This window comes from Sulfitobacter sp. M05 (assembly GCF_029285175.1).
GTDB lineage: Bacteria > Pseudomonadota > Alphaproteobacteria > Rhodobacterales > Rhodobacteraceae > Sulfitobacter.
Genome location: NZ_JABEDH010000002.1, coordinates 508,366 through 565,099, shown reverse-complemented (window position 1 = coordinate 565,099; position 56,734 = coordinate 508,366). Strand labels below are relative to the sequence as shown.

56 protein-coding genes and 1 tRNA gene (2 of these 57 running past the window's edge) are annotated in these 56,734 nt (G+C 56.3%); 30 read left to right on the top strand and 27 right to left on the bottom strand.

Going from position 1 to position 56,734, the window contains the following annotated elements; translation table 11 throughout:
* The 4 genes from HKX44_RS10895 to HKX44_RS10880 all read left to right on the top strand — a co-directional run.
* Nucleotides 1–420, top strand: the 3' portion of a protein-coding gene (locus tag HKX44_RS10895; protein ID WP_346348184.1) for a ComF family protein. The gene continues 69 nt to the left of window position 1, outside the view; only the last 420 of its 489 coding nucleotides appear in the window; the start codon falls outside the window, past its left edge; it ends in the stop codon at nucleotides 418–420.
* Between the two features lie 135 nt (nucleotides 421–555).
* A complete protein-coding gene (grxC, locus tag HKX44_RS10890) occupies nucleotides 556–813 on the top strand; it encodes a glutaredoxin 3 (protein ID WP_276151355.1) in 258 nt (85 codons plus the stop codon).
* A complete protein-coding gene (locus HKX44_RS10885) occupies nucleotides 813–1,643 on the top strand; it encodes a carbon-nitrogen hydrolase family protein (protein WP_276151354.1) in 831 nt (276 codons plus the stop codon). Before grxC ends, HKX44_RS10885 begins: the two co-directional genes overlap by 1 nt.
* A 23-nt stretch (nucleotides 1,644–1,666) precedes the next feature.
* On the top strand, nucleotides 1,667–2,101 hold the full coding sequence (locus HKX44_RS10880; RefSeq protein WP_276151353.1) for a MarR family winged helix-turn-helix transcriptional regulator: 435 nt from the start codon (nucleotides 1,667–1,669) through the stop codon (nucleotides 2,099–2,101).
* Here the strand turns inward: HKX44_RS10880 and ubiG are convergent.
* Nucleotides 2,088–2,834 carry a bifunctional 2-polyprenyl-6-hydroxyphenol methylase/3-demethylubiquinol 3-O-methyltransferase UbiG gene (gene ubiG, locus HKX44_RS10875; protein ID WP_276151352.1) on the bottom strand — a complete coding sequence of 249 codons (747 nt, stop codon included), beginning with the start codon at nucleotides 2,832–2,834 and terminating at the stop codon, nucleotides 2,088–2,090. The genes HKX44_RS10880 and ubiG overlap by 14 nt on opposite strands.
* 48 nt (nucleotides 2,835–2,882) lie before the next feature.
* Here ubiG and pip point away from each other — a divergent pair, with 48 nt between their 5' ends.
* From pip to infB, 6 genes are all read left to right on the top strand, one after another.
* A complete protein-coding gene (gene pip, locus HKX44_RS10870) occupies nucleotides 2,883–3,857 on the top strand; it encodes a prolyl aminopeptidase (RefSeq protein ID WP_276151351.1) in 975 nt (324 codons plus the stop codon).
* Nucleotides 3,854–4,705 (top strand): ABC transporter substrate-binding protein, encoded by an 852-nt coding sequence (locus HKX44_RS10865; protein WP_276151350.1) that lies wholly within the window; start codon nucleotides 3,854–3,856, stop codon nucleotides 4,703–4,705. Before pip ends, HKX44_RS10865 begins: the two co-directional genes overlap by 4 nt.
* A 141-nt stretch (nucleotides 4,706–4,846) precedes the next feature.
* Nucleotides 4,847–5,422, top strand: coding sequence for a ribosome maturation factor RimP (rimP, locus tag HKX44_RS10860; RefSeq protein WP_276151349.1), 576 nt, complete (start codon nucleotides 4,847–4,849; stop codon nucleotides 5,420–5,422).
* The gene (gene nusA / locus HKX44_RS10855; RefSeq protein ID WP_276151348.1) at nucleotides 5,422–7,038 is read left to right on the top strand and encodes a transcription termination factor NusA; all 1,617 of its coding nucleotides are present in this window, start codon (nucleotides 5,422–5,424) and stop codon (nucleotides 7,036–7,038) included. Before rimP ends, nusA begins: the two co-directional genes overlap by 1 nt.
* A 22-nt stretch (nucleotides 7,039–7,060) precedes the next feature.
* A complete protein-coding gene (locus tag HKX44_RS10850; RefSeq protein ID WP_276151347.1) occupies nucleotides 7,061–7,681 on the top strand; it encodes an RNA-binding protein in 621 nt (206 codons plus the stop codon).
* 8 nt (nucleotides 7,682–7,689) lie between these two features.
* Nucleotides 7,690–10,161: a translation initiation factor IF-2 gene (gene infB / locus HKX44_RS10845; protein WP_276151346.1), complete on the top strand. Its 2,472-nt coding sequence runs from the start codon at nucleotides 7,690–7,692 to the stop codon at nucleotides 10,159–10,161.
* A 97-nt stretch (nucleotides 10,162–10,258) separates the two neighbouring features.
* On the opposite strand, the gene HKX44_RS10840 is transcribed toward infB, so the two are convergent.
* The 4 genes from HKX44_RS10840 to HKX44_RS10825 form a co-directional block, all read right to left on the bottom strand.
* A complete protein-coding gene (locus tag HKX44_RS10840) occupies nucleotides 10,259–10,390 on the bottom strand; it encodes a hypothetical protein (protein WP_268778035.1) in 132 nt (43 codons plus the stop codon).
* A 101-nt stretch (nucleotides 10,391–10,491) separates the two neighbouring features.
* Nucleotides 10,492–10,890, bottom strand: a complete 399-nt coding sequence (gene mutT, locus HKX44_RS10835; protein WP_276151345.1) for an 8-oxo-dGTP diphosphatase MutT — start codon at nucleotides 10,888–10,890, stop codon at nucleotides 10,492–10,494.
* Nucleotides 10,887–12,113 (bottom strand): bifunctional glutamate N-acetyltransferase/amino-acid acetyltransferase ArgJ, encoded by a 1,227-nt coding sequence (gene argJ, locus HKX44_RS10830; protein ID WP_276151344.1) that lies wholly within the window; start codon nucleotides 12,111–12,113, stop codon nucleotides 10,887–10,889. Before argJ ends, mutT begins: the two co-directional genes overlap by 4 nt.
* A 5-nt stretch (nucleotides 12,114–12,118) precedes the next feature.
* The gene (locus HKX44_RS10825; protein WP_276151343.1) at nucleotides 12,119–12,967 is read right to left on the bottom strand and encodes a peptidylprolyl isomerase; all 849 of its coding nucleotides are present in this window, start codon (nucleotides 12,965–12,967) and stop codon (nucleotides 12,119–12,121) included.
* A 175-nt stretch (nucleotides 12,968–13,142) separates the two neighbouring features.
* Between HKX44_RS10825 and secA the strand changes: the two genes are divergently transcribed.
* The 3 genes from secA to HKX44_RS10810 all read left to right on the top strand — a co-directional run bounded on the left by secA (nucleotide 13,143) and on the right by HKX44_RS10810 (nucleotide 18,536).
* A complete protein-coding gene (gene secA, locus HKX44_RS10820) occupies nucleotides 13,143–15,848 on the top strand; it encodes a preprotein translocase subunit SecA (RefSeq protein WP_276151342.1) in 2,706 nt (901 codons plus the stop codon).
* A gap of 104 nt (nucleotides 15,849–15,952) precedes the next feature.
* Nucleotides 15,953–16,957, top strand: coding sequence for a hypothetical protein (locus HKX44_RS10815; protein WP_276151341.1), 1,005 nt, complete (start codon nucleotides 15,953–15,955; stop codon nucleotides 16,955–16,957).
* Between the two features lie 19 nt (nucleotides 16,958–16,976).
* Nucleotides 16,977–18,536: a phosphate ABC transporter substrate-binding/OmpA family protein gene (locus tag HKX44_RS10810; RefSeq protein ID WP_276151340.1), complete on the top strand. Its 1,560-nt coding sequence runs from the start codon at nucleotides 16,977–16,979 to the stop codon at nucleotides 18,534–18,536.
* On the opposite strand, the gene radC is transcribed toward HKX44_RS10810, so the two are convergent.
* The 3 genes from radC to dnaK form a co-directional block, all read right to left on the bottom strand.
* On the bottom strand, nucleotides 18,533–19,282 hold the full coding sequence (gene radC / locus HKX44_RS10805) for a DNA repair protein RadC (protein ID WP_276151339.1): 750 nt from the start codon (nucleotides 19,280–19,282) through the stop codon (nucleotides 18,533–18,535). The genes HKX44_RS10810 and radC overlap by 4 nt on opposite strands.
* Nucleotides 19,283–19,368: 86 nt before the next feature.
* On the bottom strand, nucleotides 19,369–20,517 hold the full coding sequence (gene dnaJ / locus HKX44_RS10800) for a molecular chaperone DnaJ (protein WP_276151338.1): 1,149 nt from the start codon (nucleotides 20,515–20,517) through the stop codon (nucleotides 19,369–19,371).
* Nucleotides 20,518–20,601: 84 nt separating this feature from the next.
* Nucleotides 20,602–22,521, bottom strand: coding sequence for a molecular chaperone DnaK (gene dnaK / locus HKX44_RS10795; RefSeq protein WP_276151337.1), 1,920 nt, complete (start codon nucleotides 22,519–22,521; stop codon nucleotides 20,602–20,604).
* Between the two features lie 211 nt (nucleotides 22,522–22,732).
* On the opposite strand from dnaK, the gene HKX44_RS10790 reads away from it, so the two are divergent.
* On the top strand, nucleotides 22,733–23,335 hold the full coding sequence (locus HKX44_RS10790) for an alpha-ketoglutarate-dependent dioxygenase AlkB (RefSeq protein ID WP_276151336.1): 603 nt from the start codon (nucleotides 22,733–22,735) through the stop codon (nucleotides 23,333–23,335).
* Nucleotides 23,336–23,350: 15 nt separating this feature from the next.
* On the opposite strand, the gene HKX44_RS10785 is transcribed toward HKX44_RS10790, so the two are convergent.
* Nucleotides 23,351–24,175, bottom strand: a complete 825-nt coding sequence (locus HKX44_RS10785) for an ABC transporter permease (protein ID WP_276151335.1) — start codon at nucleotides 24,173–24,175, stop codon at nucleotides 23,351–23,353.
* Nucleotides 24,176–24,290: 115 nt separating this feature from the next.
* Between HKX44_RS10785 and cysQ the strand changes: the two genes are divergently transcribed.
* From cysQ to HKX44_RS10740, 9 genes are all read left to right on the top strand, one after another.
* On the top strand, nucleotides 24,291–25,088 hold the full coding sequence (gene cysQ, locus HKX44_RS10780; RefSeq protein ID WP_276151334.1) for a 3'(2'),5'-bisphosphate nucleotidase CysQ: 798 nt from the start codon (nucleotides 24,291–24,293) through the stop codon (nucleotides 25,086–25,088).
* Complete coding sequence (locus HKX44_RS10775) at nucleotides 25,088–25,888, top strand: manno-octulosonate cytidylyltransferase (RefSeq protein ID WP_276151333.1); 801 nt, start codon at nucleotides 25,088–25,090, stop codon at nucleotides 25,886–25,888. Before cysQ ends, HKX44_RS10775 begins: the two co-directional genes overlap by 1 nt.
* On the top strand, nucleotides 25,885–27,120 hold the full coding sequence (locus HKX44_RS10770; protein ID WP_276151332.1) for a glycosyltransferase family 2 protein: 1,236 nt from the start codon (nucleotides 25,885–25,887) through the stop codon (nucleotides 27,118–27,120). Before HKX44_RS10775 ends, HKX44_RS10770 begins: the two co-directional genes overlap by 4 nt.
* Before the next feature lie 72 nt (nucleotides 27,121–27,192).
* Nucleotides 27,193–28,080, top strand: coding sequence for a UTP--glucose-1-phosphate uridylyltransferase GalU (galU, locus tag HKX44_RS10765; protein ID WP_276151331.1), 888 nt, complete (start codon nucleotides 27,193–27,195; stop codon nucleotides 28,078–28,080).
* Between the two features lie 17 nt (nucleotides 28,081–28,097).
* Nucleotides 28,098–29,081: a UDP-glucose 4-epimerase GalE gene (galE, locus tag HKX44_RS10760; protein WP_276151330.1), complete on the top strand. Its 984-nt coding sequence runs from the start codon at nucleotides 28,098–28,100 to the stop codon at nucleotides 29,079–29,081.
* A gap of 1 nt (nucleotide 29,082) precedes the next feature.
* Complete coding sequence (locus HKX44_RS10755) at nucleotides 29,083–30,282, top strand: glycosyltransferase (protein ID WP_276151329.1); 1,200 nt, start codon at nucleotides 29,083–29,085, stop codon at nucleotides 30,280–30,282.
* A gap of 45 nt (nucleotides 30,283–30,327) precedes the next feature.
* A complete protein-coding gene (locus tag HKX44_RS10750) occupies nucleotides 30,328–31,338 on the top strand; it encodes a glycosyltransferase family 2 protein (RefSeq protein WP_276151328.1) in 1,011 nt (336 codons plus the stop codon).
* A complete protein-coding gene (locus HKX44_RS10745; protein WP_276151327.1) occupies nucleotides 31,335–33,032 on the top strand; it encodes a beta-1,6-N-acetylglucosaminyltransferase in 1,698 nt (565 codons plus the stop codon). Before HKX44_RS10750 ends, HKX44_RS10745 begins: the two co-directional genes overlap by 4 nt.
* A 2-nt stretch (nucleotides 33,033–33,034) precedes the next feature.
* The gene (locus HKX44_RS10740; protein WP_276151326.1) at nucleotides 33,035–34,462 is read left to right on the top strand and encodes a nodulation protein NodH; all 1,428 of its coding nucleotides are present in this window, start codon (nucleotides 33,035–33,037) and stop codon (nucleotides 34,460–34,462) included.
* Between the two features lie 195 nt (nucleotides 34,463–34,657).
* On the opposite strand, the gene HKX44_RS10735 is transcribed toward HKX44_RS10740, so the two are convergent.
* The 16 genes from HKX44_RS10735 to HKX44_RS10660 form a co-directional block, all read right to left on the bottom strand.
* Nucleotides 34,658–35,122, bottom strand: coding sequence for a PTS sugar transporter subunit IIA (locus tag HKX44_RS10735; RefSeq protein ID WP_276151325.1), 465 nt, complete (start codon nucleotides 35,120–35,122; stop codon nucleotides 34,658–34,660).
* A gap of 45 nt (nucleotides 35,123–35,167) precedes the next feature.
* Nucleotides 35,168–35,731, bottom strand: coding sequence for a ribosome-associated translation inhibitor RaiA (gene raiA, locus HKX44_RS10730; protein WP_276151324.1), 564 nt, complete (start codon nucleotides 35,729–35,731; stop codon nucleotides 35,168–35,170).
* 350 nt (nucleotides 35,732–36,081) lie between these two features.
* Complete coding sequence (gene lptB, locus HKX44_RS10725; RefSeq protein WP_276151323.1) at nucleotides 36,082–36,840, bottom strand: LPS export ABC transporter ATP-binding protein; 759 nt, start codon at nucleotides 36,838–36,840, stop codon at nucleotides 36,082–36,084.
* The gene (gene lptA / locus HKX44_RS10720; protein ID WP_276151322.1) at nucleotides 36,840–37,334 is read right to left on the bottom strand and encodes a lipopolysaccharide transport periplasmic protein LptA; all 495 of its coding nucleotides are present in this window, start codon (nucleotides 37,332–37,334) and stop codon (nucleotides 36,840–36,842) included. The genes lptB and lptA overlap by 1 nt, the downstream gene beginning before the upstream one ends.
* A gap of 4 nt (nucleotides 37,335–37,338) precedes the next feature.
* A complete protein-coding gene (locus HKX44_RS10715; protein WP_276151321.1) occupies nucleotides 37,339–37,938 on the bottom strand; it encodes a hypothetical protein in 600 nt (199 codons plus the stop codon).
* Between the two features lie 5 nt (nucleotides 37,939–37,943).
* Entirely contained in the window at nucleotides 37,944–38,906 is a 963-nt protein-coding gene (locus HKX44_RS10710) for a KpsF/GutQ family sugar-phosphate isomerase (RefSeq protein ID WP_276151320.1), read from the bottom strand.
* Nucleotides 38,903–39,517 (bottom strand): ribonuclease D, encoded by a 615-nt coding sequence (locus tag HKX44_RS10705; protein WP_276151319.1) that lies wholly within the window; start codon nucleotides 39,515–39,517, stop codon nucleotides 38,903–38,905. The genes HKX44_RS10710 and HKX44_RS10705 overlap by 4 nt, the downstream gene beginning before the upstream one ends.
* Nucleotides 39,518–39,560: 43 nt before the next feature.
* Nucleotides 39,561–40,352: a PaaX family transcriptional regulator C-terminal domain-containing protein gene (locus tag HKX44_RS10700; protein WP_276151318.1), complete on the bottom strand. Its 792-nt coding sequence runs from the start codon at nucleotides 40,350–40,352 to the stop codon at nucleotides 39,561–39,563.
* On the bottom strand, nucleotides 40,342–42,366 hold the full coding sequence (gene paaZ / locus HKX44_RS10695) for a phenylacetic acid degradation bifunctional protein PaaZ (protein ID WP_276151317.1): 2,025 nt from the start codon (nucleotides 42,364–42,366) through the stop codon (nucleotides 40,342–40,344). The genes HKX44_RS10700 and paaZ overlap by 11 nt, the downstream gene beginning before the upstream one ends.
* Nucleotides 42,367–42,376: 10 nt before the next feature.
* Nucleotides 42,377–43,441: a 2Fe-2S iron-sulfur cluster-binding protein gene (locus tag HKX44_RS10690; RefSeq protein WP_276151316.1), complete on the bottom strand. Its 1,065-nt coding sequence runs from the start codon at nucleotides 43,439–43,441 to the stop codon at nucleotides 42,377–42,379.
* A 9-nt stretch (nucleotides 43,442–43,450) separates the two neighbouring features.
* On the bottom strand, nucleotides 43,451–43,918 hold the full coding sequence (gene paaD, locus HKX44_RS10685; protein WP_276151315.1) for a 1,2-phenylacetyl-CoA epoxidase subunit PaaD: 468 nt from the start codon (nucleotides 43,916–43,918) through the stop codon (nucleotides 43,451–43,453).
* On the bottom strand, nucleotides 43,912–44,634 hold the full coding sequence (paaC, locus tag HKX44_RS10680; protein ID WP_276151314.1) for a 1,2-phenylacetyl-CoA epoxidase subunit PaaC: 723 nt from the start codon (nucleotides 44,632–44,634) through the stop codon (nucleotides 43,912–43,914). Before paaC ends, paaD begins: the two co-directional genes overlap by 7 nt.
* A gap of 29 nt (nucleotides 44,635–44,663) precedes the next feature.
* Nucleotides 44,664–45,008, bottom strand: a complete 345-nt coding sequence (paaB, locus tag HKX44_RS10675) for a 1,2-phenylacetyl-CoA epoxidase subunit PaaB (protein ID WP_276151313.1) — start codon at nucleotides 45,006–45,008, stop codon at nucleotides 44,664–44,666.
* A gap of 5 nt (nucleotides 45,009–45,013) precedes the next feature.
* Nucleotides 45,014–46,006 carry a 1,2-phenylacetyl-CoA epoxidase subunit PaaA gene (gene paaA / locus HKX44_RS10670; RefSeq protein WP_276151312.1) on the bottom strand — a complete coding sequence of 331 codons (993 nt, stop codon included), beginning with the start codon at nucleotides 46,004–46,006 and terminating at the stop codon, nucleotides 45,014–45,016.
* 34 nt (nucleotides 46,007–46,040) lie between these two features.
* Nucleotides 46,041–47,243 (bottom strand): 3-oxoadipyl-CoA thiolase, encoded by a 1,203-nt coding sequence (pcaF, locus tag HKX44_RS10665; RefSeq protein WP_276151311.1) that lies wholly within the window; start codon nucleotides 47,241–47,243, stop codon nucleotides 46,041–46,043.
* 105 nt (nucleotides 47,244–47,348) lie between these two features.
* On the bottom strand, nucleotides 47,349–47,972 hold the full coding sequence (locus tag HKX44_RS10660) for a hypothetical protein (RefSeq protein WP_276151310.1): 624 nt from the start codon (nucleotides 47,970–47,972) through the stop codon (nucleotides 47,349–47,351).
* A 100-nt stretch (nucleotides 47,973–48,072) separates the two neighbouring features.
* Between HKX44_RS10660 and HKX44_RS10655 the strand changes: the two genes are divergently transcribed.
* Nucleotides 48,073–48,375 (top strand): hypothetical protein, encoded by a 303-nt coding sequence (locus tag HKX44_RS10655; RefSeq protein ID WP_276151309.1) that lies wholly within the window; start codon nucleotides 48,073–48,075, stop codon nucleotides 48,373–48,375.
* Between the two features lie 8 nt (nucleotides 48,376–48,383).
* On the opposite strand, the gene HKX44_RS10650 is transcribed toward HKX44_RS10655, so the two are convergent.
* On the bottom strand, nucleotides 48,384–49,001 hold the full coding sequence (locus HKX44_RS10650) for a nucleoside/nucleotide kinase family protein (protein WP_276151308.1): 618 nt from the start codon (nucleotides 48,999–49,001) through the stop codon (nucleotides 48,384–48,386).
* Between the two features lie 293 nt (nucleotides 49,002–49,294).
* On the opposite strand from HKX44_RS10650, the gene HKX44_RS10645 reads away from it, so the two are divergent.
* Nucleotides 49,295–51,448, top strand: a complete 2,154-nt coding sequence (locus tag HKX44_RS10645; RefSeq protein ID WP_276151307.1) for an ATP-binding protein — start codon at nucleotides 49,295–49,297, stop codon at nucleotides 51,446–51,448.
* A 207-nt stretch (nucleotides 51,449–51,655) separates the two neighbouring features.
* Here HKX44_RS10645 and HKX44_RS10640 read toward each other — a convergent pair.
* Nucleotides 51,656–51,741, bottom strand: a tRNA-Leu gene (locus HKX44_RS10640).
* Between the two features lie 172 nt (nucleotides 51,742–51,913).
* Between HKX44_RS10640 and HKX44_RS10635 the strand changes: the two genes are divergently transcribed.
* The 5 genes from HKX44_RS10635 to gltB form a co-directional block, all read left to right on the top strand.
* Entirely contained in the window at nucleotides 51,914–52,906 is a 993-nt protein-coding gene (locus HKX44_RS10635; RefSeq protein ID WP_276151306.1) for a complex I NDUFA9 subunit family protein, read from the top strand.
* Nucleotides 52,906–53,712 carry an undecaprenyl-diphosphate phosphatase gene (locus tag HKX44_RS10630; RefSeq protein ID WP_276151305.1) on the top strand — a complete coding sequence of 269 codons (807 nt, stop codon included), beginning with the start codon at nucleotides 52,906–52,908 and terminating at the stop codon, nucleotides 53,710–53,712. The genes HKX44_RS10635 and HKX44_RS10630 overlap by 1 nt, the downstream gene beginning before the upstream one ends.
* A 157-nt stretch (nucleotides 53,713–53,869) precedes the next feature.
* Entirely contained in the window at nucleotides 53,870–55,303 is a 1,434-nt protein-coding gene (locus tag HKX44_RS10625; protein WP_276151304.1) for an NAD(P)-dependent oxidoreductase, read from the top strand.
* Nucleotides 55,304–55,420: 117 nt separating this feature from the next.
* Nucleotides 55,421–55,849: a GFA family protein gene (locus HKX44_RS10620; protein ID WP_276151303.1), complete on the top strand. Its 429-nt coding sequence runs from the start codon at nucleotides 55,421–55,423 to the stop codon at nucleotides 55,847–55,849.
* Nucleotides 55,850–55,964: 115 nt separating this feature from the next.
* On the top strand, nucleotides 55,965–56,734 hold the 5' end (the start) of the coding sequence (gltB, locus tag HKX44_RS10615) for a glutamate synthase large subunit (protein ID WP_276151302.1). Its footprint extends 3,763 nt past the window's final position; only the first 770 of its 4,533 coding nucleotides appear in the window; its start codon is at nucleotides 55,965–55,967; its stop codon lies beyond the right edge, outside the window.

Genomic DNA, 56,734 nt, shown 5'->3' with positions numbered 1-56,734 from the left:
CGTCCGGCGGGGCTTTGGCTGTCTCATGCTGTGGCCGATATCGTGACACAGAATACCTTGATAGCGCCGGTTCCGCTGCATTGGCTGCGGATGATCAAGCGCCGTTTTAACCAATCCGCCTTGCTGGCCAAGGCCCTGTCACAAAGGGTTGAACGGCCTTGGTCACCGGACCTGTTGCAACGCATCAGGCGAACGCGCACGCTGGATGGTCTGGACCGTGCAGGGCGGATCGAGGCGGTCGAAAAGGCCATTCGTGTCCACCCCTTACGCCGACATCGCCTGATCGGAAGGCCGGTGCTTCTGGTGGATGATGTGATGACCACCGGGGCGACTTTGGCCGCCTGTGCGCAGGCCTGTCTGGACGCCGGTTCGGGGCCAGTGAACGTGGTAACACTGGCGCGCGTGGCCAAAGATGCTTAAATCACCTTTTAACACTGTGTTTCGACTGTTCTTAGGGGCATGACATATCGTGCAGGGCTGCCATCAACAGGGGCAGGTTTGCGCAGCATGACCATACCGGACGAAACACCGCATTTTTGTTGAAAGGAACCGGTTATGAAACCTGTCGAACTTTATACCTCACCCCTTTGCGGTTTTTGCCATGCTGCCAAGCGGTTGCTGGCATCCAAAGGCGTTGATTTCGCCGAAGTTGATGTGTTGGCGAATCCGGAGCGCAAGGCAGAGATGGTGCAGCGGGCAAATGGCGGGCGTACCGTGCCGCAGATTTTTATCGGTGACATCCATGTTGGTGGCTCTGACGATCTACATGCGCTGGAGCGCGCCGGCAAACTTGACGCTCTGCTGGCAGCGTAATGCAAGCGGCCATTCTCCAGCTGAACGTTAGCGATGATCCGGTCGCAAATCTTGCGGTCACGCGGGAGATGTTCCGCGCGGCAGTGGCAGACGGGGCGCAGTTTGTTCTGACGCCCGAGGTGACGAATTGCGTCTCGACCAGTCGCAAACACCAGCAGGAGGTGCTGCAATTCGAGGAAGAAGACATCACCCTTGCCGCCTTGCGTGATGAGGCAAAAGCGGCAGGTGTCTGGCTTTTGATCGGGTCATTGGGGCTCAAGACGGGGGATGCAGACCGGCGGTTTGCCAACCGGTCGTTTGTGATTGGGCCGGATGGCGCGGTTGTTGCGAAATACGATAAGATCCACATGTTCGACGTGCAGATCAGCGAAACAGAAACCTGGCGCGAAAGCGAAGGGTATCGCCCAGGGGATCAGGCCGTTCTGGCGCAAACCGATTTTGCAAAGATCGGGATGAGCGTTTGCTATGATGTGCGGTTTTCCCAGCTCTATCGGGCGTTGGCCATCGCTGGTGCGGATATTTTGACGGTACCAGCGGCGTTTTCTCCGGTGACGGGGGCTGCGCATTGGCATGCCCTATTGCGCGCCCGCGCGATTGAGTCGGGGTGTTTTGTCATTGCGCCGGCCCAGACCGGAACCCATGCCAGCGAGACAAACAAGACTCGCGATACCTATGGCCATTCCCTGGTTGTTGATCCTTGGGGTGAGGTAATTCTGGATGCCGGAACCACCTCGGGCGTTTACAAATTCGACCTTGATATGAAAAAAGGAGAGGCGGCGCGGCGCAGGGTTCCAAGCCTTGCCAACGCCCGTGACTTTTCCGGCCCCTAGAAGGGCGATAGACAGGTCGACGTATGAGCGATGATAAAAATACCCTGGCGATCATGCTGTTCAGCGAGATTCTGGCGGCCGAGCATTCCATGCGCGGACGGCTGTCGCGGGTGTTGCCAAAAGGTATGGAGATTTCGCATTTTTCGGTTCTGAATCATTTGGCCCGTCGGGATGATGAGTCGACTCCGGCGCAATTGGCCGAGCGGTTTCGTGTCACACGGGGTGCCATGACCAATACGTTGAACAAGCTGGAATGGTCTGGTTACGTTCATATCCGTCCTGATTGGGACGATGCCCGGCGCAAGATGGTCGGCATCAGCCCAGCAGGGCGCAACGCACGCGATTCTGCGGTGGCCGCGATTACGCCGATGATCAATCAGGTGGTCGAGGATCTGGGCGAAGAGCAGGCCCGCGCGGCCCTGCCTATTCTGCGTGAAATAAGACTCAAGCTGGCTTGAGGCTGGCAGTAACGTAATTCACGCTTAGGTCCCTGTCCGACAAGCTCCAGCTCCAGGCAATCGGGTTGAACACGAAACCTTTACGGTCCACCGGCTCCAGCCCGGCATTGCCAATAAGGTCAAACAATTCGTCCGGTGTGATGAATTTTGACCATTCATGCGTCCCCTTGGGCAGCCAGCGCATGATGTGTTCGGCCCCGACAATCGCCATCATGAACGACTTGGGATTGCGGTTGATTGTTGAACAAATGTGCAGCCCGCCGGGTTTCAGCAGATCGTGACAGGCACGCAGGTAGTCAGCGGGCGAGGCCACGTGCTCAACCACCTCCATGTTCAGCACCACGTCGAACTTTTCACCATCTGCGGCCATCGCTTCGGCTGTGGTGTGGCGATAGTCAATCTCCAGACCGGATTGCGCGGCGTGAACGCGCGCGACAGGTATGTTGCCGGCGGCGGCATCGGCACCCACGACCTCGGCCCCAAGGCGTGCCATGGGTTCGGACAGCAATCCGCCGCCGCACCCGATGTCGAGGATTCGCAAACCGTCAAACGGGGATTCTGATGTCAGGTCGCGGTCAAATTCGCCGGCGATTTGCGATGTGATGTAATCCAACCGGCAGGGATTAAGCATATGCAGCGGCTTGAATTTGCCGTTTAAATCCCACCACTCCGCCGCCATAGCCTCGAATTTGGCGATTTCGCCGGCGTCTACCGTAGATTGAGCCGTTTGCATTTCCTGCTTCCTGTGTTCTTGTATATCTCTGACGTATATAGGGCTGGTATGGACAAGTTTCCCGATCAAAAACGTGCTGTTCAATATCTTTATTCGCCGATCGACCCGTTCGATCAGCGAATGTTGGCGGTTGGGCAGGGCCATACCATCTATGTAGAGCAATGTGGCAACCCCGACGGTATACCTGTTGTGGTACTACATGGTGGGCCTGGCGGGGGGTGCAGCCCCTCTATGCGGCGTTATTTCGACCCGGAAAAGTTTCGGGTGATTCTGTTTGACCAGCGCGGATGCGGACGATCCCGGCCGCACGCAAGCGTCACCGACAACACGACGTGGCATCTGGTCGCAGACATTGAAATGATTCGCCGCGAGCTGGGGATCGAGCAGTGGGTCGTCTTTGGTGGGTCATGGGGGGCGACGCTGTCGTTGATCTATGCCCAAACCCACCCCGAAGCGGTGCGCAATCTGGTGCTGCGTGGTGTGTTTCTGATGATGCAATCGGAACTGGATTGGTTTTACGGCGGTGGTGCGGGCAAATTCTGGCCCGAGGTTTGGGCACGTTTTACGTCGCTGATTCCTGAGGACGAACAGGATGATCTGATCAAAGCTTACCACCGGCGTCTGTTCTGTGGTGATCTGTCGGTCGAGCAACGTTATGGCCGCGCCTGGGCCGCTTGGGAAAACGCGCTTGCGTCAGTCCATTCCACGGGCGGATCACACGAGGGGCCGGCAGAGTATGCCCGGGCCTTTTCGCGGTTGGAAAATCATTATTTCATCAATGCGGGCTTTCTGGAATTTGATGGTCAGATACTGGCGCATATGCCCCGTATCTCGCATATCCCGGGCGTGATTGTGCAGGGCCGTTATGACATGATTTGTCCGCCTGGCAGTGCCTATGAGGTTGCGGAAAACTGGGCGCAAGGCGAATTGAAGATGGTGCGCAACGCCGGCCATGCCTTATCAGAGCCGGGTATCTCAGCCGAGTTGGTACGGGCGATGGACCGGATCGGAGCCGCAGGATGAGCCGGTCGTTGCTTGACCGGCGTGCGCTGTTTTCCAGTGCGGCGGCCGCTGCATTGTTGGCGGCCACGGGTGTCTCGGCGGCAGGCCCCAAACCGGGCGGGCGCTTGCGGATGGCGTTATCGGGGGCCGCACGGAATGATACCTGGCTGCGGGGTGACGGGCTGTTCATGCAAATCGCGCGGCAAGGGGTTGTTTTTGATACGCTTACCGAAATAGCCGCTGATGGGACGCTGCGCGGCGAATTGGCGAGCGGATGGACATCTTCCCCAGACGCACGTGTCTGGCTGTTTGAACTGTGTCGGGATGTCTCCTTTCATGATGGTGCCCCGTTTACGGCGAAAGATGTGGTCGCTAGTGCTGCCGGGTTCGCTGGTGGCGCGGTTCAGGCGGTTGGGGATCATCAGGTGTCTTTCACGCTTGTTCACCCAGATCCGGGCTTGCCGATGCGGCTTGCCCAACCGGCGTATTTTATCCGCGCGGCCCATGCCCCGGACAACGGCACAGGAACGGGTTTGTATAAGGTTTCCAGTTTCGTGCCGGGTCAACGGTTGCTGGCGACGCGGGTTGCGGATCACTACAAGGGCGAAGCCGCGGGTTGGTTTGATGAGGTCGAGTTAACCTCGATCCCTTCCGAACCGGTGCGTGGGCAAGCTCTGGGTGAATATCTGGTTGATGCGGTTGATTTGACGGCGGCGGGTGCCCTGGCTGATCTGCCTGACATCACCCTACAGCCGGACCGCCGCCATCCGACGCAAGCGGTCTCGGCTGACGTGATGCAGCCCGCAAACGTCAGCAGGTTGCGCCCGCTGGACAACCTGCGTGCGGCAGAGCGTTGGTGGTTCGGATGAACAGGCCTTGCAGACTCAGGCTTCTCTGCGTATATGCCTCTTTAACAGCGGCGCGTTCGGGTCCAAACCAAACGCTCCACCGATCTTGAACACGGGCCGCGCGCCCGTTTTTTTGTGCCTGATGGCCAGCGATAGGACACCATGACCAACGACCTTATTGCCAAAGCAGCTATTGACCGTCGCATGGCCGAGATCATCACACCGGTGATCGAGGATATGGGCTATGAACTGGTGCGCGTGCGTCTGATGTCGGGTAAGGTAACGACATTGCAGATCATGGCCGATAAACCCGAAGGCGGGATCGAAGTTGATGACCTTGCCAAGATCAATCAGGCGCTGGGCGCAGTGCTGGATGTCGAAGACCCGATTATCGAAGAATACACGCTTGAGGTATCTTCGCCCGGCATCGACCGTCCGCTGACGCGGTTGAAAGATTTCGACATGTTCGAAGGGTATGAAGCCAAGATCGAAACCGAAGAATTGGTCGGGGGTCGCCGCCGTTTTAAGGGCGAATTGGCTGGCATCGAAGGCGACGAGGTGTTGATCAACATTGAAGAGGGCACTGTGGGCCTGAAGTTTGATTGGCTGTCAGATGCCAAACTGGTGCTGACCGACGAGTTGATGACTGAAATGCTGCGCCAGCGCAAAGTGTCGGGCGCAATTGACGAAGATAAATTCGATTCTATTGAAGAAGAATCCTCCGAGGGAGAAGACTAATGGCCATTACATCCGCCAACCAGCTTGAGTTGTTGCAGACCGCCGAGGCTGTGGCCCGGGAAAAGATGATCGACCCTGCGCTGGTCATTGAGGCGATGGAAGAATCGCTGGCCCGTGCGGCAAAGTCGCGTTACGGCGCGGAAATGGATATTCACGTGTCAATCGACCGCAAGACCGGCCGCGCGACATTTACCCGCGTACGGACCGTGGTCGCCGATGAAGAGCTTGAGAACTATCAGGCGGAATTCACCGTCGAACAGGCCAAGCAATATATGGACAACCCGGAAATCGGCCAACAGTTGATCGAGGAAGTGCCACCGGTTGAAATGGGCCGTATCGCTGCGCAATCCGCGAAACAGGTGATCTTGCAAAAGATCCGCGAAGCCGAACGTGACCGCCAGTTCGAGGAGTTCAAGGACCGCGCCGGTACGATCATCAATGGTTTGGTTAAGCGCGAAGAATACGGCAACGTTATCGTGGATGTGGGCGCTGGCGAAGCGATCCTGCGCCGCAACGAAAAGATTGGCCGCGAGTCCTACCGTCCTAACGATCGTATCCGTGTCTACATCAAGGATGTGCGCCGCGAGCAGCGCGGACCACAGATTTTCCTGAGCCGTACTGCGCCCGAATTCATGGCCGAGCTGTTCAAAATGGAAGTGCCGGAAATTTACGACGGTATCATCGAGATCAAGGCGGTCGCCCGTGATCCCGGTTCACGCGCAAAGATTGCTGTGATCAGCTATGATGGATCAATTGATCCGGTGGGTGCCTGTGTGGGTATGCGCGGCAGCCGTGTGCAGGCCGTTGTGAACGAATTGCAGGGCGAGAAAATCGACATCATTCCATGGAATGACGATCAGCCGACCTTCCTTGTGAACGCCTTGCAGCCTGCGGAAGTTTCCAAGGTTGTTCTGGATGAAGAAGCCGGCAAGATCGAAGTTGTTGTTCCTGAAGAGCAGCTGAGCCTCGCGATTGGCCGCCGTGGCCAGAACGTGCGTTTGGCATCACAGCTGACCGGTCTGGACATCGACATCATGACAGAAGAGCAGGAAAGCCAGCGCCGTCAGGCCGAGTTTGAACTACGTACCAAGCTGTTCATGGATAACCTTGATCTGGACGAATTCTTTGCCCAGCTGCTGGTTTCCGAAGGGTTTACCAACCTTGAAGAAGTCGCCTATGTCGAAGTCAGCGAACTTCTGGTAATTGATGGTGTTGACGAGGACACCGCCAAGGAACTGCAAGCCCGCGCACAGGATGTGCTGGAAGCGCAGAACAAGGCAGCCTTGGAATCAGCCCGCGCTTTGGGTGTCGAAGACAGCCTTGTTGAATTTGACGGGCTGACACCCCAAATGATTGAAGCACTGGCAAAGGATGGCGTGAAAACGCTGGAAGATTTTGCAACCTGTGCGGATTGGGAACTGGCCGGCGGCTGGACAACTGTAGACGGCGAACGCGTAAAGGACGACGGATCGCTGGAAGCTTTCGACATCTCATTGGAAGATGCGCAGAGCATGATCATGACTGCCCGTGTGATGCTGGGTTGGGTTGATCCGGCGGAGCTGGAAGCAGAAGAAATCGAGGAAGACGATACAGAAGAACAGGAGGTCGAGGCCTGATCTCAGGCCTCGGTTGTCCCTGATGAGCCGCGGTGGCGTCTCCAAAGACCGTGAAAACGGTCCTGACCGCAAGTGCATTGCCACGGGCGAAATCCAGCCTAAGTATGGGTTGGTAAAGTTCGTGGTTGGCCCGGATAATCAGGTTTACCCTGATATTCTGGGGAAGTTACCCGGACGTGGCATGTATGTTGCCGCGGACCGCGCCGCGCTTGAGCAGGCGGTAAGCAAGAAATTGTTCACCCGCGCGGCCAAAAAACAGGTCACCGTTCAGGACGATCTGGTGGATGAAGTAGAAAAGCAGCTCGCACGGCGTGTGGTCGAGCTGATTTCATTGCAACGCAAGGGCGGACGGGCCGTTGCAGGGTACGAAAAAGTCAAAAGCTGGCTTCAGACTGAAGAGGCCCAGGTGCTTATTCAGGCCACTGACGGATCCGAACGTGGTAAAACGAAACTGAGCACGCCGCATTACGGTCAATATATTGGCTGGTTGACGGCGGATGAATTGGGTTTGGCATTCGGTCGTCAAACTGTGATACATGGGGCGCTCGCCTCTGGTGGACTCACTCTACGTGTTGTAGAGGAGGCCCAACGACTTAAAGGCGTGCGACAAAACGGGGCTGGCAGCGGCCAGCCGGAAGGATGACGAGCTAAATGAGCGATACAGACGGCAGAAAAACATTGGGTCTGGGCGGTTCGCGTCCCAGCAACGTAAAGCAAAGCTTTAGCCATGGGCGGACCAAGAACGTCGTGGTTGAGACCAAGCGCAAGCGCGTGATGGTGCCAAAGCCTGGTGGCCACAAGCCAACTGGCCCGGGTGCCGGTCCTGTTGGGGATCCGTCCAAACGCCCTGCGGGCATTTCGGATGCAGAGATGGAGCGTCGTCTGAAGGCTGTTCAGGCTGCCAAGGCGCGTGAGGCTGAGGAAGCCGCCGCACGTCTGGCCGAGGAAAAGGCCCGCGCAGAAGAGCGCGAACGCCGCCGCGCCGAGATTGATGCAAAAGAAAAAGCGGACCGCGAGCGCGAGGAGAGCCTGAAGGCGAAAGCCGAAGAAGAAGCCCGCGCCAAACGTGACGCAGAGGCTGCTGCACAGGCTGCTGCTGCTGCACCTGCTGCTCCGGCAGCGGCCCGCCCGACACCCAACAAAGCGGCACCGGGGCCGGCGGTACGCAAAACCGAACGTGACCGGGAAGAGACCAACAAGAAAAACCGTGCCGACGACAACCGTCGTTCCGGAAAGCTGACTGTTAATCAGGCGCTTACCGGTGGTGAAGGCGGGCGTCAGCGGTCAATGGCCGCAATGAAGCGCAAGCAGGAGCGTCAGCGTCAGAAGGCGATGGGCGGCAACGTCGAGCGCGAAAAGATCATTCGTAACGTGAACCTGCCACCGGCGATTGTGGTGTCTGAACTGGCTGCCCGTATGGCCGAAAAGACAGGTGCCGTTGTTAAGGCGCTGATGCAAAACGGCATGATGGTTACCCAGAACGAGACCATCGACGCGGATACCGCAGAGTTGATCATCGAGGAATTCGGCCACAAGGTTGTACGGGTTTCCGATGCGGACGTTGAAGATGTGATCAAAGAGATCGTTGATGATCCGAAAGACCTTATGGGTCGTCCTCCGGTCATCACCATCATGGGTCACGTTGACCACGGCAAAACCTCGCTTTTGGATGCGATTCGCAACGCCAAGGTTGTGGCAGGCGAAGCCGGTGGCATCACACAGCATATCGGTGCCTATCAGGTCACAACCGATGGCGGGCAGGTTCTGTCCTTCCTTGATACACCGGGCCACGCTGCCTTTACCTCGATGCGCTCACGTGGTGCGCAGGTAACGGACATTGTTGTGTTGGTTGTTGCGGCGGATGATGCCGTGATGCCGCAGACCATCGAAGCGATTGCCCATGCCAAAGCGGCCAAAGTGCCGATGATTGTTGCGATCAACAAGATTGACCGCCCGGCGGCTGATCCTGACAAAGTGCGCACCGATCTGTTGCAGCACGAAGTGATCGTTGAAAAAATGTCGGGCGAAGTGCAGGACGTCGAAGTTTCGGCGATCACCGGTCAGGGCCTAGACGAGCTGCTCGATGCCATCGCGCTTCAGGCGGAAATTCTCGAACTGAAAGCAAACCCGAACCGCGCCGCTGTTGGTGCAGTTATCGAAGCGCAGCTTGACGTGGGTCGTGGCCCTGTGGCGACAGTTCTGGTTCAGAACGGCACGCTGCGTCAGGGCGATATCTTTGTTGTGGGTGAGCAATACGGTAAAGTTCGCGCACTGATCGACGATCAGGGCAACCGCGTGAAAGAAGCGGGCCCATCTGTTCCAGTTGAGGTTCTGGGCCTGAACGGCACACCCGAAGCGGGCGATGTGTTGAACGTGACCGAAACCGAAGCGCAGGCGCGCGAGATTGCCGATTACCGGGCAAACGCCGCCAAAGACAAACGCGCAGCGGCTGGTGCGGCGACGACGCTGGAACAGCTGATGGCGAATGCCAAAGCCAACGAGGATGTCAGCGAACTGCCGATCCTGCTGAAAGCGGATGTTCAAGGTTCTGCCGAAGCCATCGTTCAGGCGATGGAAAAGATCGGCAACGACGAGGTGCGTGTGCGCGTCCTTCACTCGGGTGTTGGTGCCATCACCGAAACCGACGTTGGTCTGGCCGAAGCATCCGGCGCACCGATCATGGGCTTTAACGTGCGTGCCAATGCATCGGCCCGCAACACGGCCAACCAAAAGGGTGTCGAGATCCGTTATTACTCGGTCATCTATGATCTGGTCGATGACGTAAAAGCAGCGGCTTCCGGCCTGTTGAGCAACGAGATCAAAGAGAACTTCATCGGATATGCGAATATCAAGGAAGTGTTCAAGGTCACGGGCGTTGGCAAAGTTGCCGGTTGTCTGGTCACAGAAGGTGTGGCGCGTCGCTCTGCTGGTGTGCGCTTGCTGCGTGACAACGTGGTAATCCACGAGGGCACGCTGAAAACGCTCAAGCGCTTCAAGGACGAGGTGCCAGAGGTACAGTCCGGTCAGGAATGCGGCATGGCTTTCGAGAACTACGATGACATCCGCCCCAATGACGTGATCGAGATTTTCACCCGCGAAGAAGTAGAGCGGACGCTGAAATAATATTGGAGGTCAGGCAGAAATGTCTGGCCCACCGCCGAGACAAGAAAAAAGGGGCAGCGAAAGCGGCCCCTTTTTACGTTCCGGAAGACCGGAAAGATTAGTTCTTGCGGACAGGTGTGCCAGCAAAGACGGTATCGTCAACTTTTACAGCGACACGGCCATCGGCCAAGTCTTTTACAAAGATACCCTGAACGGATACACATGATCCAAGTGTGATGGTACGCAGCATTTCTCTCTCCCCAGACAGTAGGGAAAACATAATCAACAATTCGTGAAGCTTCCAGTGAATTGTTTCCCGATACACGAGAATTCAACCCGATTTTAATATTTCTAAAGCCAGTCACGCAGGATGGGAATCAACGGTACGTCAGCCGCAGGCATGGGATAATTGCGCAAATCTTTTGCATGAACCCATTTAAGCGCCTGATTTTCCTTTGAGAATGGTGTGCCTTCCCATTTGCGGCAGGCAAATAGTGGCATCACAAGGTGGAAATCATCGTAGCTGTGGCTTGCGAAGGTCAGCGGGGCCAGACAGGACGCCCAGGTATTGATCCCCAGCTCTTCTTCCAGCTCGCGGACCAAAGCCACTTCCGGGGTTTCTCCGGTTTCTACCTTGCCGCCGGGGAATTCCCACAGGCCAGCCATGGATTTTCCCTCGGGGCGCTGTGCAAGCAGGATACGGCCATCTACGTCGATCAATGCAACGGCCGAGACCAGAACAACCTTCACGACCGGTAGTCCGCGTTGATCTCGATATAGCCGTGGGTCAGATCACAGGTCCAGACAGTGGATTTTCCGTTTCCGATCCCCAAATCGACTGCAATCAGGATTTCGTCACCCTTCATATGTGCTGCTGCATCTGCTTCTGAATAATTGGGGCTGCGCCAGCCTTCTTTGGCCACTTCAATATCGCCGAACCTGATTGAAAGCCGGTCACGATCTGCGGCTGCACCGGATTTCCCGATGGCCATCACAACACGGCCCCAATTGGCATCCTCCCCGGCGATGGCGGTTTTTACCAAAGGTGAATTGGCAATCGCCATGGCGTGCAGTTTCGCGTCTGTATCGCTGGCAGCGCCAGTAATGGCGACCTCGACGAACTTGGTCGCCCCTTCGCCGTCACGGACAACCTGAAAGGCAAGGTCTTGCATCACGTCGTGCAGAGCCGTTTGGAATGCGGGTACGTTCGCGGCATCCACACCTGATGCTCCGGTCGCGGCAACGACTACAGTGTCCGACGTTGATGTATCGCTGTCGACGGTAATGCTGTTGAATGTTCGGTCGGATTCGGCGGAAACCATCTCCTGCAGCGCCGCCTGATCAACCAGGGCATCGGTAAATATGTAGACCAGCATGGTTGCCATATCGGGCGCAATCATGCCTGACCCCTTGGCGATGCCCGCAATGGAAACCGTTTTACCGTCAATCTCCAATGACGCCGATGCGCCCTTGGGGAAGGTATCGGTCGTCATAATGGCCTGTGCTGCATCCTGCATGTTGTCCGCCGACAGGGAGGTCTTTGCATCCGCAATAACTGCGGTCACCCGTTCAAACGGCAGGGGTTCACCGATCACACCTGTTGACGAGGTAAAGACGCGCGATTGTGGCACATCGCAAACTTGGGCGACTGACGCGGTAATCGCCTCTACCGCTTCAATCCCACGCCGCCCGGTAAAGGCGTTGGCATTGCCGGAATTTACCAGGATGGCAGCGCCTTTATCAGAGACTGCGCCGATCTTGCTCTGGCAATCCAGCACCGGTGCCGCACGGGTCTGAGAACGGGTGAAAACACCCGCAATTGCCGTGCCCGGTGCAAGTTGCGCCAACATAACGTCCGTGCGATCTTGATATTTCACGCCGGCGGCGGCGGTGGCGAATTGCACCCCCTCAATGCGCGGAAGATCGGGAAACCCTGCTGGTGCAAGGGGCGATACATTTGTGATTTTCCCCACCTGCGTTACTCCAGCCAGTCGAGGTTCTTTATCAGGGATGGATCAATATCCTGATCTGTCATCCGGTCGACATCAGCGGCGGCGGTGATTTCTTCAATGCGAGTCTGCACGAGGGTTTGACGGACCTGCAATTCCAGTTCCTCGCGCACGTCCTCCAGAGCGGGGACCTTGGTTTTGCGGGTTTCGTTTAGTTTGATGACATGCCAGCCGAATTGTGTTTCGACAGGGGAAGACACCGCACCGGGTTCCATTGCAACAACGGCGGCTTCAAAAGAAGGAACCATCATGCCGGGCCCAAACCAGCCCAGCGAACCGCCACCGGGCCCTGAAGGGCCTGTGGACTTTTCCCGCGCCATTTCAGCAAAATCAGCGCCGTCTTCAAGCTCTTGCTTGATGGCGTTGGCTTCCTCTTCGGTTTCGACAAGGATATGGGAGGCGTTGTATTCTTCGCCTGCATCCTTGTCCTTGTATTCCGCATCATAGGCGGCATGCAGCGCGGCCTCGTCCAAGGGGGCGGCCATCACACCTTCGACCACTTCGCCGGCAGTCAACGACCGTGTCTCGTTCTCAAGGGACAGTGTGACACGTTTGGGCAAATCGCCCTCATGGGTGTCTGCAAGCGCACTTTGCTGAACCAGTTGGTCCAGAATACCCTTGTACAAAACCTCGTCCGGCAGTTCTTGGTATTGTTGCGGCAGAGTAGCACGGGCGATGATCATATGGCCCAGGGTGATCTCTGTTCCGTTCACTGTTGCGACGATGGTATCGACGTTTGGTGTTTCTTCCGCTGCGACGGGCAGGGCCACTGAAACGGCCAGCGCCAGAGATGCCAGATAAGTGAGGGGTTTTTGCATGGATCGTCCTATCGTTAAGCCCCGTGAAGGGCTGCTACATTGACAGCCTATGGTGCGGCCCTTACATCGCCCTAAAGGGCGCACATGCAAGCCACGTTCCCCATCTATCTATGGGCTGACTGAGGCTTGGGCAAGCAGATCGCTGCGCAGAATTCAAACGTCGGCTGGAGAACACATGCTGGGTATCGGAACAATCGCCAAAAAGGTCTTTGGCACGCCAAATGACCGCAAAATCAAAGCGACCCGCCCGCTGGTGGCAAAAGTAAATGCGCTGGAGCCAGAATTTGAAAAGCTGAGCGATGAAGGCCTCAAAGCCAAGACCGAAGAACTGGCCACACGTGCCAGGGGTGGCGAAAGCCTTGATGATCTGCTGCCCGAAGCTTTTGCCAACTGTCGCGAAGCGGCGCGGCGCACTTTGGGTTTGCGGGCTTTTGATACACAGTTGCTGGCGGCGATCTTCCTGCATCAGGGGAATATCTCTGAGCAGAAGACCGGTGAAGGTAAAACACTGACCGCGGCTTTGGCGGCCTATCTGAACGCCCTGCCCGGCAAGGGTGTACATGTTGTGACCGTGAACGAATACCTTGTGCAGCGGGATGCCGACTGGATGGGTAAGGTGTTTGCCGCCTTAGGCCTGAAAACAGGTGCGGCAATTTCCGGCATGAGTAACGAAGCCAAGCGCGAGGCCTATGCCTGCGACATCACCTATGCGACCAACAACGAGCTGGGCTTTGACTATCTGCGCGACAATATGAAATCAAACCTCGACGAGATTCTGCAAAAGCACCACTTTTTTGCAATTGTCGACGAGGTGGACAGCATTCTGATCGACGAGGCGCGAACACCTCTGATCATCTCCGGCCCTGCGCAGGACCGTTCGGAAATGTATGTGACGATCAACACGCTGATCCCGTCACTCAAGCCCGAGCATTACGAGGTGGACGAGAAAACCCGTAACGTCACATTTACCGATGATGGCAATGAATTCCTTGAGGATCTGTTGCGGTCCGAGGGGCTGCTTGAAGAGGGGCAGTCGCTCTATGACCCTGAAAGCACAACGATCGTGCATCACGTAAATCAGGGCCTGCGCGCGCATACCTTGTTTATCAAGGACAAGGATTACATCGTCCGCGACGGTGAAATCATGCTGATTGACGAATTCACTGGACGTATGATGCAGGGTCGGCGCTTGTCGGACGGACTGCATCAGGCGATCGAGGCGAAAGAAGGCACGGCGATCATGTCTGAAAACGTCACGCTGGCCTCTGTGACGTTCCAGAACTATTTCCGCCTCTATGATAAGCTGGCCGGCATGACCGGCACCGCCCTGACCGAGGCCGAGGAATTCGGCGAGATTTACGGGCTGGGTGTTGTTGAAATCCCCACAAACGTGCCGATTGCCCGGATTGACGAAGACGACGCCGTTTATCGAACCGTGGGCGAAAAATACAAGGCGATGATCGACAAGGTGAAAGAAGCCAACGCCAAGGGGCAGCCTTGCCTCGTGGGTACCACGTCGATTGAAAAATCAGAACAACTGTCACGTATGTTGACCGAGGCTGGCATCACGCACAATGTGTTGAACGCGCGTCAGCACGAGCAGGAAGCCCAGATTATCGCGGATGCCGGTAAACTGGGTGCGGTCACGATTGCCACGAACATGGCCGGCCGTGGTACCGACATTCAATTGGGTGGTAACGTCGAATTGAAAGTGCTGGAAGCGCTGGATGCCGACCCCGAGGCCGATCCCGTCGAAGTTCGGACACGGATCGAAGCGGCGCATGCCGAGGAAAAGAAAAAGGTTCTAGAGGCCGGCGGTTTGTATGTTCTGGCCTCCGAGCGTCACGAAAGCCGTCGCATTGATAACCAATTGCGTGGCCGTTCGGGCCGTCAGGGTGACCCGGGCCGCACGTCGTTCTTCCTGTCGCTCGAAGATGACCTGATGCGGATTTTCGGCTCTGAGCGGTTGGAAAAAGTGCTGACGTCTCTGGGCTTGAAGGAAGGCGAGGCAATCATTCACCCTTGGGTCAACAAGTCGCTGGAACGCGCTCAGGCCAAGGTTGAAGGGCGCAACTTTGACATTCGTAAACAGCTGTTGAAGTTCGACGACGTGATGAACGAACAGCGCAAAGTTATCTTTGGCCAGCGTCGCGATATTATGGAATCGCAAGACCTGTCTGAGATCACAACCGACATGCGCCATCAGGTGATTGATGATCTGATCGACACCTATATGCCGCCAAAAACCTATGCTGACCAATGGGATACCCAAGGGTTTACCGCCGGCGTGATCGAGCATCTCAATATGGACCTGCCGGTGGTCGCATGGTGCGAGGAGGACGGCGTAGATGATGACGTGATCCGCGAGCGCTTGATTGAGGCGTCAGACAAGATGATGGCGCAGAAGGCCGAAGTCTTTGGCAGCGAAAACATGCGCAACATTGAAAAACAACTGTTGTTGCAGGCGATCGACACCAAGTGGCAAGAACACCTGATGACGCTGGAGCACCTGCGCTCTGTGGTGGGTTTCCGCGGCTATGCGCAGCGTGATCCGCTGAACGAATACAAGAACGAATCATTCCAGCTGTTTGAGGGGATGTTGGACAGCCTGCGGGTGGAGGTGACCCAAAAACTGTGCCAAATTCAGCCGATGACAGAAGAAGAACGCGCAGCAATGATGGAAGAGCTGCGCGCGCAGCAGGCCGCGTTGCAATCCGCAGCGGCGGCCGACGCACAGGACGGCGCGCCGGAAACATTCGCCAATGCGATACCGGGCTTTGATGAGAATGATCCGACCACCTGGGGTTCACCGGGCCGGAACGATGATTGCCCCTGCGGATCTGGCAAGAAGTTCAAGCACTGCCACGGGCGGCTGGCATAGATCCTGCCACTGTTTTGACAAGAATTTCTCGCATCAGGGTCATAACGAGGCCCTGATGGTGCGCGATCAATACTTCGAACGATTCCGTTTGAAGGGACAAGATCATGCTGCGAACAAAGGAAATTCTGACTGCCATTGGTGCCCTCGGGTGTGCGATTGGTATCGGCTTTATCATGCAGAACTCAGAATCCGCCCAGGCATTCTATGGCCCGACTGAGATCGAACGGCCCGAGGAGCTTCCCGAATTGAGAGGCGCAAGCGCGGCCAATGCGCTTTTGAACGTTCAGGAAATTAAACTGACATCGGCAGAATTTGATACAAGCCCGAATTTGCCACAGCCTGAATCAGAGGTGGTGACAGTATCGACGCCGTCCAGCGTATCGGACGCGCCTGAAACCTATGGATCAATTGAGGTAACTCCTGCCCCTCTATGCGAGATTGCTGCATCTGCCCGCCCCGTGGCAGCTGCGATGGTCGACCTGAACATGCAGGCCCCCTGCCTGCCCAACGAGCGGGTGACGGTCCACCATAACGGCATGATTTTCACGGTGACCACATCTGATCAGGGCGAATTGTCTCTTCGGGTGCCGGCATTGGCGCAGGAAGCCGTGTTCATCCTTGCCTTTACCAGTGGCGAAGGCGCGGTTGCACAGACTACCGTTGAAGAGCTGGCCGATTTTGACCGCTCTGTCTTGCAGTGGAAAGGCAACACAGGATTTCAAATTCACGCCCGCGAGTTCGGTGCCGACTACGGTTCTACAGGGCATTTATGGGACGGCGCGCCGGGCGAGATTGCGGATGCGGTTTCCGGTAATGGTGGTGTGCTGACCCGGCATGGTGACATGAATGCGGCAGATCCGCTGTTGGCCGAAGTCTATAGCTTCCCCAAGGCGCATAATGCCCGCAGCGGTAAAATCGCACTGAGCGTCGAAACTGAAGTGACCGATGCCAACTGTGGTCTGGAGATTGAGGCGCAATCGCTGGAAATCCAGCCCGATGGCGGCGTGAAAACGCAAAACTTGATCCTGCCGGTGCCAGATTGTGATGCCGAAGGCAGCTTTCTTGTGTTGAATAATTTGCTGCAAGACCTGAAAGTCGCCGGCAGATAACAAATGCCATCGAGGTCCTATGATCATCCTGAAACGTGCGGCGGCCTTCGCCGCACTTTTGCTGTTTTCTGCCATTTCTGTGATGGCGCAGGACGTCACGCTAAGTTCGCGTGATGGCAAGGTCGAGCTCAGCGGTATGCTTTTGGGCTTTGACGGCGAATTCTACCGCCTGTCCACGGACTATGGTGAGCTGACCATCGACGGTTCTGGTGTGTCCTGCTCAGGTCCGGGGTGCCCCAACCTGCATGATTTTGTGGCCGAGATTGAATTGTCAGGGTCGGCCACAATGGGTGCGGTTCTGATGCCGGCTCTGATGGACGCCTATGCACAACGCAACGGGTATTCTGTGACTCGCGAAGACGTGGATGCGACCCGTTTTGTACTGGCATTGTCCCATACCGATACGGGGAAACTGGCCGCGCGGTTCGGGTTCCGGGCCAGCAATACGGATGAAGGGTTTGCGGATCTGCTGGCGGATGAAGCAGATATCGTGATGGCACTGCGTGAAATCCGGCCAGAGGAGCGCATGCTGGCACGCGAGGCTGGCATGGGTGATTTGACAGGGCCGAACCGCAGCCGGGTTCTGGCGTTGGATGCGGTCGTGCCGGTCGTGTCTGTTGGCAATCCGTTGCGCAGTATCTCCCCCCTGAATCTGGCAAAGGTGTTTGCGGGCGAAATTACCAACTGGAAAGAAATTGGCGGGCCGGATGCGCCGATCGACCTCCATCTACCGGCGGAGGCCAGTGGGTTATCCCAAGCGATTGAAGATCAGGTTATGGGGGCCGCCAAATTTGACCTTGCACAAACCGCCGTGCGGCATCTTTTGCCCGCCAAGATCGCCGAGGCGGTCGCAAAAGATACCCTGGCGATTGGGCTGACCAGCTATGCCGAACGGCGTACAACGCGCGTCCTGACCTTGGGGGGAACCTGCGGGTTTTCGCTGAGTGCCAGCCGCCGCACCATTAAAACAGAAGATTATCCGCTGACCGCGCCAATGTTCCTGTATTTTCCCGCGAGACGCCTACCCTTGATTGCCCGCGAGTTTCTGGCCTTTTCACGCGGGGCTGCGGCACAGAATGTCATCCGGCGGACCGGTTTCGTTGATCAGGCACCCGAGGAAATTCTGATTGCAGTGCAGGGCGATCGGTTTGCCAATGCAATCACGGTGGCCGGGCCTGAAATTCCGTTGGAAGAAATCCAGCGCATGGTGGCAACGCTGTCTCCGATGTCGCGATTGACCACGTCTTTCAGGTTCGAGACAGGGTCCATTCGCCTCGATGCGCAATCGCGCTCCAATGTTCAGCAACTTGCACGCGCGCTGGAACAGGGGCGTTATGATGCCCGGAAAATCCTATTTGTCGGATTTAGTGACGGGCAAGGGGCGGCAAAGCCCAATCGTGATATCGCCCTGCGCCGTGCCGAGGCCGTCCTGCGCGGGGTCAGTGCCGCCGCAGTTACCGCCAATCTGGATCGTGTCACCCTGGGGGTAGACGCATTTGGTGAGGCGCTACCGATGGCCTGTGACGATACCAGTTGGGGACGACAGGCCAACCGGCGTGTCGAGGTCTGGGTGCGCTAAAGGTATCCTTCCGAGCGAAAGCTAAGCTCGGTCGATTTGCCGATGATCAGATGGTCATGCAACGTCAGTCCCAGCGCCTCGCAGGCGCGGGAAATCTTTTCCGTCATGTCGATGTCAGATGCCGACGGGGTCGGGTCACCGGAGGGATGGTTATGCACCAGAATAAGGGCAGAGGCGTTTAATTCCAGCGCCCGCTTGGCGACCTCGCGTGGATAGACCGGCACATGATCTACGGTGCCCTGCCCCTGTGCCTCGTCGGCGATAAGTACGTTCTTGTTGTCCAGAAAAAGCACCCGAAACTGCTCCGTCTCGCGGTGCGCCATCTTTGTGTGACAGTAGGTCAGCAGGTCGTCCCAGCTTGATACGATCTGACGCTGCATGACTTTGGCGCGGGCCATGCGTTGTGCCGCGGCTTCGATAACTTTCAGTTCAACAACAACGGCTTCCCCAACGCCGTCAAATTCGAGCAGGCGTTTTTCAGGGGCTGAAATAACACGGTTAAAGTCACCAAAATACTCGATCAGGGCCTCGGCCAGCGGTTTAACACTGCGCTGGGGAATGGCGCGAAACAGGATCAGTTCAAGCAGTTCATAATCGGGTATCGCATCCGGGCCACCGGCCATGAACCGGGCCCGTAACCGTTGACGATGGTCTTTTATGTAAGGGGGCTGCGTGACTGGGATTGGTCGGATGTTATCCAACGAGTCTAACAAGAATGGCAGCGCTTGTTCTGCGAAATGTGTCATGCACTCAGGTTGTGCAGACATGGTTAGGATTCGGTTAAAATAGAAGACAAGACGCCCCACCAAATCGGGGGCGCCTTGCAAGAGATTTAGCCTTTCATCGAGTCCCAGAATGACTTGACGCTTGAGAAAAAGCTGCTGCTTTCGGGATTGTTTTCCGAAGACAGGTCTTCAAACTCTTTTAACAGTTCTTTTTGGCGGCTGGTCAGGTTCACGGGCGTTTCCACCGCAAGTTCGATGATCATATCGCCCACGCCACCGCCGCGCAGTGGTGGCATACCTTTTCCGCGCAGACGCATTTGGCGACCGGACTGGCTGCCGCCGGGGATTTGAACGCGGCCACGTCCGCCGTCGATTGTGGGGACCTCGATATTGCCACCCAGTGCGGCGGTACTCATCGAGACAGGCACACGGCAAAACAGATTTGGCCCATCGCGTTCGAACAGGTCGTGTTCGGCCACTTCGATAAATATATAGAGATCGCCGGACGGCCCGCCCCGCATACCCGCTTCGCCTTCACCGGCCAAACGGATGCGAGTGCCCGTTTCCACACCCGCGGGAATGTTAACGCTCAGCGAACGTTCCTTTTCGATCCGGCCAGCGCCGCGGCAGGATTTACATGGGTTTTTAACGATTTGGCCCATGCCCGAGCAGGTTGGACAGGTGCGTTCAACCGTAAAGAAACCTTGCTGCGCGCGCACCTTACCCATGCCGGAACATGTTGGGCAGGTTGTCGGTTCTGCACCGCCTTCGGCACCGGATCCCGAGCAGCTGTCACATTGTACCGAGGTCGGCACATTGATGGACTTCTGCATACCTGCAAAGGCGTCTTCGAGGGTGATGCGTAGGTTATAGCGCAGGTCGGCACCGCGCGCTGCGCGACGTCCACCGCCGCCGCCGCCACGCTGGCCCATAAAGTCGCCAAACAAGTCGTCGAAAACATCCGAGAAGGCGGAGGAGAAATCCCCCTGACCGCCGCCGCCGGGACGTCCACCGCCGCCGCCCATGCCACCCTCGAACGCAGCATGGCCATAACGGTCATAGGCTGCTTTCTTATCGGGTGCCTTTAAGACGTCGTAGGCTTCGTTTGCCTCTTTAAACTGTGCTTCGGCGTTGGGATTGTCGGAATTGCGATCCGGATGCAGCTCCTTGGCTTTTTTGCGAAAGCCCTTTTTGATCTCATCCGCTGACGCGCCCTTGGCCACACCAAGCACTTCATAATAATCACGTTTTGCCATGGATCATGTCCTTTACAAGAAACGTGAAGGGCCGGCCCGTCAAATCGGACCGGCCCATACCACGTGTTCCGCGTACGATTAAGATTAAGAAGTCCGCTTGTCGTCGTCGAGGTCTTCGAATTCCGCGTCGACGATATCGTCATCCGCAGGTCCGCCTTGCTCGTCAGCGGCGGCCGCCATGTCGTCCTCGCTGGCTTCGGCAGATGCTTTATAGATCGCTTCGCCCAGTTTCATCGCCGCTTCGGTGACGTTCTGGATGCCGGATTTGATCTTGCTTGCATCTTCTGTTTCCAGCTCGTCCTTAAGAGCCGCAATTGCCAGTTCGATGGCCTCGACTGTGGTCGGGTCAACCTTGTCGGAATGCTCTTCCACAGACTTTTCTGTCGAGTGGATCAGGCTTTCCGCTTGGTTTTTCGCCTCGATCAGCTCGCGACGATCCTTGTCCGCCTCGGCGTTTTCTTCGGCGTCTTTAACCATTTGGTCGATGTCCGCATCCGACAAACCACCAGAAGCCTGGATCGTGATCTTCTGTTCTTTGCCAGTGCCTTTGTCCAACGCGCCCACGGCAACGATACCGTTTGCGTCGATGTCAAACGTCACTTCGATCTGCGGCATGCCGCGTGGGGCAGGCGGGATGTTCTCAAGGTTGAAAGCACCGAGGATCTTGTTGTCGGCCGCCATTTCACGTTCGCCTTGGAATACGCGGATCGTCACGGCGTTCTGGTTGTCTTCGGCTGTCGAGAAGACCTGCGATTTCTTGGTCGGGATTGTTGTGTTGCGGTCGATCAGACGGGTGAACACGCCGCCAAGGGTTTCAATACCCAAGGACAATGGGGTCACGTCCAGCAGAACGACGTCTTTCACGTCGCCTTGCAGAACACCGGCCTGAATCGCGGCACCAAGGGCAACAACCTCGTCTGGGTTCACACCCTTATGTGGCTCTTTGCCGAAGAATTTGGTCACTTCCTCAACAACGCGCGGCATACGGGTCATACCACCAACCAAGACAACTTCGTCGATGTCAGAGGCGGACAGGCCGGCGTCTTTCAGCGCTTCTTTACAAGGCTTCATGGAGGCTTTGATCAGGTCGCCGACAAGGCTTTCCAGCTTGGCGCGGGTCAGTTTCATCACCATGTGCAACGGTGAACCGTCAGAACCCATGGAGATAAACGGCTGGTTGATTTCTGTCTGGCTGGCGCTGGACAGTTCGATCTTTGCCTTTTCCGCCGCTTCCTTCAGACGCTGAAGCGCCATCTTGTCTTTGGTCAGGTCGACGCCGTTGGTCTTTTTGAATTCATCCGCAAGGTAGTTCACGATGCGCATGTCAAAGTCTTCACCACCAAGGAACGTGTCACCGTTGGTAGATTTTACTTCGAACAGGCCGTCATCGATCTCAAGGATGGTAACGTCGAATGTACCACCACCAAGGTCATAAACCGCGATGGTTTGTGTCTGCTCTTTGTCCAGACCATAGGCCAGCGCAGCAGCGGTTGGTTCGTTGATGATGCGCAGCACCTCAAGGCCGGCAATCTTACCGGCGTCTTTGGTGGCCTGACGCTGGGCGTCGTTGAAATACGCAGGAACGGTGATGACGGCCTGCGTTACGTCTTCGCCCAGATATGACTCGGCGGTTTCTTTCATCTTGCCCAAGATGAAGGCAGAGATTTGCGAGGGTGAATATTTCTCGCCGCGTGCCTCGACCCATGCGTCGCCATTACCGCCGTCGATCACATTGAAGGGGAGGTTCTTTTTGTCTTTCGCCAGATCCGCGTCGTCATTGCGACGGCCAACCAGACGTTTCACACCGAAAATGGTGTTGTCGGGGTTTGTAACAGCCTGACGTTTTGCAGGCTGGCCCACCAGACGCTCGTCGTCGGCAAAGGCGACGATGGATGGTGTGGTGCGGGCACCTTCAGCGTTTTCGATAACGCGAGGCTGGCTGCCGTCCATGATGGCGATACAGCTGTTTGTTGTTCCTAGGTCAATACCAATTACTTTGGCCATGTTTTCGATCCCTTTTGTTCGTTAAGGCGATGACACGAGGCGCAGGCCCGTTTTGGCACCTTTGCCCCGATCTGATGACACTGAAAGCAGTAGGCCCTCAGCGGTTCGATGGGTATATAAGGAGCGGTGTTCGGGCTCGCAAGCACCGCCACCCCCGAGAAGTGAAGAATCTGCACGGATTTTTCAGAAATTAGCGCGGAAACAGGATGAAATGACGGAATTAACGCTGCGTGGCTTTGTCATTCATAAGGGGCTACTGGATTTGACCGCCCAACAGAGGCTTGTCAATGCGGTGCGAGAGGTGGTGCGGGCCGCGCCCTTGTTTCGGCCGGATACGCCTTATGGCAAACAAATGTCGGTCCGGATGACGGCCGCGGGAAAATACGGTTGGTATTCTGACAAACACGGGTATCGCTATTCTCCAACCCATCCTGGAGGCCAGAAATGGCCCGCAATCCCGCCGCAGCTTCTGACGCTTTGGGATCAGGTGACTGGTCTGTCGCGCAAACCTGAATGCTGTCTGATCAACTATTATTCAGCGGATGCGAAAATGGGGATGCACCAGGACAAAGACGAAGCGGATTTTCAGTGGCCTGTGCTGTCGATTTCCCTTGGCGATGATGCGCTGTTCCGGATCGGGAACGTTACGCGCGGTGGCAAAACGCAATCGGTTTGGTTGCAGTCAGGGGATGTGGTTGTGATGGGTGGTGATGCACGGCTGACCTATCATGGTGTGGACAGGCTGCGCGCTGGCACATCACGCCTGCTGGACAGAGGCGGGCGGATCAATCTGACTTTGCGGGTTGTGGAATAGCGGCTGGTTCCCGTCTTATCGCCGCGCGTTCCAGCTGAGCGAGGCGTGTTTGCGGGTATAAAATTCACCCATCAGCCCGATCATGATCAAAACAATGGACAACCAGAATGCATATTCCCAATTCGAATAGCGCGGGTTGTAATTGATAAAGGCAAAGCCGCGTGCCTGATCAATGGTGTGGAACAAGGGGTTCCAATCAAACATTGCCAGCATGTATCCGGGCAGGGTGTTGGCGACAAACATCTTGCCAGATGCCAGCATGTTGGCGCGTTGGTATAGTTGTGAGGCAAGCGAAACAAAGGCCGGAAACCACGGCTTTATCGCCAGAAACACCAGACCAAGCGAACAACCGGTGAACCAGGACATCACCACCATCAGAAACGCATTTACTGGCTGGTCAATACTCACCGGGCTCCATGCGACGTGATAGGCAAACAGCACCAGAAACAGCGAAAGCACTTGAATATAAAGGGCCCCCAATGCGCCGGACAGGATCGCGATGATGGTGTTCATCGGCGCGTGTTGCATCATGGGGCTGGCCGGCCCCTCTGCCCCCATTACCGAACCGATGGCCTTGATATGAGTGAGGTAAAGGAAAATACCGGTCATGATATAGACCAGAAAGTCACCGCGGATCGCCGAACCACGCACCCCTAAGATGGTGAACATCAGATAAAACGCACCAACGAACATGGCAGTTTGCGCGACGTTGATGCCAATCGCGATAAAGGCATTGTTGTGCTGTTTGCGCACGCTGCGCACGATGGAATGGTAAACCAGTTCCGCCATCGACAGGAACGACGAAATGCCGCCCTTGGGTTTCCGTTTGGATTGAAACATCACTGCCGCCCTTTGACAAAGCCTACCGTCGCACGGAATTCTTGCTGTTCCGTTACGCTCACAGCATAAGGTGGAAGACAGATCCGATCAACAAAAGCCTAAAGGTATGCCGCGAATGGACTACGAAAGCCTAGTGACTGTGATGCGCAAGCTATCATTGCAAGCCGGTGACAAAATCATGGAAATTTATGGTCAGGATGATTTCGACGTGAAATCGAAATCTGATGACAGTCCAGTCACCGCCGCAGACGAGGCCGCAGATGCGATTATCAGTGCAGGTTTGCGGGCGGCATTTCCTGACGTGATGTTGGTAACAGAAGAGCAATCCGCGACCCATAGCGCGCAGGGCGATACATTTTTGATCGTCGATCCTTTGGACGGCACCAAGGAGTTCATTCACCGGCGCGGCGATTTTACCGTGAACATTGCATTGGTCGAAAACGGCAAGCCGACACGTGGCGTGGTCTATGCGCCTGCAAAGTCGCGGATGTTCTTTACTCAGGCCGATGGGCAGTCGGTTGAGGAAACCGGCGAGTTCGACAAAGACGTCATTGGAAATGTGACACCGATGTCTGTCTCTGATGCGGATAACGCTGCGCTTATGGTCGTAGCGTCGAAATCACATCGGGATCAGGCCACGGATGACTATATCGCGAAATATGCCGTGCGGGACATGACCAGCGCAGGGTCGTCGTTAAAGTTCTGTTTGATCGCGACGGGCGAGGCGGATGTGTATCCGCGTCTGGGCCGGACGATGGAATGGGACACCGCTGCAGGCCATGCGGTGCTGTTGGGTGCGGGCGGTGATGTGGTTCGGTTTGATGATCACACTCCGCTGGTTTATGGCAAAGCCGATTTTGCCAATCCGTTCTTTATCGCCCATGCGCCCTCTGTTGTGTTGAAGTCCGCCTGATGTCGGTCCTCATCGCCATCCCCGCCCGCTTTGCCTCAACCCGCTATCCGGGCAAACCGCTTGCTGAACTCAAAGGTGCAACCGGACAGTCACTTTCGTTGATTGAACGTTCTTGGCGTGCGGCTTGTGCTGTCCAGGGGGTGGATCGTGTGGTGGTCGCCACCGATGACGACCGGATCAAGGATGCCGCCGAAGCCTTTGGTGCAGAGGTGGTGATGACCTCGACGGAATGCGCGAACGGAACAGAACGCTGCGCCGAGGCGCACAGCGCGCTGGGCGGGGGATATGACATTGTCGTGAACCTGCAAGGTGATGCGCCGCTGACGCCCCATTGGTTTGTTGAAAGCCTTGTGCAGGGTCTGAAATCCGCCCCAGACGCCGAAATTGCAACACCTGTTCTGCGCTGTGATGGGGCGACATTGAATTCCTTGTTGGCCGACCGCCAAGCTGGGCGCGTCGGTGGGACAACTGCGGTTTTTGCGGCAGATCACAGCGCGATGTATTTCTCGAAAGAGGTCGTACCGTTCACATCAAAAACCTATGCCGAGGCCGAACCAACCCCGGTGTTTCATCACGTCGGGGTCTATGCTTATCGCCCTGATGCGCTGGCGGCTTATCCGGCATGGCCAACCGGCCCGCTGGAACAGTTGGAAGGGTTGGAACAACTGCGGTTTATGGAAAACGGTCGCTCGGTTCTATGTGTCGAAGTAGAGGCCAACGGGCGGGAATTCTGGGAGTTAAACAACCCCGAAGATGTGCCAAAAATAGAGTCTATGATGGCGAAAATGGGCCTTGAATGACACATCCACCGGTCAGCGTTGTCATTGTCAGTCGGGACCGTCCCGAGGCATTACGGCGCTGTCTGTTGGGGGTTGCACAGCTTCAATATCCCGCCTTTGAAATTGTGGTGGTTGGTGATCCCTTAGGGATCAAGGTGGCCCAGGGGATGCCCTTTGCTGCCGACCTGAAGCTGGTGCCATTTGACGTGCCCAATATCTCTGCGGCGCGCAACCTTGGTATTGTGCAGGCCGCAGGTGATATCGTGGCCTTTATCGACGATGACGCTGTACCAGAGCCACAATGGCTGCGGCATCTGGTGGCACCGGCCGCCCAGCGGGATGTCGCTGCGATGGGCGGTTTTGTACGAGGGCGCAACGGGATATCCTTTCAGTGGAAAGCCCGCAGTCTGGATCACCTTGGCGAGGCGCACCCGCTGGATCTGCACCAAGACTTGCCCACAGTCCTGCACCCGCCAAAGGGACACGCGATCAAGACCGAAGGCACAAACATGGCTTTTCGCCGCGATGTGCTGATTGAATTGGGTGGGTTTGATCCGGGTTTTCACTATTTCCTAGACGAGACCGATTTGAACATGCGGCTGGCGCGTGCTGGTCATGCAACGGCGCTGGTGCCTTTAGCAGAGGTTCACCATGGCTTTGCCGCCAACCGGATGCGCAGCGCCAATCGGGTGCCGCGGGATTTGTATGACATCGGGGCCAGCTGGGCAGTGTTTCAGCGCAAACATGTGCCTGCCCCCGAGCGTGACGGCCAATGGCGACGCCTGCGTGCATCCGAACGCCAGCGGTTACTGCGCCATCTGGTGAGCGGCGGGGTTGAGCCGCAAACGGTGCGCCGCTTGTTGTCGCGGCTGGACCTTGGCTTTGCCGACGGACTTAAGCGTGATCTGACGCAAGCGAAGCTGGCTGCCCATCCGGCGGAACCGTTCAAGGCCTTTCCGGCGCGGGCGCGCAAATCATCCGCGGTGTCGTCACGGCCATTGACCTTTCGCAAGGATGTTAAGACAGCGGCGCAAAGGGTGAAAAATGGTGAAATCATCACCCTGATTAGCCTGTCGTTTACGGCTATGTACCACCATCTGTCGTTGAATGACGCCGGCGTTTGGGTGCAGCGCGGCGGCATTTTTGGCAAATCGGACCGTAAAGAGCCGCTTTTTCGTATGACAACAAGGTCACGGCGGCTTGAAAAGGAACATAGGCGCGTTGCCAGACAGCGCGGTTTGGGCAAAGACTGAGCAGGAAATCACTGGTATTTTCCAGAACACAAAAGATGGCACAAGCCACATAAAAATAGATTGAGGTAAAAGATGCGTAAAAAGGTAACAAAAGCGATCTTTCCGGTCGCTGGTATGGGCACCCGGTTTTTGCCGGCGACCAAATCGGTGCCCAAGGAAATCATGACACTGGTTGACCGTCCTTTGGTTCAATATGCGATTGACGAGGCGCGCGCGGCGGGGATCAAGGAATTCATCTTTGTCACTTCGCGGGGCAAGGGGGCCTTGGAAGACTACTTTGATCTGGCTCCCCAACTGGAACAGGAACTGCGCAAAAAGGGCAAGACAGAGCTGCTTGAGATTCTCAAGTCCACAAATATGGACAGTGGTGCGATTGCCTATGTGCGGCAACACAAGGCGCTGGGCCTTGGACATGCGGTCTGGTGTGCGCGGCGGTTGATCGGGAATGAACCTTTTGCGGTGATGTTGCCAGACGATGTGATTGCAGCCGAGAAACCCTGCTTGCAGCAGATGGTCGAAGCCTATGCCGAGACCGGTGGCAATATGGTTGCGGCAATGGAAGTGGCCCCGGAACGCGCGTCGTCTTATGGTGTTCTAGATATTTCTGAAGACGATGGCGAGTTGGTCAAGGTCAAGGGTATGGTCGAAAAGCCACCCGCTGGCGAAGCGCCGTCAAACCTTGCTGTGATCGGGCGGTACATTCTTTCGCCAAGTGTCTTGCAGCATCTCAACAAGATGAAATCAGGGTCTGGCGGTGAAATCCAGCTAACCGATGCGATTGCCCAAGACATTGAAAACGAAAATAATGTTCATGGCTACCGGTTCCGGGGGCAACGTTTTGATTGCGGGTCCAAATCGGGGTTTTTGCAGGCAACAGTCTCTTTCGGGTTGGCGCGTGAAGAGTTGCGCGACGACCTGCGGACCTATCTGAAAAGCATCATGCTGGACGGCGACACCTAAAGCGAGGAGCCATCACTATGACCTATGTTTTGGTGACCGGTGGTGCGGGCTATATCGGTTCACATGCCTGCAAGGCGCTAAAGGCTGCGGGATACACGCCGGTCACTTTCGACAACCTTGCAACAGGGTGGCAGGACGCGGTCAAATTCGGCCCCTTTGAACAGGGTGATTTGCTGGACCGCGCCAGATTGGATGCCGTTTTCGCACAGTATGAACCGGTGGCGGTAATGCATTTCGCAGCACTTAGTCTGGTCGGGGAATGCATGCAGGACCCGGGGCTTTACTGGCGCAATAACGTCGCGGGGTCGTTAAACTTGATCGAGGCCGCGGTTGCGTCCGGATGCCTGAACTTTGTGTTCTCATCGACCTGTGCCACCTACGGGGATCAGGACAATGTTGTGTTAGATGAAGACAGCGCCCAGATGCCAATCAATGCCTATGGTGCCTCCAAACGTGCGATTGAGGATATGTTGCACAATTTTGAAACCGCCCACGGATTGCGCCATGTGATTTTCCGCTATTTCAATGTGGCCGGCGCGGACCCGGATGGTGAGGTGGGCGAGTTTCACCGGCCAGAGACACATTTGGTCCCGCTGATGTTGGATGCGATTGACGGCAAACGTGATGCGTTGACAATTTTTGGCACTGATTACGATACGCCCGATGGCACCTGTATTCGGGACTATGTGCATGTTTGTGATCTGGTGGACGCCCATGTTCTGGGGTTGAAATGGCTGGCGGATGACAAGGGAAGCCGGGTGTTCAACCTTGGTACGGGTACTGGATTTTCGGTGCGTGAGGTGCTGGAGCAAAGTCATGCTGTGACAAACCGTGCTGTACCATGTCACGAGGGGCCGCGCCGTGCGGGGGATTGCACCAAGCTGGTTTCCGGCTCGACGCGTGCCAAGGCCGAGCTTGGTTGGCAACCGCATAGATCCACCATGAAACAGATGATCACCGACGCTTGGAGATGGCATCAGTCCGGCCATTACAAAGGTTGATATGCCCGCCGCGCGGCTGCTTGACCTGACAAGGAGTTTGCGCCGTACCGGGCGTGTCTGCACAGGTGTGGACCGTGTGGAACGGGCCTATCTTGACCGATTTTTACAAGACCGGGATGTGCCGGCCTTTGGCGTGGTGCGGACGCCGTTCGGGTATCTCTTGCTGGATCGTGACGGGCTGGCAGCCTTTCGGAGTAGGTTGAACGGAAGCCTCGCGGTTGGGCGTGTCGGTGCCTTTGCACGGATGGCTCTACGGCAAAAACAGCCCCAGGTTCAGGCACGCACCGATGCCCGCCGCCATGCGCTGGCGCGTTGTTTGCCTGGCGGGCTGGCGCGGATGCTGCGGAAACACCTGCCGCCGGATTTCGATTATTACAACACTGGACATAGCAATCTGAGCGAACGGATGTTCACCAGTGTCACGTCAGCCTCCGGGTCCATTCATGTGTTGATTCATGACGTGATCCCAATCGACCACCCTGACTTTCAGCGCCCAGGCACCACATTGCCCTTTCGGGACAAGATGAAACGGGTGCAAGACCATGCGGACCGGATCATCTATAACTCAGCGGATACCCGCAAGCGGGCAGAGGCAGTGATGCAGGAATGGGGCAGGGTGCCAGAGGGCATCGTTTCGCATTTGGGAGCAATCCGCCCTGTGCCGGTTAAGTCTGAACTGCCTGACGGCCTGCCCCCTGCGCGACCCTATTTTGTGACAGTCGGAACAATCGAACCGCGCAAGAACCACGCGTTCCTGCTGGACATCTGGGCGCGGCTTGGCCCGAATGCGCCGCCGCTTTTGATCTGTGGCAACCGGGGCTGGAACAATGACGCGGTGTTTACGCGGCTGGACGATTTGCCGCCTGATGGCCCCGTGAAAGAGGTGCCAAACCTGAGTGACGGTGCGCTTGCTGCCCTTGTTGCTGGCAGTGCCGGTTCGCTTTTTCCAAGTCACGCAGAGGGGTTCGGCTTTCCGCCGTTAGAGGCCTTACAGTTGGGAACGCGTGTTTTATGCAACGATTTGACTGTATTACGCGAAATTATTGGCGCTCACGGGACATTTGCCCCTGTTTCAGACGTGGAATTGTGGCTAAAAACAATACAAAGTTGGGAAAATACTCCGCCAAACACAAGCAACGAAACCGTCTTTGCAGGTCCAAACTGGGAGGATCATTTCAAGACCGTGTTAAGTTTAAGATGATATCGCACAAACGAGCGGTGTATTTCCGAAGGCAAAGGGTGGTTATTGGGCATTTTTCGGTCATACGGGCTGAGGCTTCAACGCAAGCGTTGGCGCATCCGGGCGATTAGAAAACGCCGGGAACTCAAGCGGGTTGCCAACCGTACGGGACAAATCCGTTCGGACGACCTTTTGCTGTTTTGCACCCAGCGCAACGAGGGAGTGCGACTGCCCTATTTCCTTGAGTATTACCGCAAGATGGGCGTTGGCCATTTCTTCTTTGTGGACAATGACAGCGATGACGGTTCACTTGATTACCTCGCTGATCAGCCTGACGTTTCTGTCTGGAGTACCAAGGCAAGTTACAAGCGCGCCCGCTTTGGTGTCGACTGGCTGAACGGGCTTCAGATGAAATTCGCGCATGGGCATTGGGTGCTAACCGTTGATCCTGACGAATTTCTGGTGTTCCCCTTCTGTGATACGCGACCCTTGCGGGCGCTGACGGATTGGCTTGATGCGTCGTCGATTAAATCCTTCTCGGCAATGCTGCTGGATATGTATCCAAAGGGGCGGCTGGATGAACAGCCATACCGTGCGGGCCAGAACCCGATTGATATCGCCTGTTGGTTTGACAGCGGGAATTACACGATTTCGCGCAATCCTAGTTTTGGCAACCTATGGATACAGGGCGGCCCGCGCAGCCGTGTTTTCTTTCCTGAAGAACCGGCCAAGGCACCGGCGCTGAACAAGGTGCCTCTGGTCAAATGGGACAAGCGGTATGCCTACGTCAGCTCGACCCATATGCTGCTGCCGCGTGGTTTGAATCAGGTTTATGATGAATGGGGCGGAGAGAAAGCCTCGGGTGTGCTGCTGCACGCCAAGTTCCTGGATACCTTTGGCGATAAGGCCAAGGAGGAACTGGAGCGCAGCCAGCACTATGCCGGATCGGTCGAATACAAGGCCTATGCCGAACGGATCAAGGATGATCCGCAGCTTTGGTGCAAATGGTCGGAGCGCTATATCAACTGGCGACAGCTCGAAATTCTGGGCCTGATGTCCAAAGGAAACTGGGCATGAACGTCGGGATCGTCATGCTGGTGCATACCGCGCTTGGTAGGGCGGAACAGGTCGCGCGGCATTGGTCCGCAGCGGGATGTCCGGTTGTGATCCACGTGGACAAGGTGGTGGATCGGAAAACCTATGATAACTTTGTAAACGCCCTGTCCGATCTGGCGCATATTACCTTCAGCAAACGATACCGTTGCGAGTGGGGGACATGGGGCATTGTTCAGGCCACGCAGGCGGCATCGGAACAGATGTTGGCGCAAAATGCGCAGGTGCGGCATGTCTATCTGGCGTCCGGATCATGTCTGCCATTGCGCCCGGTGCAAGAGTTGCTTGACTACCTCGCAGAGCGCCCGCAGACGGATTTCATCGAAAGCGCGACCACATCCGAGGTACCGTGGACGGTTGGTGGTCTGGACGAAGAACGCTTTACCCTGCGATTTCCCGTCTCGTGGAAGCGCAACCGCTATCTCTTTGATCTGCTGGTGAACACCCAGCGATCTCTGGGGCTGCGTCGTAAGATGCCCAACGGCATTGTTGCGCATATGGGGTCGCAGTGGTGGTGCCTGTCGCGCCGTACCTTGTCGGCAATCCTTCAGGATCCTGAACGATCGACCTATGACCGGTTTTTCCGGCAGGTCTGGATTCCGGATGAGAGCTATTTCCAGACCCTCGCACGGCATTACTCTAGCAACATTGAAAGCCGATCCTTGACCCTGTCCAAATTCGACTTTCAGGGCAAACCGCATATTTTCTACGACGATCACCTGCAACTGCTGCGCCGTTCTGATTGTTTTGTGGCCCGCAAAATCTGGCCCTATGCTGATCGGCTTTACGAGGCATTCTTGACCGACGCCGCCGGTGCAATGAAAAAGACCGAACCGAACCCCGGTAAGATTGACCGTATCTTTTCCAAGGCGGTGGAACGCCGGACGCGCGGCCGATCCGGGCTCTATATGCAAAGCCGTTTCCCGAATGAAGATTGGGAAAACGGGGTGACCGCAGCGCCCTATTCAATGTTTCAGGGCTTTGCTGAGTTGTTCGAAAACTTTGAACCCTGGCTGACCGCGGCCACTGGTGCGCGGGTTCATGGCCATCTGTTTGCAACAGACAAAGTGTATTACGCGGACGGGCAAACCGCGATCAACGGGGCACTTTCAGACAGCGCGGTGTTGCGTGATTATAACGGCAGGGGGTTCCTGACCAACCTGATCTGGAATACACGGGGCGAGCGTCAGTGTTTCCAATTCGGCCCTGCGGACAATCAGGACATCTGCTGGCGGGTCGCAAAAGACCCGAATGCGCAGATTTCGGTGATTACCGGCGCTTGGGCTGTGCCACTGTTCCGGTCCAACCGGGATTTCGCTGACATCCGTGCGATTGCCGCAAATTTACAGAAGAAAGAAAGCGAGCATATGGATATCTTGCGCTCGCCCTACACTAAGGCGCGGGTGCGTATCTGGACCATGGCTGAATTCATCGAGGCACCGATGGAGCCGCTACAAGGCATTCTAGACGAGATTGGGCGCACCAAGCTGAGCCGCCTGTCGGAAGCGCCGAAAATGGTTGATCTGGCCGGCTTTGGCCAGTTCCTGCAAAACCTTAAAAATCAAGGAATGCACCCATACCTCATGGGGGATTTCCCGGTTGAACGGGGTGTTGCGGCGACACCCAAAGCGCAGCGCAAACCCTATCTGGTGCAATAATTATGCCGTCAAAATTCCAGAGCTTTGTTGTTTTTGCAGAAATGCGCACGGGGTCGAATTTTCTTGAAGCAAACTTGAATGCTTTTGACGGTATCTGCTGTCACGGCGAGGCGTTTAACCCCCATTTCATTGGCTATCCGAACAACGAACCAATTCTTGGCGTTGACCTTGAAACCCGCGATGCCGATCCAAAGGCCTTGTTTTCGGCCATCCGTAAAGACCCCGCGCGGCTCAGCGGGTTCCGGTACTTTCACGACCATGATCCGCGGGTGTTCGACACCATCATTAGGGACAACACCTGCGCCAAGGTTATCCTCACGCGGAATCCGGTGGAAAGCTATGTCAGCTGGAAGATCGCGCAGGAAACCGGCCAGTGGAAACTGACCGATATGAAGGCGCATAAGGTGGCGCAAGCGCAGTTCGATGCGGATGAGTTCGCCGCACATCTCGACGCGCTTCAGGCGTTTCAGGTCACCCTGTTGAACCGTTTGCAAACCACAGGACAGACGGCGTTCTACGTGGCCTATGAAGATTTGCAAAGCGTCGATGTGATGAACGGTCTGGCGCGGTTTTTGGGGATGGATGAAAAGCTGGAGGCGCTGGACAAGAGTCTGAAAAAACAAAACCCCAGCCCGATTTCCGCTAAAGTACGCAATTATGACGACATGGGTGCGGCTTTGGCACAGCTGGATCGGTTTGATTTGACCCGTACCCCCAATTTCGAACCCCGACGTGGGCCGGTTGTGCCGTCTTATGTTGCCGCTGCCGAAACGGCGCTGCTGTACCTGCCTTTGCGGTCAGGCCCACAGACCTCTGTGGTGCAATGGTTGGCTGATCTAGACGGGGTGGCACCGTCTGATCTGCACACCAAGATGACCCAAAAGGATCTGCGCCAGTGGAAACGCAAACATCCCGGGCATCGCAGTTTTACCGTCTTGCGCCATCCGGTGCAGCGCGCGCATGATGCGTTTTGCCGGCATATCCTGCCTGCCGACAAGGGCAGTTATGTGCAGCTGCGCAAAACCATGATGCGGCGGTATAAGATGCCCCTGCCAGATGGTGGTCCGGACGCTGGGTATGATTTGGCGGCCCACCGCACGGCATTTATTGCCTTTCTCAAATTTCTGAAGGGAAACCTGTCAGGGCAAACCGCAATTCGTGTGGACGCCGCATGGTGTACGCAAGCACAAGCGATTGCCGGATTTGCGGATTTCTGTCTGCCTGATCGCCTTGTCCGGGAGGCGGATCTTGCCGGCGAACTGGCGGATCTGGCCGCGGCTGTTGGTCATCCGGACGCCCCTGTCGCGCCACAGGTCGCGCCGGATCAACCCTTTGCGCTGGATTTGATCTATGACAGCGAAATTGAACAGCTGGCGGTGGATGCCTACCAGCGCGACTATATGATGTTCGGTTTTTCCGACTGGAAATAATGCCGACATCGACCTATCGCGCCCAAGCTTAACCATGCCCCCATTACCCTGCCACGCTGCGCGTTCTTGGGAATTTGGTGATACGAGATGATTAAGGTGAAAGGCCGGACGCTTTATGACGTTTCGAGCAAACTCGCACCCCTTGGTCAAACGCGAAAAGGGGTGCGAGATGTCTCGCGTTAAGCTCTAAAAGCTTTAGGCCGCTTGTGCGGATTTTTCTTCGGTCAGGATCGTATGAAGTGTGCCAGCATCGCGGTTCGCCCGCAACTTGTTGCAGATCGAGGTGTCCCGCAATGTCCGTGAAACCAGCGCCAGCGCCTTCAGGTGTTCAACACCTGCATCTTCCGGTGCAAACAGAGCAAATGCCAGGTCGACAGGCTGGCGGTCGACCGACGCGAAATCAATCGGTGAATCGAGCAGAACAAATGCGCCGACCACCTCTTGCAGTCCGGTAAGGCGCGCATGGGGCAGGGCCACACCGTGGCCCACACCCGTTGGTCCCAGCGCTTCGCGCGCATTCAGCGCCTCAACGACACGATCAGCCTCAAGCCCGTGCGCAACGAACATCAGATCACCGAGTTCCTGCATCAGTCGCTTTTTACTGGAGGCGGAGGTCAGAACCTTGACCGCCTCCGGCTTGAGAAGTTTTGAAAAATCCATTCAATCCACTCTGCTTTCGTCGTGAGGCTGTGCCCACTTGGTTATTTATGGGTCGATCCAGCCGATGTTCCCGTCCTCGCGGCGGTACACGACATTCACCCCTTCTTTGCCTTCATTTCGAAACACCAGAACAGGAGCCCCTGAAATTTCCATCTGCATCACCGCTTCACCGACAGACAAGGTTGCAATCTTGGTCTGCATTTCAGCAATGATCATGGGTTGGAGGGTTTCAGGTTCCTGTGCGTCTGAATCGCTATCTGAAGCAAGGATATAAGAGGATGCGCCGAGAAACTCAACAGGCTCTGCACGGTCCTTGTGATGATCTTTCAACCGACGCTTGTATCGGCGCAGTTGTTTCTCCATCTTTTCGTTACACGAATCAAACGCGCCATAGATGTCTGTACTGTGCGCCTTTGCCGACGCTGTCAGACCAGTCGAAAGGTGGACGGTCGCTTCGCAGACAAATTCGTGAGCCGATTTTGAAAAGACCACAACCGCATCGGTCGGGCGTTCAGCGTATTTCTTTACGCCTTCCCCCAGCTCTGCTTTGACGTGGGTTTGAAGCGCATCGCCGATGTCGATCTGTTTGCCGCTGATTTGGTAACGCATAAGTTCTCCTTGTTCGTGTCACCGGGCATCCGTCAGATACACTAATGGTATAGCGGTCAGACAGTGCAAGGTGCGGGAATATGGCGCTGCGTTCAGATTGAAGTCAGCCGAGCCTTGGCAATAAGGCCGATGCAGGAACAGACAGAAACGCAGTGTTGCCATAGCCCCATCAGGCGCTCAAACGCGGCCAAAGTCAATGGTTCCGAAATCACGCTATAGCAAAAAGAGCCGACTAAAGTTCTTCAATTTTAACTTGAGACATCACGCCCGCCTTTTCGCGTTCGACCAAGTAGAGAGAGAGCGAACAAATGATGCAAGTTGTACTTGAAACGCCATGTTTTCCCGAATTTTTAAGAAATGCGAAAGTTGTCACCAAGATAGACGCGGCGCACGTTTTCGTTCTGCACCACCTCTTCAGGGGTGCCAGACATCAACACCTTGCCCTCGTGTAAAATATAGGCCCGGTCAACAATTTCTAATGTTTCCCGCACGTTATGGTCGGTGATCAGCACGCCGATGCCGCGATTCTTGAGGTCGGCAACCAAATGCCTGATGTCCCCGACGGAAATCGGATCAACGCCGGCAAAGGGTTCGTCCAGCAACAGATAGTTCGGATTGGCGGCCAGACAGCGGGCAATCTCAACCCGGCGTCGTTCCCCTCCCGACAGGGCCAAAGCGGGGGCGCGGCGCAGGTGTTCGATAGAGAACTCTGACAAGAGTTCCTCCAGTCGCTCTCGGCGCTGGTGGCGGATGGGAACCGAAATATCAAGGATCGCCGAGATATTGTCCTGCACCGACAGCCCGCGAAAGATGCTCATCTCTTGCGGCAAATACCCGATGCCAAGCTGGGCACGGCGGTACATTGGCAATGTCGTGACATCCTTGCCGTCCACCAGAACGGTGCCACCTTCGGGGGTGACAAGGCCGGCGACAGCATAGAATGTCGTGGTCTTGCCCGATCCGTTCGGACCCAACAGGGCAACAACCTCGCCCCGGTTCAGGTGCATGGAGAAATCGCGGATAACAACTTTTTTCCGGTAGGATTTGCGCAGATGATCAATGCGCAATCCGGCGCTACCATCCGCAACCTGCAACTTGGGTGGCGTCATCAGTTGTTGCCACCGGGCTGGATGATGGTTTTTACACGGCCTGACATTTGAGCAGTGCCATCCGAAAGTTGCACTGTCATCTTGTCGGCGCTTAATGCGTTAGGCCCCTGATCCAGCAAGACACGCCCAGTCATCACGATCGTACCGTCGGAAATGCTGTAATCCGCCCGCTCTGATTCGGCGGCATCAGGGCCGGAGACCAAGGTCACACCGCCGGTGGCTTCTAACCGCTCTATCCCTTTTTGATCGGCCAGATAGATCACCAGAACACGGGGGGCGGACAGGCGCATTTCACCCTGACCAACCAGCACATCACCGGTGAAAATCGCCTCTCCGGTTTCTTGATTGACCGACAGGTTTTGCGCGGTCACCTCGACGGGCAGGTCTGTGTCCTGTGCAAGCGTACCAAATGCGACATTGGTGCCTTGGGCCAGAACCGGACCGGCCAAAAGGCCAAGCAGCAGGGGCAGAACCAGAATTCGCAAATTTTTCACAGGGTCACTCTCTGTCTTGTTGCGGTCTGTATATCAGCTTCACACCGTTTGTGAAAACCAAATGGGACGGTTTGCCGGCATTCAATGTCATGGCACCGGCGTCCAACGTGCCAACCGGACCGGTTGCCGCGACCGGTCCGGGTGAAATTACCCCAAGTGCGGACATTTGTGTGACCAGTAGGTCGCTGTTGATACGATAGCCATTAGAGGTGTTAATCACGACGTCGCCTTGCAAACTGGTGCTGTCCGCCGCGATGTCAAAATAGCCACGGCTTGCGTTTAATATGACCTCGGAGCCGGAATCGAGCTTCATGACGACTTCAACTTGTTCCGCCTCGTTGCCACCGGCATTACCCTCGGGCGTTGTCACCTTTTCAGCCGCGAATGAAATCTCATCGCCGTCTGCCGTGACTGAATAATAGATCGGCCCGGTGACCTGTTGATCGCGCAACCGGTCCTGAATTTCCTTGTCAGCAAATGGAATGACAGCCTTGGGGTCGATCACCCGCGAGAGCAGGAACAATGTCGACAGCAGGGCCAGGGCCATCAACGGCAACAGCACCTTTAGCCAGCCCACAACTTTGGAATATCGATCCGCCTTCATGGCACCTAGCCTAGTCCGACACGCAGGCAGTCGTGAATATGCAACAACCCTGCCGGATGGCCAGGTGCGGCGGGATCAATCACCAGCAGACAGGTAATCTTACGGGTGTTCATCAGGCCAACGGCTTTTTCTGCCAGCGCTTCGGGGTCGATTGTCACCGGATTGCGGGTCATAACATCGCTGGCTTTCAGGGCAAAAAGCCCCTCCATGTGGCGGCCCAGATCACCGGTAGTGATGATGCCAACCAACTTGCCAGCGGTGTCGGTCACTCCGGTCACGCCAAAGCCCTTGTTGCCAATCTCGGTCATCACCTGTGCCATACCGGCATTTTCTGGTACCAACGGAATGGCATCCTCCCTGTGCATCAGATCACGCACAAGGCTCAGCTGCGCGCCCAGTTTGCCACCGGGGTGGAAGGCGCGGAAATGTTCTGCCGTGAAATCGCGATGCTCCATCAAGGCCACGGCCAGGGCATCGCCCATGGCCAGCGTCATGGTTGTCGAGGTTGTCGGCACAACGCCGGTGTTGCAGGCTTCGGCCACTTGGGGCAGCAGCAGGATAACATCCGATTGGCGCGCGAGCGTACTGTCTTCGCGGCTGGTCAACCCGATCAGGGGGATTTCATAGCGACGTGAATAGGCGATAAGATTGCCCAGCTCTGGGGCCTCGCCGGAATTCGAAATCGCCAGCACCACATCATCGCGGGTGATCATACCCAGATCGCCATGGCTGGCTTCGGCGGGATGTACGAACTGTGCGGGGGTGCCGGTACTGGCAAGGGTCGCAGCGATTTTGTTGGCGATATGTCCGGATTTGCCAATACCGGTGATGATCACCCGGCCCTTGGTTTCACGCATCAGGTCAATCGCCGCGCGAAAACGGTCGTCCAACGTATCGGCAAGCTTGTTCAATGCGTCGGCCTCGGCGCGAATGACGCGGGCGGCGGTATCAATAAAAGGTGTTTTCATGCGTGGGCAAAGATATCTGTGTCGGGCCAGCCGAGGAGGTCAAGTTTTGCCCGCGTCGGCAGGAAATCATAGCAGGCTTGCGCGACATTCATACGGCCCTCGCGGATCAACATTTCGTTTAGTTTGTCGCGCAGTTTGTGCAGGTGCAAAACATCCGATGCGGCATAGTCGATTTGTGCCTTGCTCAGCTTTTCTGCACCCCAGTCGCTGGATTGCTGTTGCTTGGAGATGTCGACGCTTAGTAATTCCTGCAACAGTTTGGCCAATCCATGCCGGTCCGTATAGGTGCGCACCAGCCGGCTGGCGATTTTTGTACAATAGACCGGGGCGGTGGTGGCACCAAAAGCGTTCAGCATCGCGGCAATATCAAACCGGCCATAGTGAAACAACTTAAGAACATTGGGGTCTTCCAACAGCCGGCACAGGTTCGGGGCCTCTGTCTGGCCTTTGGCGACCTGTACCAGATGGGCATGTCCGTCGCCCCCGGACAGTTGCACAACACACAGGCGGTCGCGATGCGGGTGCAGGCCCATCGTTTCGCAATCAATGGCAACCGTGTCGCCCAGATCAAGGTCATCGGGCAGATCGCCCTGATACAAATAGTTTGTCATGGGGTATGCTATAGCCTGCCTGTCGCGCTTGGGAAAGCGGCTGTTAAGCGGCGCTGCGGCACTGTTTGATTTCGGAGAGTTCAGGCCGCGGGTAACCTGCCAGCAGATCGGCAACCAACAGATGACATTGATGGCCGGTGCCGTCCGGATCGACCAAAGGGGCCGGCAGTTTGGGGTGTTTCAGCACCAGTCGCCGCCAGTTGTGGACGATCAAACACCGCAGCACGGCGATGTCGATGGCGCGCAAATCCGCTGCGGCAGGCAAATCGGCCTTTACCACACGTAGCGCTCTGAGCAGGTTCCTGTACCCGGGCTGTTGCATCTGAGGGGCGATTTGTGCGCGCAGCCAGTCGGGGGTCTGATCTGTTGATACAACCAAAGCACCTTGCGGGGCTTTTGCATCCGAAGGGCCGCAAAAGATGCGCGGGGCCAGCTGGATAAATCCGTTTTGTGCCATTTGTGTGATCTGCGCTGCGTTGGTGCCTTCGGTCACGGCCAGTTGCCAATGCGAAGAGGCTAACGTCGGATCAGCATAGATGCGCGGGTTGGCAGCGGCGCATTCGGCGCGGCCTTCATCGGTCAGTGTGTGCCGGCTGATCCGCCCTGATTTCTCCGACCTGATCCAGCCGTCATTGCGCAGCCGGTGCAAAGCCACACGGGCCGCTTCGGGTTTGACACGTAATCCGCTCATGATCACAGAAAGCAGCGGCCCGTCTATATGCTGGTCTGGTGCCTGCGCCAGATCACCGAACAGGCTGATCATCAACGACCAGACCCGTTGCCCACCGAGCTGATACAGCTCGTCCGTCAGTGATTCGAAGGTTTCAATAGGCATTCATCGTCAGCAATTCGTATTCCGCCGCCACTTCGTCATTCTGGTTATACAAGGTCACGTGCCACCGGACTTCGCCGTATTCCTCGTTGCGTGGTGTCTTGTGTTTGACGCTTAACCGTACCCGAATGCTGTCACCGGCTGCAACAGGGGCCATGAACCGCAGGTTATCCAGACCAGTGTTCGCCAATACCGGCCCTGGATCAGGCTGCACAAACAATCCCGCCGCAAAGCTAAGCAACAGATAACCGTGCGCGACGCGACCGGGGAAAAATGGATTCGCCTTGGCTGCGTCCTCGTCCATATGGGCATAGAAGGTATCGCCGGTGAAATGGGCAAAGGTCTCGATGTCCTCAAGTGTGATCTCGCGCGAGGGCGAGTTAAAGGTCTCGCCCAGTTCGATCTGGTTGAAGGTCCGCGTGAAAGGATGCGCGCGGTCGCTGATTTCGGTTCCGCCGGGAACCCATTGTTTGCCAATCGCGGTCAAAATATCGGGGCTGCCCTGAATGGCGGTGCGTTGCATATAGTGCATCACACCCCGGATACCGCCCAATTCCTCGCCGCCGCCCGCACGGCCTGGGCCGCCATGCACCATATGGGGCAGGGGGGAGCCGTGGCCTGTGGCTTCGGACATCGACGTGCGGTTGTTGAAATAAAGACGTCCGTGAAACGCCGCAGACCCCATGGTAACGTCGCGGGCCACATCGCCGTCATTGGTGATGATCGAGGCAACCAGCGAACCTTTGCCCTTGTTCAGCAATTCAATCGCATGGGGCAGGTCGCGGTAGGGCATGATGGTGGAGACTGGTCCAAAGGCTTCGGTGTCATGCACGCGTTGCGCCGTGTCGGGGGTGGCGCAGTGAAACAACATTGGCGGCACAAATGCGCCTTTGTCCTTATCGGCACCTGCCACGTTGAAATCATCGGGGTTGCCAAACACACGTTCCGCCTCTGCCCCGATCAATGCCGCTTTCTCAAGGACGTCGCGTTTTTGCCCGGCAGAGACCAAAGCCCCCATGCGGGTTGCCTCGGCACGTGGGTCGCCAATGGTTGTCTTGGCCAGACGTTCGCCAAGGGCGTCAATCACCGCATCTATCTGTGCTTCGGGCACCATAATCCGGCGGATCGCGGTGCATTTCTGGCCCGCCTTCGTGGTCATTTCGCGTTGGACTTCTTTGACGAACAGATCGAATTCCGGCGTGCCGACCACCGCATCCGGCCCCAGCACAGAGGCGTTCAAACTGTCTTGCTCAGAGGCAAAGCGTACCGAATGTTCCATCAGCTTGGGATTGCTGCGCAGCATCAATGCGGTGTTTGCCGACCCGGTAAACGCCACAGCGTCCTGACACTCAAGGTGGTCCAGCATGTCGCCCAAACCGCCGCTGACCAGCTGCAAGGCCCCCTTGGGCAATAAGCCACTTTCCAGCATCATCCGCACGCAAGCCTCAGTAACATAGGAGGTTGCCGTTGCGGGTTTTACGATGGCTGGGACACCGGCCAACAGGGTAGGAGCCAGCTTTTCCAGCATCCCCCAGACGGGAAAGTTGAAGGCGTTGATGTGAACCGCGACACCTTGCAATGGGGTGCAGATGTGACGCCCCATAAAGTCACCCGCGCGGCCCAGCTGTTCGGGCGGACCGTCCAGATAGACATGGGCGTCCGGCATTTCGCGCCGACCCTTGGAGGCGAAAACCATCATGGTGCCGATGCCGCCATCGACGTCGATTTTATGATCGTTCAGCGTCGCGCCAGTGTCATAGCTCAGCTCGTACAGCGCCTGTTTGCGTTCCATCAGATAGAGCGCCACAGCCTTGAGCATCTTAGCGCGGTCATGAAAGGTCAGCTTGCGCAGCGCGGGGCCACCGACGTCACGTGCATAGCCCAGCATCGCCTGCACATCCAAGGCGTCGTTGCCCGCTTGCGCAATGACATTGCCGGTAATCGCGCTGGCGATATTGCGGGCACCCGCGCCAGAAGGAAGCCATTGACCGGCAGCGAAACTTTGGACATCCAACATGCGGTTTTCCTTAATGTGTGTCGTAATCAATGATCAATTTATCCGTCAGCGGATAGGACTGGCAGGACAGCACATAGCCGCGTTCCACTTCGTAATCCTCAAGCGCGTGGTTGCTGATCATTTCAACCTCGCCTTCGACCACCTTGCACATACAGGTTGAACAAACGCCCGCCTTACAGGCAAACGGCGCGTCCTGTCCGTTGGCAAGGGCGGCATCCAGAACGGATTGCCCTTTCGGCATTTCAAAGGTGCGCTGCGCCCCTTCGATGATCACGGTCAGTTCGGTGCCTTTCTGCCCCTCACTGCGCTTGGCCATTTCCTGTTTGGCAAGCTGGCCTTGTTGGCTTTCGCTGAATAGCTCGAACTTGATTTGATCAGCCTCTAATCCGTGGGCTTTCAGGCTTTCGGCAATTGCCAGCATCATCGGCTCTGGCCCGCAAATAAATGCGGTGTCGATTGATTTCACATCGATCCACTGTTTGAACAGCGCCTCGCATTTGCCCTGATCCACGCGGCCGGTGAACAGGTCGATGTCCTGTCCCGATTCCAGCATGTGGATGATTGTCAGGCGGCCCATGTATTGGTTCTTGAGGTCTTCCAGCTCTTCGCGAAACATAATCGTGTTCACGGCGCGGTTGGCATAGACCAGCGTAAAGGTGCTAAGCGGTTCGCGTTTCAACACTGTTTTCAGGATCGACAAGACTGGCGTCACGCCAGAGCCGCCGGCAAAGCCAAGGTAGTTTTTGGCGTGATCAGGCTCTAATGCAGTGAAAAATTTGCCCTGTGGCGGCATCACATGTAGGGTGTCACCGACTTTCAATTCGGTATTGGCGAAAGTCGAAAACGCCCCGCCGTCCACACGTTTGATGCCAACTTGCAGTTTGCCATCATCCAGACCGGCGCAGATCGAGTAGTTCCGCCGCAGCTCGGTGCCGTCGAAATCCTGTTTGAAGGTCAGGTACTGGCCTTGGGTAAACGCGAAGGCTTCTGCGTTTTCGGGCTCAAGCGTCAGGACAACCGCATCGCGGATGGTGTGATGGATATCAGTCACTGTTACGGGGTGAAACTGGCTCATGTCAGGGCCTCAAATACATTTGAAATAGTCGAAGGGTTCAAGGCAGTCTTGGCACCGCCATTGCGCCTTGCAGGGGGTCGAGCCGAACTGGCTGATCCGCTCTACTGCGGTGGATTTGCAGCGCGGGCAATGTTTTGGCCCGCCAGCCGGTTGCGGCGGAGCGATGCCGTATTCTTCCAGCTTGGCCTTACCGCTTTGCGTCAGCCAGTCGCTGGTCCATGCTGGCGATAACTGTCGTTTCAGGGTCAGATTTTCGATGCCATGCCCACGCAGAGCGGTTTCGATGTCCAGATTGATAATGCTGGTCGCCGGACAGCCGGAATAGGTTGGCGTTACGGTCACTTCCAAAGTGTCGCCTTGCCACTGGACATCCCGGATGATCCCCAAATCCGTCAGGGAGATCACCGGAATTTCCGGATCCGGCACGGCAGAAAGCCATTGCCAAACAGTCTCTAAGCCGGGCTTTTCGATTACCATGACGCATCCGGATAGGCGCGTTGCAACCATTGCATCTGCGTCAACATATGGCCCAGATGTTCTGTATGGCGGGCACCCGTCTTGCCCCCCTTATGGGCGAAGTCATCGGCAGGCTTGGTTAGGGTTGCCTCTGCCAGCGCCGCATCCAGCTGGTTGTCAAAACGGGTGCGCAGTGCGGCAGGATCAGGCGCGATGCCCTGTTCGACCATTGCGTCATCCACGTCATCCCCGATGAACAGTTCGCCCACGAAGGGCCACAACTTATCAAGCGCTCTTTGCATCCGCATGTGGCTTTCTTCGGTGCCGTCACCCAGCCCGATCACCGTATCGGCAGAGCGTTCCTGATGATAGGTCACCTCTTTCACCGACTTTTCCGCGATGGCGGCGATTTGATCGTTTGAAGAATCTGCCAGCGCCTTGAGCATGATCAAATGCCATGTATCAAATAGGAACTGGCGCATCATCGTTTGGCCGAAATCGCCGTTGGGCTGTTCGCACAGCAGGGCATTGCGGAAATCCCAGACATCGCGATGAAAGGCCAGCTTGTCCGCATCGCGGCCCTTGCCCTCAACTTCGCCGGCCATGCCCAGCCACAGCTGAGTTTGTCCGATCAGATCAAGCGCGGTATTGGCCAGCGCGATGTCTTCTTCCAGCACCGGGGCCACGCCACACCATTCGGACACACGGTGCCCCAGCACCAGCGTGTTGTCGCCCATGCGGCAGAGAAATTCGAACAATGGCGTATTCACATCGCCCCCACTTCGTCAGGGATGTCAAAGAATGTCGGGTGGCGGTACACTTTGTCGTTCGCAGGCTCATAAAGCGCGCCTTTTTCCTCGGGCGAAGAGGCGGCAATGTCAGAAGCTTCAACAGCCCAGATACTGACACCCTCATTGCGGCGGGTGTAGACATCACGTGCGTTCTTGATCGCCATTTCGGCATCTGGTGCATGAAGACTGCCCACGTGGCGGTGGCTTAGCCCGTGTTGTCCGCGAATGAAAATTTCCCAAAGGGGCCATTCGGTTGCGCGGGTTTCGCCGTGCGGGCTGGCTTCGCTGTCTTTGTAAGGGCTGGTTTCAGGGCTGCTCATGATACTTACTCCGCTGCCAGTTTCGCGCTGCGCTTTTTCGCAGCATGGGCCAAAAGACCTTCACGCACCCAACGCCCGTCGTCCCAGGCTTTGTTACGCGCTTCAAGGCGTTCCGTGTTGCAGGGCCCATTGCCGCGCAGCACGTCAAAAAATTCGTCCCAATCCGGTTGGGCGAAATCGTAATGGCCGGTTTCCGCGTTCAACTTGCAGGTCTTGTCCGGGATCGTCAGGCCAAGGTATTCCGCTTGCGGTGCGGTCTGATCCACGAATTTCTGGCGCAGCTCGTCGTTCGAGTTCATCTTGATCTTCCACGCCATGCTTTGCGCGGAATGCACCGAGTCTGCGTCTGACGGACCGAACATCATCAGGGCCGGACCCCAGAACCGGTTAAGCGCATCCTGCGCCATTTTTCGCTGTGCTTCGGTGCCGTTTGCCATCTTCATCATGATGTCGAAGCCTTGGCGTTGGTGGAACGATTCCTCTTTACAGATACGCACCATCGCGCGGGCGTAAGGGCCATAAGAGGTGCGTTGCAGCGGCACCTGGTTCATGATCGCCGCGCCATCGACCAGCCAGCCAACCGCACCCATGTCAGCCCATGTCAGCGTTGGATAGTTGAAGATTGACGAATACTTCATCTTGCCCGACAGCAGATCGCGGGTGAGGTCATCGCGGGTCACGCCCAGCGTCTCAGCCGCGCAATAGAGGTAAAGGCCGTGCCCTGCCTCGTCCTGCACCTTGGCCAGCAGGATCGCCTTGCGCTCCAACGTTGGCGCACGGGTGATCCAGTTGCCTTCGGGCAGTTGGCCGACAATCTCTGAGTGGGCATGTTGGCCGATTTGGCGGATCAGGTTTTTGCGATAACCCTCGGGCATCCAGTCTTTCGGCTCGATCTTGCCGCCCGCGTTGATGCGTTCCTGAAAGGCGCGTTCGTCCGGTTCCATTTCGTCAAGGGATTTGACCCCCTGACCGGTAGACTTGATCATCTGTGCATACATCGTTCAGGTCCTTTCAAGAAAACATTGGTTGGTTTCAGGTGCGTTCCAGAATCAGCGCGACACCCTGACCGACGCCCACACACATGGTACAAAGCGCATAGCGGCCGCCGGTGCGTTTGAGTTGTAATGCGGCGGTCATCACCAGCCGCGCGCCCGACATGCCGAGCGGATGACCGATGGCGATGGCACCACCGTTGGCATTCACATGGGGCGCATCATCGGCAACGCCCAGTGCCCGCAGGGTTGCGATACCTTGCGAGGCAAAAGCTTCGTTCAATTCGATCACATCCATCTGCTCAATGGTCAGGCCGGCGCGGGCCAGTACCTTTTGACAGGCAGGGATCGGGCCAATGCCCATCACGCGCGGTTCCACACCTGCGGCAGACATGGCAACCACACGCGCAATCGGCGTCAGTTTGTGGTCTTTCACACCCTGTTCGGATGCAATCAGCATCGCGGCAGCACCGTCATTCACACCAGAGGCGTTGCCGGCTGTGACGGTCAGGTCCGGGCCATTGATGCCGCGCAGCTTGCCCAGCTTTTCCAAGGCGGTGTCGGGACGGGGGTGTTCATCGCGGTCGACAACAATCGGATCGCCCTTGCGTTGGGGAATTGTAACGGGCGTGATTTCTTCGGCAAACACGCCAGCGGCATCTGCGGCGGCCCATCGTTGTTGGCTGCGGTAGGCAAACGCATCCTGATCGGCACGGTTTACGCTGTGATCTTCGGCCACGTTATCAGCCGTTTGCGGCATGGAATCGACGCCATACTGCGCCTTCATCTTCGGATTAACAAAGCGCCAGCCGATGGTGGTGTCATAAACAGCATTGGTGCGGGAAAAGGCGGTTTCGGCCTTTGGCATCACAAAAGGCGCGCGTGTCATGCTTTCTACGCCGCCGGCAATGGCCAAATCCATGTCACCCGCACGGATGGCGCGGGCGGCGGCACCGACTGCGTCCATACCCGAAGCGCACAAGCGGTTGATCGTGGCACCTGGGACATCGACGGGGAGGCCGGCCAAAAGCGATGCCATCCGGGCCACGTTGCGGTTGTCCTCGCCGGCCTGATTTGCGCAACCAAAGACAACGTCGTCCACCCGTGACCAATCCACATCAGGATTGCGCGCTATCAACGCTGCGATTGGGATCGCGGCAAGGTCATCGGCCCGTACAGAGGCGAGCGCCCCGCCAAATCGGCCAATTGGTGTGCGCTGCGCGTCGCAGATGAATGCTGACATAGTCCGTTCTCTCCCCTACTTCGGACGCAAGCCTAGGGGATCGATGGGCAACTGGCAAGAAATTCCGTTACGAAAAATTTGACATGAGTGAAATTCAGTAACGCTTTAGCAATTTACGTCGCTCTGTTCTGTGTCCCAGGCACCCGCAAATGCGCGGACAGTGTCCAGACCATCAGAGTGTTGCAGGGCCGTATGATCAGGCAGAGGTTTGTGCAATGGCTGGATCTGAAGCGCAGCATGCCTCGCCTCGGCGCGCCTGACGATTTCCTGAATGTCGGTGATGCTGCGTTGCACGGTGCGACATACTGAATGCAGCCGCATGATGCGCTCTTCGTCGATCGGAGTGACCTGCGTCTCAGTGGTGACAGAACTGAATGCCCTGCTGAGGTTTTCAAGCTGCAGATCCGCAATCGATGAGAAATAGCGCACATCCTCAAAGGCAAGTTTGTCCTGCAACAGGGGTTGTTCTTGGGGAACCTTGATTGTGGTGGCGATGACCCGGTCATATTCATCGGGACTGCGGGAATACTGAAGCGTCGTGTCCCAGCGCACTTCGCAGTCGTCCTGAATAAACACATATGTAAAGTGAATGACTTCCTTGTTTTCCACGCATCTCAGGAAGTTCTCTTGGGCGCTGTCGGGCATTCCGATCAGATCGATTTCTGAAATGGACCTGCCATGAATTGCCGACCGTGGTCTCCCCACCAGCCGTTCAAGCGCGGCATTCATCCCAACCAATCGAAAATCACTTGTTGGTTCCTGTCGCGAAATTACAAACATTGGAACGCTAAACAGATCAAGTACATGTTCGATCTGCGAAAGAGATAAGGTGTTAAACATCGGGTATCCTTCGTTAGTGCTGAAAAAACTAGGAACGAAAGGTAAACAAAGGTTTGCCAGTTTTGATAAACTTCGGCACGATTTGAAGAATCTTTTTAAACATTTGTTTTTGAGGGAATTTTTTAGGAATTGGTTTCAGTTTTTGGACCATGTTTGGGGGCGTCCGACCGGAACTGTTTTTGGTTTTCCGTCAGGGGGGCTGTCTGCGGTGGTCTGGCCTCAGGGCGATACGACATCTATTCCTGCGTTCGGCGGCGGCGGCAGCGTGGTGTCATGGCTGGCGAGCCGTTGATCTGGTTCTTAGCCAGAGATCGTGATGTCAGCGGGCAAAGAGGATGCCAGCACCAGCTCGGCGTTTGGCAGGTCATTGCGTTGCATACGGGCTATAGCGTCTTCTTCGCTGGCACCATATGTGCGCCAACGTTTCACCAGCCGCCCTTTCAACGTGGCGAGAGGGATATCAAGCCGGATCGACAAATCCCAAAGGTCCAACAGATCCCGCCAGACAGGCGCATCATAGAGCAGGTAGTTGCCTTCGATGATCACCGTGTCGCATCCGCTATCAAGCAGGCCTGCCCCCGCAATCGCGATATCGCGACCCCGGTCGAAAACGGGGTAATATACATCGTCGTCATTATGCAGCCGCGCAACCAGATGCCGGAACCCCGCCGCGTCAAACGTTTGCGGTGCGCCTTTGCGGTCTAGAAGGCCCCGTTCTGCCAGTATCGGATTGTCCAGGTGAAACCCGTCCATCGGAACGACCTGCGCGGGGCATCCTGTCTTTGTCAGCGTTTTTGCCAGTTGGTTTGCCAATGTCGATTTGCCACTGGCCGGGGCCCCTGCGAGGGCGATCAGGCGCCGGCGTCCTTGACGTGGCGTGTCCAGAATACGTGCAGTTAGGGAAGGTGCGTGTGTCACAAGGCCTCAAGCGTCTCCTGCGCCGTCCCGCAGCGCCTGTCTTTAATATGGCACGATTTGGATGCATGTGGAACGGCGCTGATGGCTGATGGGGCGCTCTGGGTGGCTATGATCGCGGTCTAACCCCGTAGAGTAGGCCGGAAGGCTGCGGGCCTACCGTTTCTGGCCTTGGTGCCATCAAGGCGCAGGGAAGTTCCCTCTAAACGTGATTTTGTTAACCTATTGCCTCAATATGCACACAATGAACGTGCATGACTGCCATTGTTGATTAGATGCAGTGCGGGATTTGTGTAATGGCTAAGATGAAAGTTGACATCGCTGAACGATGGAAAGCCTTTGCGGGGCCCCTCAAGCGTAAGAAGGATATTTTTGTCCGTGCCATGGCCTTGGTTGCGTTAACAATCTCTCTGACCGCAGTAGCCTACAAAATTGAGAACCTAACCTATGAAAGCTATGTGCAGGACATTAAGCTCAAAACCACAATCAGCATGGTTGAGGTGCGTGAACGGATCAAGAATGATCTGATTTCACGGGTTTTCGCGCTCAAGGAGCTGGCGACCATTATCGGCCAGCACCCCGATATGAATGTGACGGAATTCAATATTAAAGCGCTCGATTTCGTTCTGGATGACCCGGATGTCAAATTTGTCGAAGCGGCCCCTGATCTTGTTGCTTCCATGGTTTTCCCAAGAACCGGCAATCAGGAGATTCTGGGGGCAAGCTATCATGACCAGCCAGAGGCTCTCTCCAAAATCATGTCATCGTTAAGTACAGGCGAAGCAATAATGACCGGGCCGGCAGGGCTGGCTTCGGGCGACCGCAGTCTCGTTTTGCGGGTGCCGGTATTTGTCCCGGGCCACTCGGGCCGGCGTGATCCATGGGGTATCCTGTCGGTCGTTATTGATTACGATAAGTTCTTTGAAGCCATGGAAATATCCGAGTACGAAAAAGGCTTTGATATCCTTATTCACGAGGACCCTGAAGGACGCGCTGTTCATTCGGATAGTTTAGAACTGTGTGAAATCCTGCTAGGCGATGAGGCCGTTCTGACCGAAGATCCGATTACTCTGGAACTCAACCTGCCATTCGGCGCATGGCAACTCGCGGCGACCACCGATGGTGGCTGGCCACCTTACCTCCCCAATCAATTGACGCGCAACATCAGCTATGCCCTGGGTATCCTTGCCTGTGTTATCGCCTTTGCCATGGTGCTGCGGCTGTATGACAAACGCCGTGAATCCGACCGCCTGTTGTCTGTCGGTATCGAAGCGCTCGAACATGGGTTTGTGATGTTTGACTCGGATCGTCGTCTTGTCGCGTTTAACCGGCGATACAAGGAGATTGCCGGCGGTTCGGGTATGGTCCGTATCGGTGCGCGCTATGAGGATATCGTCAAGTCAAGCTTGCGCCGGGGGCTTATTCCCGATGCCGTCGGCAGAGAAGAAGAGTGGTATGAGCGTTGGTCCAAGCGGCTGGAAGCCACTGACTCCGATAACGAGCAGATCATGGCTGACGGCAGTTACATCCGGGCCTATGACCGAGCTATGGATTGCGGTGCCGTTGTTGGCCTGCGGATCGATGTGACCGACCTGAAGATCGCCCAACGCGAGGCCGAAGCCGCGAACCGGGCAAAAACCGAATTTATGGGCGTGCTAAGTCACGAATTGCGCACGCCGCTGACGATCATTTTGGGTCATGCCCGTCTGGCGCAGAATATCGTCAAGATGCCAGTGTTCGGCAAACTGGTTGCCGAGATCGAGAAAAATCCCGAGTTCAGTGCCGATGTTATGCCCTTGCTGGATGACCTTTCCACAAAGTTCGCGACGATGACACGGTCCATTGAAAACTCGGGGAACCAGCTCTTCACGCTGATCTCGGAAATTCTTGACCTTGCAAAGATCGAATCCGGGACGCTGGCGATGGAAATTGCCCAAACAACCGTGCCCAAGATCGTGGATACCGTTGTTGAACAGATGCGTCCGATGGTCGAGAATAAGGGTTTGGCATTTGAAGTTAGTGCGGTGAATTGCGACATTAATGTTGATGCGAAACGGATTCAGCAGGTGCTGATTAACCTGATCGGTAACGCGAGTAAATTTACCGAAGAAGGTTCAATTGCGGTGATCGCAACCTCTACGGACAGCACCGTCACAATTCAGGTCAAGGACAGCGGCATTGGTATTCCAGATGACGAAATCGAGAATGTGTTTGAGGCCTTCCATCAGGTCGATTCGACCTCAAGCCGCAAGCACAATGGTACGGGGTTGGGTCTAGCCATTTCGCGCGATATCGCGCTTGCCCACGGAGGTGAACTGACGGCGCAGAGTGTAATGGGGCAGGGCAGCACGTTTACCTTGACCCTCCCGCGATCCGCCGCGCTTGAGCATGCTGACAACACAGAAGAAGCCTGGGATGGCAATGATGACGGGCAAACACTGGCCGCCTGAGGTCAGTGCGCGTCTGTGCCGATCCAGCCGGCATTTTTGGAAATTTCTTTGACTGGCCAAGACGTTCGCAGATGTCCCGAGCGACAGTTGCATTGGTAATTGACGATACTTGTCTGGCTATGTGGCTGAACTGCCAAAAGCCCCGACGGTCATCAGTCGCTGTCGCGACTGAGCTTAAGAATTTTGTAAAGTGAGGCTCTTAAGTTTTGGTGCCCAGGAGAGGACTCGAACCTCCACACCGTTGCCAGTACTAGCACCTGAAGCTAGCGCGTCTACCATTCCGCCACCTGGGCAGGTCACGTGAGGGCTGACTAAGGCCAGCCAAGACGGGTGTCAATCGCAATTTAATCAAAAATTCGAGGTTCTTGAAGCTTCATTGCCGCGTGCCCCTCCAATTGTTGCTTGTCGCAAGCCCGACAGGGCGGTACATCACCTTAAAGTCAATGCGCAGACAGGAGCATCACCATGTCCAAGTTGGTTACAATTTATGGCGGGTCCGGTTTCGTCGGGCGTTATATCGCACAGCGGATGGCGCGTGCGGGGTGGCGGGTACGCGTGGCTGTTCGTAATCCGAACGAAGCTTTGTTTGTGAAGCCTTACGGTGTTGTCGGACAGGTCGAGCCGGTATTGTGCAATATTCGCGATGATGCTTCTGTGCGGGCTGCCCTGAGTGGTGCGGATGCCGTGGTGAACTGCGTTGGTATTCTGGCCGAAAGCGGTAAGAACAAATTTGATGCGGTGCAGGCCGAAGGTGCGGCGCGCGTGGCGCGGTTGGCTGCGGAGAATGGCGTGGGCCGTATGGTGCATATCTCAGCGATTGGTGCAGATGCGGATGCGGATGCGGACAGTGAATATGCCGTCAGCAAAGCCGCAGGTGAAGCCGGGGTACTGGAGCATATGCCGAATGCCGTTATCCTGCGGCCTTCTATTGTGTTCGGACCAGAGGACGGTTTTTTCAACCGCTTCGCTGGTATGACCCGTATCAGCCCTGTGTTGCCTATCGCGGGCGGGAATATCGAGTTTCAGCCGGTCTATGTCGGTGATGTTGCCGAAGCGGCAGAGATGGGCGTGACCGGTAAGGCCGCCAGTGGCGTTTACGAGCTGGGCGGTCCGCAAAAAGAAACCATGCGCGGGCTGATGCAGCGGATGCTGGATGTGATCCACCGCCGTCGCCTGATTGTGAACCTGCCAAACTGGATCGCGGGCATTATCGCCTGGGGCTTTGACATGGTGCAGGCGGTGACGGGTGGTCTGGTGTCCAACGGCGTGTTGACGCGTGACCAGTTGAAGAACCTGCGTAAAGACAATGTCGTGGCGCAGGATGCCAAGGGTTTGAAAGAACTTGGCATTACGCCTGTGGCAATGGATGCTGTTCTGGTCGACTACCTGTGGCGGTTCCGTCCGTCCGGTCAGTATGACGCAATCAAGGATTCGGCACAAAACCTGCGCAACAGCTGATGGATGGTTCCACGACGCTGGTTGCCGCTTTTCTGGGGTTGCTGGAGGGGCTGACAGAGTTCATTCCGGTGTCCTCGACTGGACATTTACTGCTTGCTGCCCATTTTTTAGGCTTTGAAAGCGCGGGTCGCACCTTTGAGGTTGTGATCCAGCTTGGTGCGGTCTTGGCGATTCTCACTGTTTATGCGTCACGGTTGTGGGCGGTGTTCTCGACCGCGCCGCATGACCCTGCGTCGCGGCGCTTTATTTTGTCGGTGCTGGTGGCCTTTATGCCAGCGGTGGTGATCGGGGTTCTGGCCCATGACTTTATCAAGACGGTGTTGTTTGAAACGCCTGTGTTGATTGCCGTGATGTTGATTATTGGCGGTGTTATCCTGTTGATGGTGGAGCGTATCGCGCCGGAAACAAAACATGATGATGCGATGGAATTCCCGCTGTCGATGGCGTTGAAAATCGGTTTTATTCAGTGTCTTGCGATGATCCCGGGCACCTCGCGGTCGGGATCGACCATCGTGGGGGCGTTGATGTTGGGCGCAAGCAAACGGGCGGCTGCGGAGTTCTCGTTTTTCCTGTCGATGCCGACGATGGCCGGTGCTTTTGCCTATGATCTCTACAAAAACCGCGATGTGCTGGACGCCAATGCGATGGGTGAAATTGCGGTGGGTTTCGTGTTTGCTTTCATTGCGGCGGTTCTCGTTGTGAAGTGGCTTTTGGGTTATGTCAGCAAGCACGGCTACGCCTTGTTCGGGTGGTGGCGGATCATTGTCGGCGGTGTGGCCCTGGCTGGATTGATGGCAGGATTTTAAATGGTAGGTCCGATACGGATCTAAAATTCGCGGTAATTGAATGCAAGCTTGGTAGCTAATTCGTAAAACTCATATATAGGTCAGCATTGCTGTCTTTTATTCCTTTTCGGCCTGTAGTAGCTGGTGTGCCTGGCGGGTGATACGTAAGGAAATGACCATGGCAAAGCAGCCGATGTTGAAATTTGTGAGTCTTGAGCGGGATATGCCGGAAAAGCGTCCGCCTGATTTACGGCGTGCGGACTTCAATGAAATTTACGCAGAGTACGCGGACACCAAAGCCAAGGAGCAAGCCAGCCGTTGTAGCCAGTGCGGTGTCCCCTACTGTCAAAGCCATTGCCCGCTGCATAACAACATCCCTGACTGGCTGCGCCTGACAGCAGAGGGGCGGTTGCAGGAGGCCTATGAAGTATCGCAGGCGACCAATACATTCCCGGAAATTTGTGGCCGCATTTGCCCGCAGGACCGCCTGTGCGAAGGCAATTGCGTCATTGAGTCATCTGGCCACGGGACCGTGACAATCGGGTCGGTCGAAAAATACATTACGGATACCGCATGGGAAAACGGCTGGGTTCAGCCGATCAAACCCAAGGCAGAGCGCACCGAAAGCGTTGGCATCATCGGTGCGGGCCCCGGTGGTCTGGCGGCGGCGGATGTGCTGCGCCGGCAGGGTGTGCAGGTCACGGTCTATGACACATATGACCGCGCTGGTGGATTGCTGACCTATGGCATTCCCGGTTTCAAACTTGAGAAAGATGTGGTGATGCGCCGCAATGAACAGCTTGAGGCGGGCGGCGTGACGTTCAAGCTGAATTGCACCGTCGGCAAGGACATCAGCTTTGCCGAGATCCGCGAGGCACATGATGCGGTGGTTATTGCCACAGGTGTTTACAAAACAAGGGAAATTCAGGCCCCTGGTATTGGCGTGCCGGGCCTTGAACGGGCGATTGATTTCCTAACGGCGAGCAACCGCAAAAGTTTTGGGGATGCGGTGGAGGAATTTGATTCCGGTCGTCTGGATGCCAAGGGCAAGCGGGTGGTTGTCATCGGTGGTGGTGACACCGCGATGGACTGTGTGCGTACGTCAATCCGTCAGGGCGCGGAAAGCGTGAAGTGTTTGTATCGTCGTGACCGCGCCAACATGCCGGGCAGCCAGCGCGAGGTTGCCAATGCCGAGGAAGAGGGCGTGCAGTTTGAATGGCTGACCGCGCCCAAAGGGTTTGTCGGTGATCCGGTCAGCGGTGTGATGGTGCAAAAGATGCGTCTGGGTGCGCCGGATGCAACAGGGCGTCAGGCACCGGAGGTGATCGAGGGTGCGGATTACGTCGAAGACGCGGATCTGGTGATCATGGCCCTGGGTTTCGAGCCTGAGGATTTGCCAACGCTTTGGAATGAGCCGGAATTGCCGGTGACCCGCTGGGGCACGATCAAGACCGAATATATCACCGGTGCCACCGAGATGGACGGTGTTTATGCGGTGGGTGATATCGTGCGCGGTGCGTCACTGGTGGTCTGGGCAATCAAGGACGGGCGCGATTGCGCCGAGGCGATCCTTGACCGGTTGAACAACATGGCATCGTTGGCGGCGGAATAGGGGGCACCCCCGGTACGCCTTCTGTACACCCCCGATGCACCGCCGCAGCGCAGCAATGCGGCCAGCCAAAAGTGAATAGGTCAGCGATATTGGCCTGAAAAAGCGAAAGAATGAACAATGTCTGAAGAAATACAGGGTCAATGCCTGTGCGGTGCGGTGCAAATCTCCGCCACAGTAGACAACCCGCGTTTGCGGGCCTGTCATTGTGACATGTGCCGTCAGCATACATCGGGGCCGTTTTTCTCGCTTGAGACGGTACCGGGGAGCATTTCGGTGACTGGCCCAGCGCAGCAGTTCAAATCATCTGACTGGGGCGGGCGCGGGTTTTGCGGAACTTGCGGATCGACGCTTTGGTATGGGTTTGACGAAGATGGGTCGCGCAACCTGTCGGCAGGGCTGTTCCCGAATGCGGGCGGCGGCACCCTCAAGGTTGAGTTCTTTTCCGACAAATGTCCGCAAGGCTATGCCTTGGCCGGGGATCATAAACGGATGAGTACGGCGGAGACCATTGCAATGTTTGCGCCGTCAGAAGAGCAAAACCCGTGAGTAAGGATTTAGGCCGGGAAAAGGGCATTGCGTCCCGCCGGCAAGACGGGAACCGCCGCCGCAAGATGCGGGCGGCATCCCCGAGCCAGAAATTATTTGTCAAAGGAGTTAACCCATGACCAAGTATAATGCCGAGTGGGTCGCACGTGAGGAAGCAAAGCGGGCGATGATGGCCGAAAAAGGTCTGTATTCCCCAGAAGAAGAGCATTCTTCCTGTGGCGTGGGCCTTGTTGTTAATATTGACGGAACACGCAGCCGCGGGGTTGTGGAAAACGGCATTAAGGCGCTGAAGGCGATCTGGCACCGTGGTGCGGTAGATGCGGATGGGAAAACCGGCGACGGCGCGGGCATTCATGTACAAATTCCGGTGCCGTTCTTTTACGATCAGGTGCGCCGCACCGGTCACAAACCGCGCGAAGACGAGTTGATCGCGGTGGGTCAGGTGTTTTTGCCCCGCTCCAACTTTGGCGCGCAGGAAACATGTCGGACGATTGTTGAATCCGAAGTTCTGCGGATGGGGTATTACATCTATGGCTGGCGGCATGTCCCGGTGAAGACCTCTTGTCTGGGGGAAAAGGCGAATGCGACCCGCCCCGAGATTGAACAGATCCTGATTTCCAACTCTAAGGGAGTGGATGAGGATGTTTTCGAACGCGAGCTTTATGTCATCCGCCGCCGGATCGAAAAGGCGGCCATCGCAGCGGGGATTGCGTCGTTCTACATTGCGTCGATGTCCTGCCGGTCGATCATTTATAAGGGCATGATGCTGGCCGAGCAGGTGGCGGAGTTCTATCCCGATCTGATGGATGAACGGTTCGAGAGCGCCTTTGCGATTTATCACCAGCGCTATTCGACAAACACCTTTCCGCAGTGGTGGCTGGCGCA

Coding starts and splice junctions, on each gene's coding strand:
- nusA (WP_276151348.1), top strand. CDS start 5,422: ATGGCCATTACATCCGCCAACCAGCTTGAGTTGTTGCAGACCGCCGAG.
- galU (WP_276151331.1), top strand. CDS start 27,193: ATGCGTAAAAAGGTAACAAAAGCGATCTTTCCGGTCGCTGGTATGGGC.
- rimP (WP_276151349.1), top strand. CDS start 4,847: ATGACCAACGACCTTATTGCCAAAGCAGCTATTGACCGTCGCATGGCC.
- HKX44_RS10660 (WP_276151310.1), bottom strand. CDS start 47,972: ATGAATGCCGCGCTTGAACGGCTGGTGGGGAGACCACGGTCGGCAATT.
- grxC (WP_276151355.1), top strand. CDS start 556: ATGAAACCTGTCGAACTTTATACCTCACCCCTTTGCGGTTTTTGCCAT.
- HKX44_RS10710 (WP_276151320.1), bottom strand. CDS start 38,906: ATGAAAACACCTTTTATTGATACCGCCGCCCGCGTCATTCGCGCCGAG.
- HKX44_RS10620 (WP_276151303.1), top strand. CDS start 55,421: ATGTCTGAAGAAATACAGGGTCAATGCCTGTGCGGTGCGGTGCAAATC.
- infB (WP_276151346.1), top strand. CDS start 7,690: ATGAGCGATACAGACGGCAGAAAAACATTGGGTCTGGGCGGTTCGCGT.
- dnaJ (WP_276151338.1), bottom strand. CDS start 20,517: ATGGCAAAACGTGATTATTATGAAGTGCTTGGTGTGGCCAAGGGCGCG.
- HKX44_RS10880 (WP_276151353.1), top strand. CDS start 1,667: ATGAGCGATGATAAAAATACCCTGGCGATCATGCTGTTCAGCGAGATT.
- HKX44_RS10740 (WP_276151326.1), top strand. CDS start 33,035: ATGCCGTCAAAATTCCAGAGCTTTGTTGTTTTTGCAGAAATGCGCACG.
- HKX44_RS10635 (WP_276151306.1), top strand. CDS start 51,914: ATGTCCAAGTTGGTTACAATTTATGGCGGGTCCGGTTTCGTCGGGCGT.
- raiA (WP_276151324.1), bottom strand. CDS start 35,731: ATGCGTTACCAAATCAGCGGCAAACAGATCGACATCGGCGATGCGCTT.
- HKX44_RS10850 (WP_276151347.1), top strand. CDS start 7,061: ATGAGCCGCGGTGGCGTCTCCAAAGACCGTGAAAACGGTCCTGACCGC.
- lptB (WP_276151323.1), bottom strand. CDS start 36,840: ATGACGCCACCCAAGTTGCAGGTTGCGGATGGTAGCGCCGGATTGCGC.
- HKX44_RS10885 (WP_276151354.1), top strand. CDS start 813: ATGCAAGCGGCCATTCTCCAGCTGAACGTTAGCGATGATCCGGTCGCA.
- radC (WP_276151339.1), bottom strand. CDS start 19,282: ATGACACATTTCGCAGAACAAGCGCTGCCATTCTTGTTAGACTCGTTG.
- galE (WP_276151330.1), top strand. CDS start 28,098: ATGACCTATGTTTTGGTGACCGGTGGTGCGGGCTATATCGGTTCACAT.
- pcaF (WP_276151311.1), bottom strand. CDS start 47,243: ATGTCAGCATTCATCTGCGACGCGCAGCGCACACCAATTGGCCGATTT.
- dnaK (WP_276151337.1), bottom strand. CDS start 22,521: ATGGCCAAAGTAATTGGTATTGACCTAGGAACAACAAACAGCTGTATC.
- paaZ (WP_276151317.1), bottom strand. CDS start 42,366: ATGTTGGATGTCCAAAGTTTCGCTGCCGGTCAATGGCTTCCTTCTGGC.
- HKX44_RS10790 (WP_276151336.1), top strand. CDS start 22,733: ATGACGGAATTAACGCTGCGTGGCTTTGTCATTCATAAGGGGCTACTG.
- HKX44_RS10715 (WP_276151321.1), bottom strand. CDS start 37,938: ATGAAGGCGGATCGATATTCCAAAGTTGTGGGCTGGCTAAAGGTGCTG.
- cysQ (WP_276151334.1), top strand. CDS start 24,291: ATGGACTACGAAAGCCTAGTGACTGTGATGCGCAAGCTATCATTGCAA.
- HKX44_RS10810 (WP_276151340.1), top strand. CDS start 16,977: ATGATCATCCTGAAACGTGCGGCGGCCTTCGCCGCACTTTTGCTGTTT.
- secA (WP_276151342.1), top strand. CDS start 13,143: ATGCTGGGTATCGGAACAATCGCCAAAAAGGTCTTTGGCACGCCAAAT.
- ubiG (WP_276151352.1), bottom strand. CDS start 2,834: ATGCAAACGGCTCAATCTACGGTAGACGCCGGCGAAATCGCCAAATTC.
- HKX44_RS10705 (WP_276151319.1), bottom strand. CDS start 39,517: ATGACAAACTATTTGTATCAGGGCGATCTGCCCGATGACCTTGATCTG.
- HKX44_RS10825 (WP_276151343.1), bottom strand. CDS start 12,967: ATGCAAAAACCCCTCACTTATCTGGCATCTCTGGCGCTGGCCGTTTCA.
- HKX44_RS10735 (WP_276151325.1), bottom strand. CDS start 35,122: ATGGATTTTTCAAAACTTCTCAAGCCGGAGGCGGTCAAGGTTCTGACC.
- HKX44_RS10700 (WP_276151318.1), bottom strand. CDS start 40,352: ATGCCTATTGAAACCTTCGAATCACTGACGGACGAGCTGTATCAGCTC.
- HKX44_RS10690 (WP_276151316.1), bottom strand. CDS start 43,441: ATGAGCCAGTTTCACCCCGTAACAGTGACTGATATCCATCACACCATC.
- HKX44_RS10785 (WP_276151335.1), bottom strand. CDS start 24,175: ATGTTTCAATCCAAACGGAAACCCAAGGGCGGCATTTCGTCGTTCCTG.
- HKX44_RS10775 (WP_276151333.1), top strand. CDS start 25,088: ATGTCGGTCCTCATCGCCATCCCCGCCCGCTTTGCCTCAACCCGCTAT.
- HKX44_RS10865 (WP_276151350.1), top strand. CDS start 3,854: ATGAGCCGGTCGTTGCTTGACCGGCGTGCGCTGTTTTCCAGTGCGGCG.
- paaD (WP_276151315.1), bottom strand. CDS start 43,918: ATGGTAATCGAAAAGCCCGGCTTAGAGACTGTTTGGCAATGGCTTTCT.
- HKX44_RS10755 (WP_276151329.1), top strand. CDS start 29,083: ATGCCCGCCGCGCGGCTGCTTGACCTGACAAGGAGTTTGCGCCGTACC.
- pip (WP_276151351.1), top strand. CDS start 2,883: ATGGACAAGTTTCCCGATCAAAAACGTGCTGTTCAATATCTTTATTCG.
- HKX44_RS10745 (WP_276151327.1), top strand. CDS start 31,335: ATGAACGTCGGGATCGTCATGCTGGTGCATACCGCGCTTGGTAGGGCG.
- HKX44_RS10645 (WP_276151307.1), top strand. CDS start 49,295: ATGGCTAAGATGAAAGTTGACATCGCTGAACGATGGAAAGCCTTTGCG.
- HKX44_RS10840 (WP_268778035.1), bottom strand. CDS start 10,390: ATGCTGCGTACCATCACACTTGGATCATGTGTATCCGTTCAGGGTATC.
- HKX44_RS10770 (WP_276151332.1), top strand. CDS start 25,885: ATGACACATCCACCGGTCAGCGTTGTCATTGTCAGTCGGGACCGTCCC.
- HKX44_RS10815 (WP_276151341.1), top strand. CDS start 15,953: ATGCTGCGAACAAAGGAAATTCTGACTGCCATTGGTGCCCTCGGGTGT.
- HKX44_RS10630 (WP_276151305.1), top strand. CDS start 52,906: ATGGATGGTTCCACGACGCTGGTTGCCGCTTTTCTGGGGTTGCTGGAG.
- paaB (WP_276151313.1), bottom strand. CDS start 45,008: ATGAGCAGCCCTGAAACCAGCCCTTACAAAGACAGCGAAGCCAGCCCG.
- paaA (WP_276151312.1), bottom strand. CDS start 46,006: ATGTATGCACAGATGATCAAGTCTACCGGTCAGGGGGTCAAATCCCTT.
- HKX44_RS10625 (WP_276151304.1), top strand. CDS start 53,870: ATGGCAAAGCAGCCGATGTTGAAATTTGTGAGTCTTGAGCGGGATATG.
- paaC (WP_276151314.1), bottom strand. CDS start 44,634: ATGGGCGACAACACGCTGGTGCTGGGGCACCGTGTGTCCGAATGGTGT.